This window comes from Ruegeria sp. R8_1 (assembly GCF_017743815.1).
Taxonomy (GTDB): Bacteria; Pseudomonadota; Alphaproteobacteria; order Rhodobacterales; family Rhodobacteraceae; genus Ruegeria; species Ruegeria lacuscaerulensis_A.
Window position 1 is genome coordinate 1 of record NZ_JAGHRL010000010.1, and the last position, 57,671, is coordinate 57,671.

At 57.0% G+C, this 57,671-nt stretch carries 47 protein-coding genes (1 of these 47 running past the window's edge); 26 read left to right on the top strand and 21 right to left on the bottom strand.

What is annotated here, in order from left to right; translation table 11 throughout:
* The 9 genes from J7380_RS18725 to J7380_RS18765 all read right to left on the bottom strand — a co-directional run.
* Positions 1–128, bottom strand: a 128-nt coding sequence (locus tag J7380_RS18725; RefSeq protein WP_209198087.1) for a hypothetical protein, incomplete at its 3' end; no start/stop codon positions are given.
* Between the two features lie 10 nt (positions 129–138).
* Positions 139–1,872: a dihydrolipoyl dehydrogenase gene (gene lpdA, locus J7380_RS18730; RefSeq protein WP_209197842.1), complete on the bottom strand. Its 1,734-nt coding sequence runs from the start codon at positions 1,870–1,872 to the stop codon at positions 139–141.
* An 11-nt stretch (positions 1,873–1,883) separates the two neighbouring features.
* A complete protein-coding gene (gene aceF, locus J7380_RS18735; protein ID WP_209197844.1) occupies positions 1,884–3,134 on the bottom strand; it encodes a dihydrolipoyllysine-residue acetyltransferase in 1,251 nt (416 codons plus the stop codon).
* 27 nt (positions 3,135–3,161) lie between these two features.
* On the bottom strand, positions 3,162–5,816 hold the full coding sequence (gene aceE, locus J7380_RS18740; protein WP_209197853.1) for a pyruvate dehydrogenase (acetyl-transferring), homodimeric type: 2,655 nt from the start codon (positions 5,814–5,816) through the stop codon (positions 3,162–3,164).
* A 33-nt stretch (positions 5,817–5,849) separates the two neighbouring features.
* On the bottom strand, positions 5,850–6,572 hold the full coding sequence (gene phbB, locus J7380_RS18745; protein WP_209197855.1) for an acetoacetyl-CoA reductase: 723 nt from the start codon (positions 6,570–6,572) through the stop codon (positions 5,850–5,852).
* Between the two features lie 159 nt (positions 6,573–6,731).
* Positions 6,732–8,423, bottom strand: coding sequence for a D-lactate dehydrogenase (gene dld, locus J7380_RS18750; protein ID WP_209197857.1), 1,692 nt, complete (start codon positions 8,421–8,423; stop codon positions 6,732–6,734).
* The gene (locus J7380_RS18755) at positions 8,420–9,607 is read right to left on the bottom strand and encodes an alpha-hydroxy acid oxidase (RefSeq protein WP_209197865.1); all 1,188 of its coding nucleotides are present in this window, start codon (positions 9,605–9,607) and stop codon (positions 8,420–8,422) included. The genes dld and J7380_RS18755 overlap by 4 nt, the downstream gene beginning before the upstream one ends.
* A 14-nt stretch (positions 9,608–9,621) precedes the next feature.
* Positions 9,622–11,685 carry a TRAP transporter large permease subunit gene (locus J7380_RS18760; RefSeq protein WP_209197866.1) on the bottom strand — a complete coding sequence of 688 codons (2,064 nt, stop codon included), beginning with the start codon at positions 11,683–11,685 and terminating at the stop codon, positions 9,622–9,624.
* A gap of 114 nt (positions 11,686–11,799) precedes the next feature.
* Positions 11,800–12,849 carry a TRAP transporter substrate-binding protein gene (locus J7380_RS18765; RefSeq protein WP_170356494.1) on the bottom strand — a complete coding sequence of 350 codons (1,050 nt, stop codon included), beginning with the start codon at positions 12,847–12,849 and terminating at the stop codon, positions 11,800–11,802.
* Positions 12,850–13,200: 351 nt separating this feature from the next.
* Here J7380_RS18765 and J7380_RS18770 point away from each other — a divergent pair, with 351 nt between their 5' ends.
* From J7380_RS18770 to J7380_RS18850, 17 genes are all read left to right on the top strand, one after another.
* The gene (locus tag J7380_RS18770; RefSeq protein WP_209197868.1) at positions 13,201–13,995 is read left to right on the top strand and encodes a FadR/GntR family transcriptional regulator; all 795 of its coding nucleotides are present in this window, start codon (positions 13,201–13,203) and stop codon (positions 13,993–13,995) included.
* 280 nt (positions 13,996–14,275) lie between these two features.
* The gene (locus J7380_RS18775; protein ID WP_247742645.1) at positions 14,276–15,574 is read left to right on the top strand and encodes a hypothetical protein; all 1,299 of its coding nucleotides are present in this window, start codon (positions 14,276–14,278) and stop codon (positions 15,572–15,574) included.
* Between the two features lie 37 nt (positions 15,575–15,611).
* Entirely contained in the window at positions 15,612–16,697 is a 1,086-nt protein-coding gene (locus J7380_RS18780; RefSeq protein WP_348539127.1) for a cytochrome c peroxidase, read from the top strand.
* Between the two features lie 10 nt (positions 16,698–16,707).
* Positions 16,708–17,424 carry an MbnP family protein gene (locus J7380_RS18785; protein ID WP_209197872.1) on the top strand — a complete coding sequence of 239 codons (717 nt, stop codon included), beginning with the start codon at positions 16,708–16,710 and terminating at the stop codon, positions 17,422–17,424.
* Positions 17,425–17,558: 134 nt separating this feature from the next.
* Entirely contained in the window at positions 17,559–18,200 is a 642-nt protein-coding gene (locus J7380_RS18790) for a Crp/Fnr family transcriptional regulator (RefSeq protein ID WP_209197874.1), read from the top strand.
* A gap of 65 nt (positions 18,201–18,265) precedes the next feature.
* Entirely contained in the window at positions 18,266–18,466 is a 201-nt protein-coding gene (locus J7380_RS18795; RefSeq protein WP_209197876.1) for a DUF2892 domain-containing protein, read from the top strand.
* On the top strand, positions 18,463–19,077 hold the full coding sequence (locus J7380_RS18800; protein WP_209197877.1) for a rhodanese-like domain-containing protein: 615 nt from the start codon (positions 18,463–18,465) through the stop codon (positions 19,075–19,077). The genes J7380_RS18795 and J7380_RS18800 overlap by 4 nt, the downstream gene beginning before the upstream one ends.
* 307 nt (positions 19,078–19,384) lie before the next feature.
* The gene (locus tag J7380_RS18805; RefSeq protein WP_348539128.1) at positions 19,385–20,410 is read left to right on the top strand and encodes an ABC transporter ATP-binding protein; all 1,026 of its coding nucleotides are present in this window, start codon (positions 19,385–19,387) and stop codon (positions 20,408–20,410) included.
* A complete protein-coding gene (locus J7380_RS18810; protein ID WP_209197881.1) occupies positions 20,398–21,495 on the top strand; it encodes a dipeptide ABC transporter ATP-binding protein in 1,098 nt (365 codons plus the stop codon). Before J7380_RS18805 ends, J7380_RS18810 begins: the two co-directional genes overlap by 13 nt.
* A complete protein-coding gene (locus J7380_RS18815) occupies positions 21,492–23,003 on the top strand; it encodes an ABC transporter substrate-binding protein (protein WP_209197883.1) in 1,512 nt (503 codons plus the stop codon). The genes J7380_RS18810 and J7380_RS18815 overlap by 4 nt, the downstream gene beginning before the upstream one ends.
* 60 nt (positions 23,004–23,063) lie before the next feature.
* Positions 23,064–24,008 carry an ABC transporter permease gene (locus J7380_RS18820; RefSeq protein WP_209197885.1) on the top strand — a complete coding sequence of 315 codons (945 nt, stop codon included), beginning with the start codon at positions 23,064–23,066 and terminating at the stop codon, positions 24,006–24,008.
* Between the two features lies 1 nt (position 24,009).
* Positions 24,010–24,873, top strand: a complete 864-nt coding sequence (locus J7380_RS18825) for an ABC transporter permease (protein ID WP_170356483.1) — start codon at positions 24,010–24,012, stop codon at positions 24,871–24,873.
* Between the two features lie 15 nt (positions 24,874–24,888).
* Positions 24,889–26,682, top strand: coding sequence for a gamma-glutamyltransferase family protein (locus J7380_RS18830; protein ID WP_209197889.1), 1,794 nt, complete (start codon positions 24,889–24,891; stop codon positions 26,680–26,682).
* A gap of 1 nt (position 26,683) precedes the next feature.
* A complete protein-coding gene (locus tag J7380_RS18835) occupies positions 26,684–27,433 on the top strand; it encodes a DUF1028 domain-containing protein (RefSeq protein ID WP_209197891.1) in 750 nt (249 codons plus the stop codon).
* 3 nt (positions 27,434–27,436) lie between these two features.
* Positions 27,437–28,270: a sulfite exporter TauE/SafE family protein gene (locus tag J7380_RS18840; RefSeq protein WP_209197899.1), complete on the top strand. Its 834-nt coding sequence runs from the start codon at positions 27,437–27,439 to the stop codon at positions 28,268–28,270.
* 2 nt (positions 28,271–28,272) lie between these two features.
* Positions 28,273–28,992: an FCD domain-containing protein gene (locus tag J7380_RS18845; RefSeq protein ID WP_247742646.1), complete on the top strand. Its 720-nt coding sequence runs from the start codon at positions 28,273–28,275 to the stop codon at positions 28,990–28,992.
* Between the two features lie 120 nt (positions 28,993–29,112).
* Positions 29,113–30,249 carry an NADH:flavin oxidoreductase/NADH oxidase gene (locus tag J7380_RS18850; RefSeq protein ID WP_209197901.1) on the top strand — a complete coding sequence of 379 codons (1,137 nt, stop codon included), beginning with the start codon at positions 29,113–29,115 and terminating at the stop codon, positions 30,247–30,249.
* A 105-nt stretch (positions 30,250–30,354) separates the two neighbouring features.
* Here the strand turns inward: J7380_RS18850 and J7380_RS18855 are convergent, their stop codons facing one another.
* From J7380_RS18855 to J7380_RS18905, 11 genes are all read right to left on the bottom strand, one after another.
* On the bottom strand, positions 30,355–31,167 hold the full coding sequence (locus tag J7380_RS18855; RefSeq protein ID WP_209197908.1) for a helix-turn-helix domain-containing protein: 813 nt from the start codon (positions 31,165–31,167) through the stop codon (positions 30,355–30,357).
* Positions 31,168–31,281: 114 nt separating this feature from the next.
* Positions 31,282–32,238, bottom strand: coding sequence for a substrate-binding domain-containing protein (locus J7380_RS18860; RefSeq protein WP_209197911.1), 957 nt, complete (start codon positions 32,236–32,238; stop codon positions 31,282–31,284).
* An 85-nt stretch (positions 32,239–32,323) separates the two neighbouring features.
* A complete protein-coding gene (locus tag J7380_RS18865; RefSeq protein WP_209197917.1) occupies positions 32,324–33,607 on the bottom strand; it encodes an ABC transporter permease in 1,284 nt (427 codons plus the stop codon).
* Positions 33,608–33,647: 40 nt separating this feature from the next.
* Positions 33,648–35,198, bottom strand: coding sequence for a sugar ABC transporter ATP-binding protein (locus tag J7380_RS18870; protein ID WP_209197919.1), 1,551 nt, complete (start codon positions 35,196–35,198; stop codon positions 33,648–33,650).
* A 401-nt stretch (positions 35,199–35,599) separates the two neighbouring features.
* Complete coding sequence (gene nadC, locus J7380_RS18875) at positions 35,600–36,448, bottom strand: carboxylating nicotinate-nucleotide diphosphorylase (protein WP_209197922.1); 849 nt, start codon at positions 36,446–36,448, stop codon at positions 35,600–35,602.
* Positions 36,445–38,007, bottom strand: coding sequence for an L-aspartate oxidase (locus J7380_RS18880; RefSeq protein ID WP_209197924.1), 1,563 nt, complete (start codon positions 38,005–38,007; stop codon positions 36,445–36,447). Before J7380_RS18880 ends, nadC begins: the two co-directional genes overlap by 4 nt.
* An 8-nt stretch (positions 38,008–38,015) precedes the next feature.
* Positions 38,016–39,068, bottom strand: a complete 1,053-nt coding sequence (gene nadA, locus J7380_RS18885) for a quinolinate synthase NadA (RefSeq protein ID WP_209197926.1) — start codon at positions 39,066–39,068, stop codon at positions 38,016–38,018.
* Positions 39,069–39,192: 124 nt separating this feature from the next.
* Positions 39,193–41,250, bottom strand: a complete 2,058-nt coding sequence (locus J7380_RS18890) for an adenylate/guanylate cyclase domain-containing protein (protein ID WP_209197928.1) — start codon at positions 41,248–41,250, stop codon at positions 39,193–39,195.
* A gap of 219 nt (positions 41,251–41,469) precedes the next feature.
* Complete coding sequence (locus tag J7380_RS18895; RefSeq protein ID WP_209197930.1) at positions 41,470–42,501, bottom strand: NADP-dependent oxidoreductase; 1,032 nt, start codon at positions 42,499–42,501, stop codon at positions 41,470–41,472.
* A 230-nt stretch (positions 42,502–42,731) separates the two neighbouring features.
* Positions 42,732–45,140 carry a DUF2309 domain-containing protein gene (locus tag J7380_RS18900; RefSeq protein ID WP_209197932.1) on the bottom strand — a complete coding sequence of 803 codons (2,409 nt, stop codon included), beginning with the start codon at positions 45,138–45,140 and terminating at the stop codon, positions 42,732–42,734.
* A gap of 14 nt (positions 45,141–45,154) precedes the next feature.
* On the bottom strand, positions 45,155–46,705 hold the full coding sequence (locus J7380_RS18905; RefSeq protein WP_209197934.1) for a proton-conducting transporter membrane subunit: 1,551 nt from the start codon (positions 46,703–46,705) through the stop codon (positions 45,155–45,157).
* A 112-nt stretch (positions 46,706–46,817) separates the two neighbouring features.
* Between J7380_RS18905 and J7380_RS18910 the strand changes: the two genes are divergently transcribed.
* From J7380_RS18910 to J7380_RS18930, 5 genes are all read left to right on the top strand, one after another.
* Positions 46,818–47,708: a LysR family transcriptional regulator gene (locus J7380_RS18910; RefSeq protein ID WP_209197936.1), complete on the top strand. Its 891-nt coding sequence runs from the start codon at positions 46,818–46,820 to the stop codon at positions 47,706–47,708.
* Between the two features lie 171 nt (positions 47,709–47,879).
* Positions 47,880–48,395, top strand: a complete 516-nt coding sequence (locus tag J7380_RS18915; protein WP_247742647.1) for a DUF4178 domain-containing protein — start codon at positions 47,880–47,882, stop codon at positions 48,393–48,395.
* The gene (locus J7380_RS18920; protein WP_209197940.1) at positions 48,395–49,696 is read left to right on the top strand and encodes a DUF4178 domain-containing protein; all 1,302 of its coding nucleotides are present in this window, start codon (positions 48,395–48,397) and stop codon (positions 49,694–49,696) included. Before J7380_RS18915 ends, J7380_RS18920 begins: the two co-directional genes overlap by 1 nt.
* 176 nt (positions 49,697–49,872) lie before the next feature.
* On the top strand, positions 49,873–50,097 hold the full coding sequence (locus J7380_RS18925) for a DUF350 domain-containing protein (RefSeq protein WP_209197942.1): 225 nt from the start codon (positions 49,873–49,875) through the stop codon (positions 50,095–50,097).
* Positions 50,094–51,635, top strand: a complete 1,542-nt coding sequence (locus tag J7380_RS18930) for a polyamine aminopropyltransferase (protein WP_209197944.1) — start codon at positions 50,094–50,096, stop codon at positions 51,633–51,635. The genes J7380_RS18925 and J7380_RS18930 overlap by 4 nt, the downstream gene beginning before the upstream one ends.
* On the opposite strand, the gene speD is transcribed toward J7380_RS18930, so the two are convergent.
* On the bottom strand, positions 51,582–51,980 hold the full coding sequence (gene speD, locus J7380_RS18935) for an adenosylmethionine decarboxylase (protein ID WP_209197951.1): 399 nt from the start codon (positions 51,978–51,980) through the stop codon (positions 51,582–51,584). The two genes, J7380_RS18930 and speD, sit on opposite strands and share 54 nt — an antisense overlap.
* 488 nt (positions 51,981–52,468) lie before the next feature.
* Here speD and J7380_RS18940 point away from each other — a divergent pair, with 488 nt between their 5' ends.
* From J7380_RS18940 to J7380_RS18955, 4 genes are all read left to right on the top strand, one after another.
* Entirely contained in the window at positions 52,469–53,620 is a 1,152-nt protein-coding gene (locus tag J7380_RS18940) for a porin (protein ID WP_209197953.1), read from the top strand.
* 377 nt (positions 53,621–53,997) lie between these two features.
* On the top strand, positions 53,998–56,058 hold the full coding sequence (locus tag J7380_RS18945; RefSeq protein WP_209197955.1) for a 3-hydroxyacyl-CoA dehydrogenase NAD-binding domain-containing protein: 2,061 nt from the start codon (positions 53,998–54,000) through the stop codon (positions 56,056–56,058).
* Between the two features lie 2 nt (positions 56,059–56,060).
* Positions 56,061–57,248 (top strand): acyl-CoA dehydrogenase family protein, encoded by a 1,188-nt coding sequence (locus tag J7380_RS18950; RefSeq protein ID WP_209197957.1) that lies wholly within the window; start codon positions 56,061–56,063, stop codon positions 57,246–57,248.
* A 3-nt stretch (positions 57,249–57,251) separates the two neighbouring features.
* Positions 57,252–57,671, top strand: the beginning of a protein-coding gene (locus J7380_RS18955) for an acyl-CoA dehydrogenase (RefSeq protein WP_209197965.1). Its footprint extends 639 nt past the window's final position; 420 of the gene's 1,059 nt are visible here — the first part of the coding sequence; its start codon is at positions 57,252–57,254; its stop codon lies beyond the right edge, outside the window.

Here is a 57,671-nt window from a genome sequence, read left to right on the forward strand (position 1 = left end):
GCCGCAAGACCAGCCCCCTTCTCAATGGCGCAGTCATAGCCAAGTTTCTGCAACTGCAAAGCGGACTCGGGCGTCATCGCGACCCGGTTCTCACCGTCCAGTATTTCCTTTGGTGTGCCTAGCTTCATGGGTCTGGTCCTAATGGCGTTTCTTGGGCGGCATAAGGTCGGTGATCGTGCCTTCGAACATTTCGGCCGCGAAGTTCACCGTCTCGCTGAGCGTCGGGTGAGGGTGGATCGTGTGACCGAGATCGACCGCATCAGCGCCCATCTCGATGGCCAGAGCTGTCTCGGCGATCAAGTCACCCGCGTTTGTGCCCACGATACATGCCCCCACGACGCGCTGGTCTTCGGGATTGAACAGCAGCTTGGTGATGCCTTCGGACCGGCCATTCGACAGGGATTTACCGGATGCAGCCCAAGGGAACACACCTTTTTCGACCTTGATCCCTTTGGCCTTGGCCTCGGTCTCGGTCAGGCCACACCATGCCACCTCGGGGTCGGTATAAGCGACCGAGGGGATCAGCTTGGCATCAAAGAACCGCTTGTGCCCAGCGGCCACTTCGGCGGCGACCTTACCTTCATGCACGGCCTTGTGCGCCAGCATGGGCTGGCCGACCAGATCACCGATGGCAAAAATATGCGGCACACCGGTGCGCTGCTGGTTGTCCACCGCGATAAAGCCACGTTCATCCACCACAACACCCGCCTTTTCGGCGTCGATCAGCTTGCCATTTGGCTTGCGGCCCACGGCGATCAGAACCTTGTCGAACGTGTCGGTGAAGCTTTCGCCCTTGTCATCCTCGAACGTGACTTTCAGGCCCTTTTTCTGAGGCTCAATCGCGGTCACTTTGGTCTTGAGGAAGATGTTCTCGTACCGGCCCTTAATGCGGTTCATCAGGGGTTTGACGATGTCCTTGTCGGCACCGGGGATGATTTGGTCCATCAGTTCGACCACGGTGATGTTCGACCCCAAAGCGTCATAGACGCAGGCCATTTCCAGGCCGATGATACCGCCGCCCAGAACCAGCATTCGCTTGGGTACATCCGCCAGCTCCAACGCCCCGGTCGAGTCGATCACGCGGTCGTCGTCATGCGGGATGAAAGGCAATTCAACCGGTTCAGAGCCCGCAGCGATGATACACTGGTCGAATGAAACGGTGGTCATGCCATCATCACCCACAACTTCGATCATGTTGGGGCCCGAAAAACGGCCATAGCCGCGCACGATTTGAACCTTGCGGCCTTTGGACAGACCGTCCAGACCGCCGGTCAGCTTGCCGACAACGCTGTCTTTGAAGGCGCGCAGCTCGTCCAGGTCGATCTTCGGTTTACCGAAGCTAACCCCGTGTGCGCCCATCTCTTCGGCTTCGGTGATGACCTTGGCCACGTGCAGCAGCGCTTTTGACGGGATACAACCCACGTTCAGGCAAACGCCGCCCAGTGTCGGGTTGCGTTCGATCATGACAACCTTCTTGCCCAGATCAGCAGCACGGAAAGCGGCTGTATAACCACCGGGGCCAGAGCCCAGCACAACCACCTCGGCATGTACATCGCCCTGGCCAGTCGCCGTACCGGTGGCGGCCACGGCTTGAGGCGCGGCGACGGGTGCTTCTGCCGGGGCAGCTTCGGGCGCGGCCCCATCGGCGGCTTCCAATGTCAGGATCAGCGCACCTTCCGAGACGTTGTCGCCTTCGGACACGGCAATCGAGACCACTTTGCCTGCGGCGGGGGAGGGGACCTCCATCGTGGCCTTGTCGGATTCCAGTTCGATCAGCGGATCCTCGGCGGCGACTGTATCGCCGACCGAGACAAGAATGCTGATCACGGGTACATCGGAGAAATCACCGATATCGGGTACTTTGACGTCCATCTGATCTCTCCTTACCACATCAGCTTGCGCATATCGCCCAACAGCGTCTTGAGCGTCACGCAGAAGCGCGCAGCCAAGGCGCCATCGACGGCACGGTGGTCATAGCTAAGCGACATTGGCTGCATCAGGCGCGGCACAAAGTCCTCGCCATTCCAGACCGGCGCCATTTTCGAGCGGGTCAGGCCCAAGATAGCCACCTCGGGTGCGTTGACGATGGGCGTAAAATGCGTGCCGCCGATACCCCCCAACGACGAGATCGTGAAGGTTGCGCCCTGCATGTCGTTCGACTTTAGCTCTCCTGCGCGAGCCTTGCCGGACAGCTCCATCAGGTCCTTGGAGATGTCTACAATCCCCTTACGGTCGGCATCCTTGATGACCGGAACCACCAGCCCGTTGGGTGTGTCAGCCGCAAAACCGATATTGTAGTAGGACTTGCGGATCAGCTTGTCGCCATCGGGGTGGATGGACGAGTTGAACTCCCAATGCTGTTTCAACGCACTGACCGAGGCTTTGACGACAAAGCTGAGCAGGGTAACGCGATAGCCTTCTTCCTTGGCCATCGTGTCCATTTCCTTGCGGTACTTGTCCAGATCAGTGATGTCCGCCTCGTCATTATGCGTCACATGCGGGATATTCAGCCAGGACCGGTGCAGGGCAGGGCCCGACAGCTTTTTGATCCGCGGCATTTCCACATCTTCCACGGGGCCGAATTTCGAGAAATCGACAACGGGGATCGGCGGGATGCCCATGCCGCCCGCCGCACCGGCAGCAGCCGGGGCCGCCGCGGTTGAGGTCTTCAGGAACTTGGTGACGTCTTCACGCAGGATCCGACCCTTACGGCCCGAGCCGTTGACCTTGGACAGGTCAATATCCAACTGACGAGCAAAGGCGCGCACCGATGGCGAGGCATGGGCCTTGCCGAACCCACCATCCACAACGGGTGCGGGTGCCGGGGCAGTAGGCGCTGCGGTCGGTGCCGGAGCGGCAGCAGGGGCGGGCGCAGTCTCGGCCGGGGCGGCAGAGGCCCCTTCGCCTTCCAGCAGCAGGATCAGCGCGCCTTCAGACACGTTGTCGCCCTCGGCCACTTTGATTTCCTTGACGACACCGGCCGCCGGGGAGGGAACCTCCATCGTGGCCTTGTCGCTTTCTAACTCGATCAGCGGATCTTCGGCGGCGATCGTGTCACCGACCGAGACCAGAATGCTGATGACGGGAACGTCCGAGAAATCCCCGATATCCGGGACTGTTACTTCGATTGCCATGTCTATGTCTCCTCGTGCCCCGTGGCCTTAAACCAACCGGGGGTTCGGCTTGTCGCCGTCAATTTCATATGTCTTGAGCGCTTTCTCGAGCTCGGCCTTGGTCACGGCACCTTCGCGGTACAGATCGACCATGGCGGCCGCCGCGATGTGGTTGGCATCGACCTCGAAGAACCGGCGCAGGTTCACCCGGCTGTCCGAGCGGCCATAGCCATCCGTGCCCAGCACGGTGTAGCGGCCCGGCACAAAGGCGCGGATCTGCTCGGCGTAGTTCTTCATATAGTCGGTGGCCGCGATGATCGGACCCTTTGCCTTTGACAGCTGCTCGGTCACGTAAGGCACACGTTCTTCGGCCAGCGGGTCCAGACGGTTGGCGCGCGCCGCGTCCTGACCATCACGGGCCAGTTCGTTGAACGAGGTTGCCGACCAGATATCCGAGGTCACGCCAAAATCTTTCTTCAGCATCTCGGCGGCTTTCATCGCCTGCACCAGAATGGTGCCCGAGCCCATCAGATTGACGTGCTTCTTGCCGGGCTTTTTGACCTCCTGGAACCGGTAGAGCCCCTTGATGATGCCTTCTTCTGCACCCATCGGCATATCGGGATGGGCATAGTTTTCGTTCATCAGGGTCAGGTAGAAATAGATATCTTCCTGATTGCCATACATCCGTTGCAGGCCGTGCTGGATGATCACCGCGACCTCATAGCTGAAGGTCGGGTCATAGGTGATGCAGTTCGGAATGGTGCCCGCAAGGATATGGCTGTGCCCATCCTCGTGCTGCAACCCTTCGCCGTTCAGCGTGGTCCGTCCGGCCGTGCCGCCCAGCATGAAGCCCCGCGCGCGGCTGTCGCCCGCTGCCCAGGCCAGATCGCCGATCCGCTGGAACCCGAACATCGAGTAGTAGATGAAGAACGGGATCATCGCCACGCCGTGGTTGGAATAGGACGTCGCCGCCGCGATCCAGTCGGCCATGGCCCCGGCTTCGTTGATGCCTTCCTGCAGAACCTGACCGTTGGTCGTTTCCTTGTAGAACATCATCTGATCGGCATCTTCGGGAGTATAGTTCTGACCCGCCGGGTTGTAGATGCCAACCGAACGGAACAACCCCTCCATCCCGAAGGTGCGGCTTTCATCCGGCACGATCGGAACCACGTTCTTGCCGATGCCCTTGTCGCGCAGCAGCGTGGTCAGGATGCGGACAAAGGCCATGGTGGTCGAAATCTCGCGATCCCCGGTGCCTTTGAGCTGCGCTTCGAACTTGGACAGGTCCGGGATATCCAGCGCGGGTGCAGTACTGTCGCGCTTGGGGAATTCTCCCCCAAGCGCTTTGCGCCGGTCCGCGAGATAGGCCTTTTGCGCATTGTTCAGCGACACGAACGGCGCGTTGGGCAGGTCTTCGTCGCTGACCGGGATCTGGAACCGATCGCGGAAAGCGCGCAGCTGATCTTCGGCAAGTTTCTTTTGCTGGTGCGTGGTGTTCTGACCTTCACCAGCCGAGCCCATGCCATAGCCTTTGACGGTTTTCACCAGCAGACAGGTTGGCGTGCCCTCATTCTCGGTTGCGCGCTTGAACGCAGTATAGACCTTTTCCGGGTCATGCCCGCCCCGACGCAGCGCCCAGATCTGATCGTCGGTCCAGTCTTCGACCAAAGCGGCGGTCTCGGGGTATTTGCCAAAGAAATGCTCGCGGATATAGGCACCGTCCTTGGACTTGAAGGTCTGGTAGTCCCCATCGACCGTCTCATCCATCAACTGGCGCAGACGACCGGTGGTGTCTTTCTCCAACAGCTGATCCCAGCCTTTGCCCCAGAGCAGTTTGATGACATTCCAACCTGCGCCGCGGAAGTCGCCCTCAAGCTCTTGCACGATCTTGCCGTTGCCGCGCACCGGGCCGTCCAAGCGTTGCAGGTTGCAGTTGATGACAAAGATCAGGTTGTCCAGACCCTCGCGCACGGCCAGATCGATCGCACCCCGGCTTTCAGGTTCGTCCATCTCGCCATCGCCCAGGAAGCACCACACCTTGCGGTCTGACATGTCGATATGGCCCCGGTTGTGCATGTATTTCATGAACCGCGCCTGATAGATCGCCATCAGCGGGCCCAGACCCATCGAAACGGTCGGGAACTGCCAGTAATCCGGCATCAACCACGGGTGTGGATAGCTGGACAGACCACCCCCGCTGACTTCCGAGCGGAAGTTTTCCAACTGCTCTTCGCTGATGCGACCTTCCATGAATGACCGGGCATAGATGCCGGGGATCACGTGGCCCTGAAAGAACACCAGATCGCCGCCATGGATCGCTGATTTCGACCGCCAGAAATGGTTCAAGCCGATGTCATACATCACCGCCGACGACGCGAATGAGGCGATGTGGCCACCATACTCGCTGCTGACCTTGTTGCGCCGCACCACGGTCGCCATCGCATTCCAACGATTGATCGTACGAATGCGCCATTCCATGTCCTGATCGCCGGGGAAGGCATACTGATCATCCACCGGAATGGTGTTCTGGTAAGGGGTCGTTGCCGAAAACGGCAGGGTCGCCCCGGCGGCGCGCGCCTTTTGCACCGCTTTGTCCAGCAGGAAATGCGCGCGGTTGGCGCCGTCCCGTTCGATGACGTCTTCGATGGCGTCCTGCCACTCCTGAGACTCGATTGGGTCGATGTCGGGTTCAAGGTCTTTCATGTGGCAGGGTCCTTTCTTGTGTGTGTCCGGGCGTCAGACGAAAAACTGCGCGCCGTTGGCAGAGATGGTCGAGCCGTTGATGAACTGACTGTCATCCGAGGCCAGGAAGGCCACGCAGCGGGCGATCTCCTCAGGCTCGCCCAGCCGTCCCGCCGGGATTTGCGAGATGATCGAGTCTCGGACCTTTTCCGGAACCGCCATCACCATTTCGGTTGCGATGTAGCCGGGGCAGATCGCGTTGGCGGTGATGCCCGCGCGTGCGCCTTCTTGGGCCAGCGATTTCACGATGCCCAGATCGCCCGCCTTGGTCGCAGCATAGTTCACCTGAGCGAACTGACCTTTCTGGCCATTGATCGAGCTGATGACAATGACGCGGCCGAACTTACGCTCGCGCATGCCGGGCCAGATTGGGTGAACGGTGTTGAACACACCAGTCAGGTTGGTGTCGATCACGTCTTTCCACTGGTCCGGGTTCATCTTGTGGAATGGGGCGTCGCGGGTGATGCCTGCATTGGCCACGACCACGTCGATGGGGCCAAGGTCCGCTTCGACTTGCGCGATACCTGCGGCCGAGGCTTCGTAGTCGGCGACATTCCACTTGTAAGTCTTGATGCCGGTCTCGGCAGTGAAAGCGGCGGCCTTCTCATCATTGCCAGCATAAGTCGCGGCTACATTATATCCTTCAGCCTTCAACTTTCTGGAAATCGCTTCGCCGATACCCCGGCTACCACCGGTTACAAGTGCAGTACGTGTCATTTTCAATTCCTCCAATTGGTCAGCCACCTTGACCTAACTTGTCTTGTTACGTAGCGTAATTTTCAGTGTACCGATAGGCCTGAGGGGAATACCAGCTATGCACCTCAGGAAAAGTTTAACGTTAAACTATCCCGAAAACGCCGCTCCCACTTCGAATTTTCACTTGATCCCTTCGCCATAATTGCGGGATTTTGACATCTTGCCGATCCCCGGATTGAAAGAGTTTGTCGGATCGCAACACGTGTAATGCGCCGCTAGGTCGGGCTTGGCTTTATAGAGATGCCCGACATTGTGTTCCGCCGGATATTCGGCACCACGCGCGTCGAACAGCTCTAGCATCGCAGCTTTCAGTGCTTTGGGATCTGCCCCTTTGCGCACCACATAGTCCTGGTGCATCACGTGACACATGAAGTGGCCATAGTAGAGTTTGTGCACAATCTGATTGCTGATCTCGGGCGGCAAAACCTCAAGCCAATCACGATCGTTGCGGCGCAGGGCGACGTCCAGCGCGATGATGTCCTCGACCTCATCTGCGTGAATCGCCATGTAGCGCACCGCAGCACCAGCGGCTGCAAACCGGTGCAGGCCAGCGATCTTGGCTTCGCGGGGGGTGCATTCGAAGAAACCTGCATCGCGCCCTTCGAAGAAGCCGGGCAACCAGTCGCGGATCGCTTCGATGCCCTCGTCCTTCATCTTCAGGATCAGATGATGTTCATAGGCGTCTCGGTATTCGGTCATCCTCTTGGGCAGGACCTGCGGCAGGAGGCTGACTGCGGCCTGCATGAACCGGTCGGTGAAATTGCGCAAAAACGGGATGCGCCGCAAACGTGCATCAACTGCGCCCTTCAACGCAAAGAACATCGGCAAGCGGTCCGTGCCCAGCTTGTCGATCATCCACACCGTGTCCTTACCGTAGGCCTTAGTGATGTCGAACACGTCGCGCTGCATGTACTCGGCAGAGACTGGCAGGGACGCGAATTGCGACAGGATATGCCGGCGCAGATCCGCCAGATCATCCGGAGAGTTGGTGCCGATATAGAAAACCTGTTCGGCCTCGTTCTTGGCGAAAGTGTCCAGACGCACGGCAAACACAGCCATTTTTCCGGCTGAACCCGCAGATTCAAACAGCTTGGCCTTATCCGCATTGTATCGTGCGGGCGTTTCGGCATCCACGTCGCGCACGATCTGCGCATAGTCACTGGCCGAGGCGCGTTTATTCGTGGCCCCCGGATTGCGCTCGAACTGACCAGCATCAAGATTTGACAGGATCTGTTCCGGCGTCTCACCCAGATCGATGCCCAAATGGTTGACCAGTTCCAGCGTTCCGTCTGCAGTGATGCGGGCATAGACCGACAGCTCGGTGTAAACCGGCCCGCGTTCGACCAATGAACCGCCCGAGTTGTTGCAGACCCCGCCAACAATCGACGCCCCAATGCACGAAGATCCGATCACCGAGTGCGGCTCACGCCCTATTGGGGCCAGCAACTTTTCCAGTGCAAAGAGTGTGGCGCCGGGAAAGCTGATGACTTGTTCGCCGTTGTTCAGCGGAACCAGAGTATCCATGCGACGGGTATTGATCAGAACCACATCGCGGTCATAGCGACCCGAGGGTGTTGACCCTTCTGTCAGGCCGGTATTTGCGGCCTGCATGATGACGATCTTGTCGGCGGCGACGCAGGCTTGAAGAACTTTCCACTGTTCCAGCAGGGTGCCGGGTTGTACGACGCACAGCGCCTCGCCCTCACCCGACCTGAACCCACGGCGGAACCGCTCGGTCGCGCGTGCGCCGGTCAGCACATGGCGTGACCCGACGATTGCGCGGAAGTCGGATATGAGGGCATCGTTGGTCATGCCGCGTTCCGATGCGCCTGTCCCTGAACCGTCACCGGGTCGCGAAACCGCAGATTGGCGCGCGACAGTTGATCAACCCGCGTGACGCCCATCAGCTTCATGTCGCGCTCGATCTCGGCCCGCATCAGTCCCAGCGCCCGTTCGACGCCGGGCTGTCCAGCAGCCGCCAGCGGATACAGATAGTGCCGTCCGACACCAACGGCTTTGGCCCCCAGCGACAGCGCCTTCAGCACATGCGTGCCGCGTTGAATGCCGCTGTCCATCATCACGTCCAGCTTGTCGCCCACCGCATCCACGATCTCGGCCAGTTGATCGAACGGCGTGCGCGAGCCGTCCAGTTGACGGCCACCATGGTTTGACAGAATGATGCCCGTGCAGCCGATCTCGGCCGCGCGGCGGGCATCCTCGACGGTCATGATCCCCTTAAGGCAGAACTGACCGTCCCATTCGCGCACCATCTGGGCCACATCGTCCCAGTTCATCGACGGGTCCAGCATTTCGGTGAAATAGCCGCCGATGGAACTAGCCCCGCCGCTCATGTCCACGTGTTCATCCAGTTGCGGCAGGCGGAATTTCTCGTGCGTGACATAGTTGATGCCCCACATCGGCTTGATCGCAAACTGGATCATGCCGCCCAGCGTCAGCCGGAACGGGATCGAGAACCCTGTGCGCAGGTCACGTTCGCGATTGCCGCCAGTGATGCTGTCCACGGTCAGCATCATCACCTCGACACCCGCCTCTTTGGCGCGCTGCATCATGGCCGAGTTCAGGCCCCGGTCTTTGTGGAAGTAGAATTGGTAGACCTGCGGGTTTTTGTGTTTCTGGCGTAGTTCCTCAAGCGAAACGGTGCCCAGCGAGGATACGCCGAACATCGTCCCGTATTTCTCGGCCGCCGCCGCCACGGCGCGCTCGCCCTGATGGTGGAACAGGCGCTGCAGTGCGGTGGGAGAGCAATAGATCGGCATGTCCAGCTTTTGCCCCATGACGGTGACGGACATGTCCACGTCCTTCACCCCGCGCAACACCGATGGCAGCAGATCGCAGCGATCAAAGGCGTTGGTGTTTTCGCGATACGTCACCTCATCATCGGCACCGCCGTCGATATAGTTGAAGATCGGTCCCGGCAGGCGGCGCTTGGCCAGTTGGCGGAAATCGTGGAAGTTATGGCAATCTTTCAGACGCATGTCTCTTCCTCCTATCAATACGCGACGGATGGCAGCCAGGTGGCCAATGTGGGCCACAGGAAGACCAGCGCCAGCCCGGTCAGTTGCAGCAGGACAAACGGGATGATGCCCTTGTAGATGTCGGTCAGTTTAATCTCGGGCGGGCAAACGCCTTTGAGATAGAACAAGGCAAAGCCAACCGGAGGTGTCAGGAAGCTGGTTTGCAGCGTGACAGCCACTAGGATCACGAACCAGACCAGCGCGGGTTCGTCCAGAACGCCAAAGCCGGGGATGTCGATGCCCAACCCATTCACAATAGGGCGCATCAGGGGCAGGACGATTAGCGTGATTTCGATCCAGTCCAGCACAAAGCCCAGTAGGAAAACGATGAACAGGATGAACAGGATCGTGCCGTTGGCTCCAAAGCCGGTGGACTGAACCACATGTTCGATCAGTTCATCACCGCCAAGTTCGCGCAGTACATAAGAGAACACGGTCGCGCCCAGGAAGATCGCAAAGATATAGGCGGTGGTGTTGAAGGTCGACACCAGCACGTTCCAGAGCTTTTGGAAGGTCAGCTTGCGATAGCCCAAGGCCAGCAGGGTCGCACCCAGTGCCCCGATGCCCGACGCTTCGGTCGGCGTGGTCAGGCCCGCAAAGATCGAGCCCAGCACGGCGAGGATCAGCATCAGTGTCGGGATGACCGCGATCAGCACGTCCTTGACGGCGGCCCAGTCGGGGGCCTTGGCGCCTTCGGGGACAGGGGCGGCGTCGCGTTTCACCAGCGCAAGGATGAAGATATAGCTCAGGTACAGCCCGCCGATGATCACACCGGGGAAGACGGCGGCCATGAACAGATCTCCCACAGACAGGGCCATCTGGTCGGCCATGATCACCAGCATAATCGAGGGCGGGATCAGAATGCCCAGCGTGCCGGACGCGGAAACGACGCCTGCCGCCAGTGTCGGTTGATATTTCTGCTGCATCATCGAGGGCAGCGAGAGCACGCCCAGCAACACGACAGACGCACCGATGATCCCGGTTGAGGCCGCAAGGATGATCCCGATCAGGGTCACGGTGATCGCCAGTCCCCCACGCACGGTGCCAAAGAGGCGCTGCATCGAGGACATCAGGCGCTCGGCCACGCCGGATTCGTCCAGCATCAGGCCCATGAAGATGAACATCGGCAAGGCCACCAGAACCGCGTTGGACATGGTGGCATAAACCCGGTTCACCACCGCACCCAAGGTCAGATAGTCCAGCCCGGTAAAGGTGCTTTCCAGCCCCGTCCAAAGCATCAGGTCGTTGTCGAACAGATAGGCCAGCCCGCAATAGGCCACACCCACACCCGCCAGCACCCATGCCACCGGGTAGCCAGTGAACAGCAGCGCGATGAAGGTCAGGAACATGGCGATGACCAGCTTTTCCTCGGTGGTTTCCACCAGGAATGTCAGGCCGACACAGATCGCGGCAAAGACGGCCAGAACCAGCAGGACACGGCGCAGCGGCGCGCCTTCGCGTTCGCTCTCGGGTCCGTAGATCAGCGCGTGGCCATCATGGATCAGCCGGGCAAGGGCGGCGAGCGCCAGCAGCACAAAGCTGATAGGAATGACCGCTTTGAACGCCCACCGTGCCGGAAGGCCGGTCGGACTGTCGGACCGTTCGTTGACGCGGAAGCTTTCGTAGAAATAGTCATACCCCTGGTCGATCATCAGATAGATGAACGGGGTCAGCAGGGTCAGGATGCCGATCACCTCGATCACCCGCTGAGCGCGGCGGGAAAGCTGCATATGCAGCACGTCCACACGCACATGGCTGTCGGTGATCAGGGCATAGGATATACCGATCATCGTCACGATGCCGTAGAAATGCCACTGGATCTCGTCCAGTTTGGGATAGTTCTGGCTGAACAAATAGCGCAGTGAAACCTGAGTGAAAATCGCGGCCATCAGCAGCACATTGGCCCACATCACCACATGGCCAACGGCCTTTACGCTGGTGTCTATGGCAACAGCAATTTTCTGGCGGTCTGTATCGGGATGTTCCAGGAGGCCTTCATAGGCTTCGACCGGATCATTGACGTTCTTTGGCGTGGCCATGGGTAATCCTCCCTCGGTTGATCGGCGTCGGCGCGATCAAGGCTTTGCAGGCAGTAGTCCTGTGAATATCCGGGGCGGAGGAGCCCGCCGCCCCGGACGCGTCAGTCGTTCAATTTACTGACGAGGGAGGAACGCGTTGGTTTTCCACAGATCATAGCCTTCGCGGAACTCGGTCATGTCGGCCATGACTTTGGCAAAGAAGGCGTCGTTTGCAGCTTCTTCAGCAGCAACTTCTTCCCAAGTGGCACGGAAGGTGTCCAGCATCTCGGGCGACCATTGTTTGATGGTGACGCCGTTATTTTCGACGTTGTCGAGCAGCGCGGCGTGCTGAATGGCTTCGCCTTCGGCAAAGCTGTCTGTCATCGACGCTTTGCAGGCATTTTCGATGATCGCCTTGTGCTGATCGCTGGCTTCGTTCCAGACGTCCTTGTTGATCATCAATTCGAACACGGTTGCCTGCTGGTGCCAGCCGGGGAAGTAGTTGTACTTGACCAGCTTGTGGAAGCCCAGGCGAGCGTCGATCGCGGGCATCGAAAACTCGGTTGCGTCGATTGCGCCTTTTTCCAGCGCGGGGAAGATCTCACCACCTGGCAGCAACGAGGTTGCAACGCCCAGTTTCTGCATGACTTTGCCGCCCAAACCGAAGAAGCGCATCTTCAGGCCGTCCAGATCTTCGGGGCTGTTGATCTCGGTTGCGAACCAGCCCGAGGTTTCCGGGGCAATGATGGCGCAGGGCATGACGTGCACATTATAGCCCGCCTGGTCGTACATTTCCTGATACAGCGCGCGCCCGTTTCCGTAATACATCCAGGCCATGTATTCGCCGGCTTCGGGGCCAAACGGAACGGCCGAAAACAGCGGTGCGGCGGGGATTTTACCGGCCCAGTAACCGGCGGTGGTGTAACCTGAGTTGATCTTGCCGGTCGACACCGCATCCAGAATTTCAAATGGCGGAACCAGCTTGCCCGGCTCATAGACCTTCATCTTCAGCGTGCCGCCCGACATCAGCTGCAGCTGCTCGGCCACGCGTGGAATCGGCGAGCCCAGACCCGGCAGTTCGGTCGAGAAGGCGATAGGTGTTTTCAGCAGCAGCTTGTCGGCGGCAAGTGCAGGTGCGGCGATCAAGCTGGCAGCGACTGCAAGGCTGGTCAGGGTCTTTTTCATAAGTTCTCCTCCGGGATATTTCGGACGCAACGTCCAATCAATCTGTGACGCAAGGTTATCTGGCGCCTTGAGTGGTCAATAAAGTTTACCAACATATCCAGTCAACAACTTTATTTACCACTGGATCATGTGGTCGCAGGCACAAACTGCCTTGCGTCTCGATCGGTAGATAATTTCTGACTTTGTGCGAGAAGTTCAGAAATCCATAATAAAATAATTTAAAACAGTCTATTAAGGTAATTCGTCAGGTGAACCTGTGCGCGCAGAAACTAGTTGAAGTTTGACGTCTCAAAGGTTATTTTAGTTTACCAGTAAGAACGACTGAGCCCAAACCACAAAAGGCCGCGCGTGATGACACCAACTGCGATTTTTGAACCAATCGGCCACGAATCGCTTGCAGATGCGGTGGTTGCCCAGGTCGAGGATCTTATTGCTTCAGGTATTCTCAAGCAGGGTCGCAAACTGCCTTCCGAACGCGATTTGGCAGAGATGTTGCGTGTGTCCCGGCCTAAATTACGTGAAGCGCTACATGTTCTGGAAGAGCGTGGTCTGGTCACAACCCAACACGGCGAAGGCACTTTTGTCGCCGCTTTGACAGGCCAGGCAATGATGCCAGCTTTGCTGGCGTTGTATGAACGCCACGAGCCGGCCTTTTTCGACTATCTTGAGTATCGCCGCGAACAAGAAGGCTTTGCTGCGCGACTAGCCGCGCGCCGCGCGACTAAGGCCGACAAAGAACGGATCACGGAAATTCTGGCCGAAGATGACCGGGCTTGGCGCGCGAATGATCCGGCTGCTTCTCGTGAAGCTGATTTTGCGTTGCACGCAGCAATTGTCGACGCAAGCCAGAATGCCACGCTCATTCACATGATGGCCTCAATCTATGAATTGACTCGCCAAGGCGTTTTCTACAACCGCGAATTCCTGAAAACGATCGATGGAACCGGCGAGCGATTGGTACAACAGCATAAAGAGCTGGGTGAGGCTGTCATTGCGGGCGACGAGGCGCGAGCCGAACAGGCCGCATTCGACCATATTGATTTTGTAGAGGAGTCTTTCCGCCTGGGAATTGAAAGACGTCGGCGAGAGACAATGGCCGAGAAACGACGTATGCTTTCAAGTTCTATGCCGACACCCAATTCCTGAGAGTAAGCGCAGCCCGTGCATTTCGGGCAAAACTCGCGATTTGGTAGCTAAGGTTTGCATTAAAACAGCCATCGTTCACGCGGTAACCTCGAAATTTTGAGTGAGGTGCGTTAAGGTTTGTGTGCACAGAATAGTCGCAAGACGCTATCGTCTTAGAAACGTGCCAGCATTTTCGGTGTGTTGAAGATGAGATAACTGACGGTCAGGCAAATGTTCCGTGCAGCCCTTATAGGTAGGGTTTTACGTTTTGTAGTCGTGAAAATACTGGGGGGAAATCAATATGAAAACAGCAGGGATACTTAGCGCGTTTGCTTTGCCGATTGTAATCGCTGCGGGCGGAACATCTGTACTGGCTGAAAGTGCTCGCGAGGAAAGTCAGGGTATGGTTTTGCTGCGCGGACTGCCAACTTTGGACACGTCGCACAGTGTCGCGATTGTCGAACTTGATCCGGAATCCGAAAACTTCGGGAAGATACTCAGCGAGGCCGAACAGCCTGATATGGCTGAGCCCTTTCATCATTTGTATTACAGCCCGAATGGTCGCCTGTATGCCACCGGGCTGGACCCGACATGCAGTTTGGCAGAAATCGGTCTTGTCCGCGATTCCAGTGGTGCGCCGCAGGTCTCAGGTTTTGAATGTCTGGACACGGCAGGCCAGATGGTCGGCGAAGACATCATGTGGACCACGTCGAACGGGTCCGAGTACATGTTTGTCACGTTCATGGGTGGCCTAGGCGGCGACGACGGTGGGTCATTAGGTGTGTTTGATCCACAGACGAATGAAGTCGTAAAAGTAATTGAGGCCCGCAAGAGCGAGGTCGCTGAGGGTGCGCCTTACATCATGTATCCCCACGGGATTTCGGCGTTTGAAGATCGTATGGTGATCTCGTCAACAATCCATCCTGATCTGGCGACAGGAGTTGGCAATTCAATCACGGTAATCGATCTCAATACGCTAGAACCTATCCAGACAATTACGGTCGAAGGTGAGACACCGATCGGCTTTCCTTCATCTCCGGTCGAGGTGCTTTTTGCACGTCCGTCGATCCACCCAGAGATCGAACCAGCGGTCATGGTGAATACGATGTTTGGCTTTGAAACCTGGTCTATCCCTTACGATGCGGCGACTAAGACGTTTGGCGAAGGCAAAGTGATCTATTCCGGCACTGAAAACGGCACAGGCGTGCCACTTGAGTTTTATGGTACCGAGGATGAACTGTTTATCAGTCACGGTCTGCCGGGTGTCGTAAAGCGCTATGACTTGTCGAAGCTGCCTCAGCTTGTCTCGTCTGGTCCTGATATCGTCGCCGATCCAGGTGCGCATCACATGATCTTTTTCACTTCGGCGTCTGGCCGCGATCTGATCGCCGTTCAGAACAACCTTTTGAACCTTGGGAATGCTGAAGCGAACGATCCGACGGATGTCGATTTTATCGCGTCGGTCAATGCCAACACAATTACCGTTCATGATCTGGAAACCGGAGAGCGCCTGGGCACGGTGAATTTCAAAGAAACGTACCGGAAAGGGGTCGAAAATGTCGAAGGCCTGTTTGGCTCGGGCTTCGTACATCACCACTAAATTGCGTTCTTCCAAGCCCATAAAGGCCGTTTGCACCGTGCTTACGGCCATTTTGGCTTGGGTGCTTTTTGGTTCATTTGATGGTCAGGGCCATGCTGATCCTACGCCGATAGAGGGCTTTCAAGCGCCCTTTGTATTTGGCCGGTTCACTGTACCCGCCGATAACCCGCTGACGGAAGAAGCCTTTGAGCTGGGTCGACATCTGTTTTACGATCCGATCCTGTCGGGTGACAACACGATGTCTTGTGCAACTTGTCACGAACAGGCTCGTGGGTTCACAGATGGCCGCGCGCGGTCGGTTGGGCAAAACGGTGAAGAACTGGACTTCAATGCAATGGCCCTGGGCAATCTGTTGTGGGGGCCGCAACTGTTTCTATGGGATGGACGCAGCCCAAGCCTTGAACATCAAGCCCTGCAACCTTTGCTTAACCCGATTGAAATGAACCAGCCTCTGGACGCGTTGTTGGATGAGTTGAGAGCTTCAGCCCACTACCAAGAAATGTTTGACGCTGCGTACGGCGAAATTTCGGAACAGGCCGTTTCCAAAGCACTGGCGACATTTGTGCGACTGTTGATTTCCGCCGATAGCAAATATGACCGTTATCTTCAGGGTGAAATCAAGTTGAACGATCAGGAAGAGCATGGGCGCAAACTGTTCATGGCGCATCCGGATGTGAAAACATCACTACGCGGAGGGAACTGTATCGATTGCCATAGTCAGTTTGTCACAGCCGGATTTGCCGAAGGGTTTGATGGGTTCAGCAACAACGGTTTGGACCCCGATACAGATCTAAAGCCCGGCTTGAGCGCCACGACCAACTACGATGGTGACCATGGAAAGTTCAAAGTACCCAGTCTGCGCAATATCGCAGTCACCGGTCCTTATATGCATGATGGGCGTTTCGAGACATTGCGAGAGGTGTTGAACCACTACAATGAAGGTATCGTCCTCAGCAGCACGCTTAGCCCGCTGATCCTTGAGGCAGATAATGAAGTGGTCGACCCGACACAGGCATTGGGGCTGCAACTGACTGACGTGGAAATAGAGGCAATCATCGCCTTTCTGCACACGCTCACGGACGAGGCATTCTTGTCCAATCCAAAGTTTTCAAACCCATTTTAAGGTGCTGTTCATGATTAATCTTCTAACGGCAAAACGACAGCTGATGGGGGCAGGGTTGGGCCTGACCTTGTGGGGCGCGCAGGTTGCGGCTCAATCTCCGATGACGCTTGAATTCCACGCGATGGCCGGTGACGCGCCTTTCATTTTCGATGAATTTGTCCATTCCGATCCAATTGGGGGTGAACCTTTTCGCCTGCGCGACTTTCGGTTTTTTCTAAGCAATGTGGTGTTTTCCGATGGCACCCGGCAATTTGCGGTTCCCGAAAGCTATTACCTGATCAGGTTTGATGGCCGTAGCCAAACATATGAGGTGACTATCCCGGAAATGCCCTTGCAGACCGTCTCGGAAATCACCTTCGCCATCGGTCTGGATGCTCAGACCAACGGGTCGATAGCGCCGCGCGGAGATGTAGACCCGAACAGCCGCATGGCCTGGAACTGGGAGATCGGCTACAAGTTCGTACTGGCCGAAGGCGCTCTGCGCGGGGCGGATGGGCTTATCCCGCTGGTCTACCATGTCGGGTTTGATGAGAATATGCGTGAGCAAGACCTTGCTTTGAGCCTTGAAAGCGGCGCGCGCGAAATTGCATTTGATGTTGATATAATGGCTTTGTTCGACGGCGAAACCCGGCTTGATCTCTCGGCCTTGCCGACTGTGAAAATGGATCGGAATGATGCCTCAGCCTTGGCTGACAATTTTGCCGGTTTGGTGGCGCAGCGGAAATAGGGCTCGCGAGGGCAGTCCCGTTTGGGAATTTTAGTCACTTGCCCCGCCAGACGTGGATTTGTCACAGGCGGTGTGGGTTTTTCCCAAAGCGGCCAACGCTTAAGTTCGAGTCATCGCAAATCGGAGCTACCTACGTGACGCATCAAAGTTGGAGCACAGCCATCCTCGACCGGCTGGAAGCTGAAGGGACGCGTATGACAATCCCTGACGGAGCGCAGTTGTTTGCTCCGGGTGCCTACGGACAGGTTTTTTTGATTGTCCGGTCGGGGATCGTGCGCGTTGAACAAACCAGCCCGTCTGGTCGTACGGTGGTGCTGTACCGCGTTGGTCCCAATGATAGCTGTGTGATGACGACATCTTGTATGTTGTCCGACATTCCATATTCCGGTTTTGGCTATGCCGAAGGGGCAGTTACCGCGCTGGCGATTGGCCGGGACCGGTTCAACGCGCTACTGGCTACGGACTCGGCGTTTCGCGCTGCGGTTTTCATGGCATTTTCACAACGGATCGTTGAACTGTCCGAAGTCATCGACGACCTTTTGCTGAACCGTATGGATCAGAAGCTGGCGCAGTGGTTGCTGGATCAGGGCAAAGATGCCCCCGACATTCACACCACTCATCAGCGAATTGCCACTGAACTGGGCAGCGCACGCGAGGTGATGTCGCGTATTCTCAAGGATTTCGAACACCGGGGGTGGGTCGCGTTAGAACGGGGTGTAATCCACCTGCAGAATCGTTCTGCATTGCAGTTGCACGCAAAATCCGGATCTGTGTGACCTCGTCACATATAGCCAAGCCAAAAGCTGCGAATCTCTTCCCAGATCATCAAGGAGATTCGATCATGCAATTCACATCCAACGTAGGCTCTATCGACCGCGCATTGCGTCTGATCCTGGGGACAGCGCTGATCCTCTTGGCTTTAACTGGCACTGTTGGCGTGTGGGGTTGGCTGGGCGCGGTGTTTGTCGTTACTGCGTTCGTCAAGTTCTGCCCGATCTATGCGATGCTGGGCCTATGCACCTGCGGAAAGGTCGGCCAATGACCTCGCACACACCTCCGTCACGCAGGGCCGTTCTGGGTATGGGGATCGCGACGGCGCTGGCGTCACCATCGTTGGTTTCAGGGGCCAGTTCGATTGAAACTTCGGTCGATCCTGCGCGCCTATCAGACCGGCAACGGACTCCATTGGGATTGTATTTGACACCGCAGGCCGCATTTGCGGCCCTGCAGCGGGATAGCGACATCTTGTTCGTTGATGTACGCGACCCGATCGAAATTTCCTTTGTGGGCCACCCCGAGGGATTGGACAAGATCATCCCACTGGGCATTGTCACCCACCAAGTCGATCCGCAAAGCGGTCAGTACCGGATGAAAAACAATCCCAATCTGGTGGCCGAGTTTGATGCTCTGTTGAAACAGCGGGGGAGAACCCGGCAGGATGCCGTTTTTGTCACTTGCCGGTCAGGGGCGCGGTCTGCTGTCGCGACCCGTCAACTGGCCAAGGCGGGTTATACAAATGTCTGGAATCTGATCGAAGGGTTTGAGGGTGACAAGGACGCTCGGGGCGTACGTGCGCTTAATGGGTGGCGCAATGCGGGATTGCCATGGGGGTATCGTTTGGGCCCCGGTGTTGCATGGCAGGGCGCGACTTAACCTTGTTGTTGCAACAGGTATAGGGTTGCCAATCCCTAACCACGAGGTGTGGCGTTGAAACTGAATGCGAGGCCACACCCTTTTGTCGTGTGAAGCCAACGACCGGGGTACGGCCTTTGGTTCAAATTTAATAAATAGATTAGTTTGGGTTTTCAGTCCGCCGTTTTGTGGGAGTTATGAGTGCTTAAAAGGCGGGCGCACATTAGTGGATCGCGTCTGACGGCTGGAAAAACTGCATCAATGCGTTGACAAGTATTTTTCAAAGATGCAACCAATTACACATTGGTTAAATGAAAAGGTTGCGCCTGTGCCCACACCAAGTGTCCGCACCACGCCTGACACAAGCGTCGAAATCCTGAAGCTGTCCGCCTTCAGCCTGTCGTTTCGTGGCCAGCCTACTGCTGCGGTCGACGACTTGAACCTGAGTGTCTCAGCGGGTGAAACGCTTTGCATTGTCGGCGAGTCCGGTTGCGGTAAGTCCGTAACCGCCATGGCCTTGATGGGTCTGTTGCCGCGGGACGTCATCGAAATTCCATCAGGGCGGTTGGACTTCGAAGGACGCAGCTATGATTTGCGCTCGGAGCAGCTTGATGCCGCCACCCGGGGCGACAGGATGGCGATGATCTTTCAGGAACCGATGACGTCGCTCAACCCCGCCTTCAAGATCGGGGATCAGATTACAGAGGCCGTTCTGCACCATCGCAATTGTAGCCGTGCCGAGGCCGATGAAGCTGCTCTGACCATGCTGCGGCGCGTAGGTATCCCGGCCCCTGAGCAGCGGCTGAACGAGTATCCTCATCAGTTGTCTGGTGGGATGCGGCAGCGGGTGATGATTGCGATGGCGCTCATCAACAACCCCTCGCTGCTGATTGCGGATGAGCCGACTACGGCCCTGGACGTCACGATCCAAGCCCAAATTCTCGACCTGATCCGGGAACTTCAGGCCGAAACTGGAATGGGCGCGGTCTTCATCACTCACGATCTGGGCGTTGTCGCCGAAATCGCGACGAATGTGGCGGTGATGTATGGCGGGCAGATCGTGGAAAGTGGCCCTGTCAATGCAGTGTTCGACGATCCACAACACCCATATACCATTGGCCTCATGAGCTCGGTCCCGCGCATGAGCGGATCGCGCGACAAGCTGATCACCGTACCCGGCACCGTACCCGCGCTGGCGGACATGCCGCAAGGTTGCCGCTTTCGCACACGCTGTCCCTTTGCGACCGAGGATTGCGCCACGCGTCCTGACCTGTCCGGCATGGGTCAAAACCACGCGGTGGCCTGCCACTACGCCCCGCTGGAACAGCTCAAGGGGGTCAGATGCGCGATGTAATCCTTGAGGCACGGAACCTCACCCGTCATTTCACACTGGGCACTGGCCTGTTCGAGCGCAAAACCAAAGTGCGCGCAGTAGACGGAGTTTCGCTGTCGGTCCACAAGGGTGAGACCTTTGCCATTGTCGGGGAATCCGGTTGCGGTAAGTCAACGCTTGCGCGGCTATTGATGCGTCTGGACCGCCCGACCTCGGGTCAGGTTCTGTTTGACGGGCAAGAGGTTCAGGACCTGCCCCGCCGCGATATGGCCCCGCTGCGCCAACAGATGCAGTTTGTGTTTCAGGACCCGTTCTCGTCCCTGAATCCCCGTATGACCGTGGGCAAATTGGTCGGCGAACCGCTGGAGGTTCATGCGCCCGAACTAGACGAAACAGCGCGCCGTGAAAAGGTTGCCGCGTTGTTGGCACAGGTCGGATTACTGCCAGATCACGCCAACCGCTATCCGCACGAATTCTCGGGTGGCCAGCGCCAGCGGATCGGAATTGCCCGTGCGCTGGCCTCGGGTCCCCGGCTGCTGATCGGGGATGAACCGGTCTCGGCTTTGGATGTGTCGGTACAGGCGCAGGTGGTCAATCTGCTGAACGATCTGAAAGAGGATCTGGATCTGACTTTGGTCATCATCGCCCATGATCTGGCCGTTATCCGGCACATGAGCGACCGCATCGCCGTGATGTATCTGGGTCAGGTGGTTGAAACAGGTCCAGCCGATCAGGTGTTCGAGGAACCGCGCCACCCCTATACGCACGCGCTGTTGTCAGCCATCCCGGAACCCGAGCCGGGGCGCGAACGCGATCACATGGCGCTGAATGGGGAAACGCCCAGCCCGTCCGCACCGCCAGCGGGGTGCCGGTTTCATACGCGCTGCCCCTTTGCGCAAGAAGATTGCCGGACGACGCCCCCAATTCTGGAGGACGCAGGCAGCGACCATCACGTCGCCTGCCATCATTGGAAAACCATACCAGAGGCCGGAAAACCGGCCCCGCCCCGACGCCGCAGCGCCGGAGCAGAAGAGCGGTTCGCGCTGTATCGCGCGGCTGTCCAAACGCCCCCGGCTTCTGCCGAAAACAGAGAGGAAACAACATGAATGTCTTGAAAACCGGTCTGTTGGCCGGACTGCTCGGCGCAACCGCGCTGAGCGCGCAGGCCGCCGACCTGCGCATCGCCCTGCAATCCGACGCCGACGTGTTGGACCCCGATCAGTCGCGCACATTTGTTGGCCGTATCGTTTATGCCTCGATGTGTGACAAGCTGGTCGACATCACCCCCGACCTTGAGCTGATCCCGCAGCTGGCCACCGGCTGGGAATGGAGCGAAGACGGAAAAGCTCTGACCATGACCCTGCGCGAAGGCGTGGTGTTCCATGACGGCACACCGTTCAACGCGCAGGCCGTGGCCGACAATATCGACCGGTCGCAGAACCTTGAGGAGTCGCGCCGCAAGTCCGAGCTGAAGTCCGTGACCGGTGTCGATGTGGTCGATGACTATACCGTTCGTTTCAACATGGCCGCGCCCGACGCGACCCTGCTGGCGCAATTCGCCGACCGCTCGGGCATGATGGTGTCGCCGACAGCGGCCAACGCGGCAGGGGCGGATTTCGGTCTGAACCCGGTCTGCTCGGGCCCGTTCAAGTTCAAGGAACGCGTTGCTCAGGATCGTATCTCGCTCGAGCGTTTCCCTGACTACTGGAACGCGGATGAGATTCATTTCGACAGCGTCACCTTCCTGCCGATCCCGGACACCACCGTTCGTCTTGCAAACCTGCAATCGGGTGACATCGACATGCTGGAACGACTGGCCGCGACGGATCTGGCGCAGGCCGAAGGCGATGGCGGGATCAACGTTGAACGTGCTGTTTCGCTTGGATATCAAGGCATTACCATCAATGTGAACAATGGCGAAAAGGGCGACAACCCGTGGGGCAATGACAAACGTCTGCGTCAGGCGCTCAGCTATGCGCTGGACCGCGATGCGATCAACCAGGTCGTGTTCGAAGGCGCCTTTGCGCCGGGCAACCAGCCCTTCCCGCCCACGTCTCCGTGGTATGACGCTGATCACCCTGTGCCCGCGCGTGACGTGGAAAAAGCCAAGGCTTTGCTGGCCGAGGCGGGCTTCCCCGACGGGATCGACCTTGAGGTTCAGGTGCCTAACACCACCGTTCCGCTACAACTGATGCAGGTCGTTCAGGCCATGGCGGCCGAGGCCGGGATCAGAATCGAGATCACGTCCAAGGAATTCGCCACCCTGCTGGCCGATCAAAGCGCTGGCGACTATCAGGCCAGCCAGATCGGATGGTCGGGCCGCGTCGACCCCGATGGCAACATTCACCAATTCATGACCACCGGTGGCGGCATCAATGACAGCCATTACTCGGACCCAAAAGTGGACGAGATGCTGAACAACGCCCGCGCCTCGACCGATTTCGATGCGCGCAAGGCGGATTATGACAGCGCGCGGGATATTCTGGTCGAGGATATGCCCATTGTGTACCTGTATCACCAGACATGGATCTGGGCGCTTGATGATGGCCTCTCGGGCTTCACCCCCTATCCGGATGGGATGATCCGGCTGGAAGGCGTGAAACTGGAGAAATAAGCCACTCACGGCCCGCCCGGTCCTCCAACCGGGCGGGTATTTTAACCGAAAGCCCCTGTCATGCTGTCTTTCATTCTGCGTCGCATCCTGATTGCGATCCCCACGATCCTGCTGATCTCGATCTTCGTGTTCAGCCTGCAAAAGTTGTTGCCCGGCGATCCGGTTCTGGCCATGGCAGGCGAGGAACGCGACCCCGAAGTGCTGGAATTCCTGCGCGAGAAATACCGCCTGAACGATCCTATTCCGGTGCAATATCTGACATGGGTCGGGAATGCATTGCAGGGGGATCTGGGCATTTCGCTGCGCACCAATCAGCCCGTGACCGAACTGATTGCAGAAAAGCTGCCGGTGACGATCCAGCTTGCCATTATGGCGATCCTGTTTGCGTTGGTGATCGGGATACCGGCGGGCATTTTGTCGGCGGTCAAGAAAGGCACTATTACAGACTACATTGCCAATATCGTGGCACTGTCCGGGCTCTCCATTCCGAATTTCTGGCTGGGGATCATGCTGATCCTGCTGGTCTCGGTAAAGCTGAACCTGCTGCCAGCCTCAGGCTATGTACCCCTGTCCGAGGATCCTGTGAAATCCATCACCACCATGCTGATGCCTGCCTTTGTGTTGGGCACCGCGCTGGCCGCAACGCTGATGCGACATACCCGGTCGGCGATGCTGGGTGTGCTGAAATCCGACTATGTCCGCACTGCACGTGCCAAGGGTCTGAATGAACGCCGCGTGGTCTTGAAACACGCCTTCCGCAACGCGTTGACACCGATTGTGACGCTGACCGCCCTGCTGTTCGGAGAGCTGATAGCAGGTGCCGTTCTGACCGAGCAGATCTTTACCATCCCCGGTTTCGGCAAGATGGTCGTCGATGCTGTGTTCAACCGCGACTACGCTGTGGTGCAGGGCATCGTGCTGGTCACAGCCGTGGGGTTCATCGTGATGAACCTGTTGGCTGACGTGGCCTATGTGCTGCTGAACCCCCGTCTGAGGAATGCGTGACATGGCCCTAGCTGATCCCATCCTCTCGCGCCGCCCGGAAAATCGGGTCTGGAAGAAATTCCGCACGCATAAAAGCGCCATGTTGGGCGGTTTTCTGGTCACGTTCTTCGTGCTGATTGCCCTTTTGGCCCCAATTTTGCCTGTGCCCGACCCAGCAGCCACCGACTGGGGTGCGGTGCGAAAACCCCCCACCGCAGCGCATCCATTCGGCACCGATGAAATTGGCCGAGACGTACTGTCCCGCATGATCTGGGGCGCGCAGGCGTCGCTGCTGGCAGGTGTTGTCTCGGTTGGGATTGCGGTGCTGCTGGGCGTTCCACTTGGCATCATCGCGGGCTATTTCGGCGGCTGGATCGACGCCATCATCTCTCGCTGCACTGAGGCGCTTTTGGCAGCTCCATTCCTGATCCTCGCGATTGCACTGGCGGCGTTTCTGGGGCCGTCCCTAACCAACGCTATGATTGCAATCGGCCTGTCTGCGACCCCTGTCTTCATACGCCTGACCCGAGGGCAGGTGCTATCGGTCCGGGCCGAGGATTACGTCACCTCAGCCCGTGCCATCGGCTTGCCGACCTCGAAAATCCTCAGCCGCTACATTTTCCCCAACGTGCTGCCGCCGGTTCTGGTGCAGGCCACGTTAACCATCGCCACCGCCATCATTGCCGAGGCGTCGCTATCCTTCCTTGGCCTTGGGCAACAGCCACCTGCACCCAGCTGGGGCTCGATGCTGAACACGGCGAAAAACTTCCTCAATCAGGCCCCGTGGATGGCCATGTGGCCGGGCATTGCAATCTTTCTTGTGGTGTTGGGGTTCAACCTTCTGGGCGATGGGCTGCGCGATGCGCTGGACCCGCGCGAACATTGATTTCGGAGACTAAGAATGACTGAATTCACCACCCGCCCCGAGATCCGAGGCACGTTTGGCGTCGTCACCTCGACCCATTGGATCGCCTCGGCTGTGGGCTTTGGCATTCTGGAAAAGGGCGGCAACGCCTTTGATGCTGCCGTCGCCACCGCGATGACACTGCAAGTGGTCGAACCCCATCTGAACGGGCCCGCAGGCGATATGCCTGCCATTATCCACAAGGCCGAAACTGGCAAAACGCAGGTTCTGTGCGCCCAAGGGCCTGCACCTGCGGCAGCCACGATTGAACATTACACAGGGTTGGGCCTGAACCTGATCCCGGGGTCGGGGCTGTTGGCCACAGTCATCCCCGGAGCTTTCGATGGCTGGATGCTTATGCTGCGCGATCACGGCTCGCTACCGCTGCGGGACGTCATGGAACCTGCCATCGCTTATGCGCGGGATGGTCATCCCGTGCTGCCGCGTGTTGCACATACAATCGACGGGCTCTCAGATTTTTTTGAAGACGAATGGCCCAGTTCGGCGGAAACCTGGATGCCCGATGGTAAAGCGCCCGAGCCGCACAGTATCTTCGCCAATCCCGATCTGGCGGCGACCTATGAGCGAATAGTGACTGATGCCGAAGCCGCGCATGGTGATCGCACTGAACAGATTGATGCCGCCCGACAGGCATGGCGCGAAGGATTTGTCGCCGATCGTATTTTCGACTACCTGAGCGACGCCAAGGTCATGGATGTATCAGGCCAACGCAATGCAGGGGTCATGACCCGTGCTGACATGGCGAATTGGGAGGCAACTTATGAGGACACGCTGACCTATGAATACCACGGTTGGACGGTCCACAAGACACACGCCTGGAGCCAGGGTCCGGTCCTTTTGCAAACTTTGGCGATCCTCAAAGGGATTGACCTTGGCGCGATGGACCCGAACGGGTCCGAGTTCGTCCATACAGTGATCGAGGCGATGAAGCTCGCCTATGCCGATCGCGAGGCCTATTACGGCGACCCCGATCACAGTGATATTCCAATGGGCTATCTTCTGAGCGACGAATACGCTGCAGAACGTCGTGCGATGATTGGCGTAGATGCTTCGCAAGACCACCGCCCGGGTCGCGTCCCCGGGTTTGAACATTTGGCAGATGCCTATGTCGCACGCGCGGCGCAGGATTTTTCGGCCAGAACCGGAGCGAGCGCGGGTGAGCCGACGATGTCTCACCTGTCCGAGAAACGCGGCGATACGGTGCATCTGGATGTGATCGACCGTTGGGGTAATATGGTTGCGGCCACGCCATCGGGGGGATGGTTGCAAAGCTCTCCGGTCATTCCGGGTCTGGGATTTCCGCTCAATAGCCGGGCACAGATGTTCTGGTTAGAACCCGGCCTGCCGACCTCACTGGCACCGGGGCGCAGGCCCCGAACGACACTGACGCCCAGTTTGGCTGAAAAGGACGGCGTCCAGCTGGTGTTCGGGACGCCTGGCGGAGATCAACAGGATCAATGGCAACTGATCTGGTTCCTGCGGTTCGTGCATTTCGGGCTGGAATTGCAGGAATGCATGGACGCGCCGCTGTTCCATTCGATGCATTTTCAGGGGTCATTCTACCCGCGCGCCGCAGCGCCCGGTGAGATGATGATCGAGGCAACCTTTGGCGATGCCGTAATTGAGGATCTGCGCGCACGTGGCCACAAGATCACCGTGGCTGATCCCTGGACGGTTGGACGCCTGACAGCGGCCTTGCGGGATAAAGACGGATCAATGCGCGCGGCGGCAACGCCGCGTTTGATGCAAGCCTATGCGGTAGGACGTTAAAATGACTTATTCTTTGATTGCAAAAGACCCGGAAACCGGCGCCATAGGCCTGATCGTAGCCAGCCGCTTTTTCGCCTGTGGTGCGCGTGTGCCCAATGTTGGTCCGCACTGTGCCATCGCCTCGCAAGCATTCTCAAACCCGGTTTGGGGCACCGAGGGGTTGCGGCGTCTTGAAGCCGGAGAGGCCGCGCAATCGGTACTGGATGATCTGGTTGCTCGTGATACCGGCCGCGATGCAAGACAAGCGCATCTGATGGATGCGCAGGGCAATTTTGCAGCCTATACCGGGTCGGCCTGTGTTGAATGGGCGGGGCACCGGATTGGTCAAACACATTCAGTCGCCGGCAACATGCTGGTTGGGCCAGAGGTTGTGGATGCGACCTTTGAAACCTATGCCTCTGAAACCGCTCTGCCGTTTCCCGAACGTCTGATGGCCGCAATGGAGGCAGGAGAGCGCGCAGGTGGCGACAAGCGTGGCAAGCAAGCCGCCGGTCTGGTCATCAATCGGGGCGAGGCACATTCCTGGTTGGATATGCGCAGCGATGACCATGCCGATCCGCTGGCCGAGTTGAGGCGCCTCTATGACGTCGCCGCTGAGCGTTATCTGCATTTCGCCGAGGCGATGCCGAGTGAACGGAACTTCTCGGGCAATCCTGATCGCACCGCATTGGACGCCGCAATTGCCGAGGCCGAGGCCAAACGTCAGGCTGAAGGACGGGTTAGCCGTTCACTGGCCACCGATCCGGCGTGATGCATGGGCGGGATTGACCTTTCCACATTGGCAACACTGGTCGCAATTGCTGCAGCGGCCGGTGTGTTCGGCGGTATTTTGGCCGGGCTGTTGGGGGTTGGAGGCGGGATTGTCATCGTTCCTGCGCTTTACTTTGCGCTGTCGCTGACAGGCAGTGATCCTGCGCTAACCATGCAGGTGGCGGTTGGTACATCGCTGGCCACCATTGTCTTCACTTCGCTGTCTTCAAGTTGGGGCCACTACAAACGCGGCGCGCTGGACATGGCGCTGCTGAAACGCTGGGCCCCCGCCATTTTGATCGGAGTGGTTATTGGTGGCTTGTTGGGTGGAGTGGTCAGTGGCTACATCCTTGTTGCTGTGTTTGCCACTGTGGCAGCGTTGGTTGCGTTGGACATGATCTTTCGCAAGCCCGGTGGGGATGGACATCCGCGCAGCTTTTCACCACGCGTGTGGGCTGCCACGGGCGTTGCCGCAGGGGGGATATCGGCGATGATGGGCATTGGCGGCGGTACGGTTTGTGTCCCGGTGCTGAACTTTCTGGGTTACGATATCCGTCGTGCCGTCGGTACGTCCGCCGCGATCGGATTTGTCATAGGTCTGCCCGGAGCTTTGATTTATGCGGGCACGGGCCTGGGACAAACGGGACTGCCCCCTTTTTCCATCGGCTACGTTAATTTGATCGCCGCCGCGTTGATCATTCCGCTGACGACCAGCTTTGCGCATGTCGGAGTCCGCATTGCGCACACCATTTCGCAACGTGCGTTACGGCTTGCTTTTGGTGCGTTCCTGATGCTTACGTCCCTGCGCATGTTTTACGATTTGATCGGAGCGTTCTGACCTTGGAGACCTGTCCAACAGATACAGAGCTGGCCGCAGCATTGCGCGCAGGGATCGAAACTGGCGATTTCCTGAAAAACGGAAAGCTGCTGCCCGAGCGAGCCTTGGCCGAGGCGCTGACCGTAACGCGAGCCCGTATGCGGCGTATTCTGGATCGGTTGGAGGAAGACGGTACCGTCTTTCGCAGGCACGGGCAGGGGACGTTCGTGTCGCCGCCACCTGCTGTTGGAGCGAGCCCTTTCCGGGCTGTTGCGGCCAAGGTGATGCCGCGCGATGTCATGGAGGTCCGCTTGGAAATCGAACCTGCGCTGGCGGCGTTGGCAGCGCAACGCGCTTCGGTGAAAGAACTGCGAACGCTGGAACAATTGATGCGCGCGACGTTGGATGCGGCAGATACGCAAGCCTATGGGGTTGCGGATGATGTGTTCCACTACAAGATCGCGGAACTTGCCCACAATCCGTTGTTTCTGACTGTGTACGACTCGATCCGAGCGGTCAGGAAGCAAGCGGAATGGACGCGGCAGCGGGAAACGCAATATTCACCGTCGACCCTTACCCGTCTGGGGGAACAACACGAGCAACTGTTCAGCAGCATTGCATCACGCCACAGTCAGGCGGCAGCAGAAATCATGCAGTCGCATCTTTTGTCGGTTTCGAATGCCATGCTGCGAGAGAGAACATATGGGCAGACCCAAACCCTCTCCGATTTGGCTGAGGAGTGATTTCACGGTTTGAACCAATTTGCGATCTCATAGAGATGTGACCTCGCTGGCCGGAGATTTACTTAGGATGCGGGCAAAGGCCGAAGCTATGATAACTTACGACCCGTTGGAGTGACCAAAATGCCTTCACTTTTCAGCGCCTTTGAATTGCGAGGCGTGACGTTCAAAAACCGTGTTTCGGTTTCTCCGATGAGTCAGTACCGGGCGCAAGATGGTCTCGCAAACGATTGGCATCTTGTGCATCTGGGGCGGTTTGCGATGGGTGGTGCAGCGCTGGTTTATGCCGAGGCGACAGCGGTCACGCGCGATGGGCGCCGGACACCTGGCGATCTTGGGTTGTGGGACGACAGCCAAATCGCGCCCTTGGCAAAGATCGCTGATTTTATAACACGCGAAGGGGCAGTTCCGGGTATCCAACTTAGTCACGCAGGGCGAAAAGCGTCAGAGCGGCGACCTTGGCACGGTGAAACGCCGTTGGACGATGAAGACGCGGCAGTTCGCAGCGAACATGCGTGGCCAGCTATGGCGCCGTCTGCTTTGCCTTATGCAGAGGGATGGCCTACGCCGTGCGAAATGTCGGACGACGATATTCAGGCCGTCATTTCAGCTTTTGGTGCAGCAGCCAAGCGGGCCAAAACTGCCGGTTTTAAAATCATTGAGGTCTATGCCGCGCATGGCTTTCTGGTGCACCAGTTTCTGTCTCCAATCACCAACCAAAGGCAAGACAAGTGGGGCGGCAACACTGAGAACCGGGCGCGTTTTGCGGTCGAGGTCGCGCGTGAAATCCGTCGGAACTGGCCGGATGATCTGCCGCTTGCTTTTCGGTTGTCTGCCACTGATTGGATGGACAATGGGCTTACTCCAGAAGATACGGTGGGTATCGCCATAGCGCTGAAGTCAGCTGGGGTAGACCTTATCGACTGCAGCTCGGGCGGGATCGGAGGCAAAGACCGGCCGCAACGTATGACCATCGAACACGGATTTCAGGTGCCGTTCGCAGCGCAGGTCCGGTCAGAGGCCGACATTCCGACTATGGCAGTCGGCTTTCTTTGGGATGCCGCTGTGTGCGACACGTTGATCGACCGCGGAGACGCGGACATGATCGCCCTCGCGCGCGAGTTGCTGGATGATCCGAACTGGTCCTTGCACGCGGCAAGCCAGCTTGGGCGGAACGCTGACCATACCCTGTGGCCGATTGAGTCAGGATGGTGGTTGATGAAACGCGATCGTTTGCTGTCGAAACTCGGTCTTAGATAGTTTGAATTTTCCGCTTTGGAATCCGCGAAGCTGCCGTCCGCTGATGTTCCAGCGCTTGTTCTTGAGAAGCATGGACAAGGTCCGGTGAAGCCTCGAAAGACTACTTTAGATCATTTGATGCCAGGACGATCGGGGCAATGGCATTCGGGTCGCGATGCTTTCCTGCAGTTGTGCTGCCGTAGACCTCAGGGCGTCAATGACCATTTCTCTTCGGTTGTCGATCAGGGCCGTTGCGAAATGAGGAATTGTCAGGGCTGCAATGACAGCTTTGCCCGGAGCATGCCTCACCGGAGCCGAAATCTCGTTGATGGCCTGACTTTCAGGGCTGCTTAACGAGATGTAGTTCTGAGCGTTGCATTCTGCGGCCTGATCCGCGAAGTCTTTCAGGTGACCCACGTCATTGCTCGGGGCAAGTTTCTCAAGCAGTTCCAGCCGTGCTTTTTCACTTTCAAGTTCTGACAAGAAGCACGCCCCCGCTGAGGTTGGGAAGATTGGGCTGTTATACCCGACCTGCACGGTCACACCGTAGTTTTGCGAAGACGAAACACTGTTGATAACGACAAGATCGCCGGAGCCGCTGGGCACCCATAGGTGGTTGGACAGTTCGGTTTCTTCTGCAAGACGTTCCATATAGGGTTCTGCCAGTTCGGCGAGTTTGCTGTTATCCGTGCGATCTCCGCCCAACAGCGCCAGTTTGCCGGTCAAGCGAAACAAGTCGCCTTCCTGACGTTCAATATATCCGCGCTCTTCCAGCACGATCATCATGCGAAAAATTTCGTTTTTTGAACGCCCAATTCCCTGCGCCAATTGTGACAGGGTGGGAAAGACATCCGAAAGCGACAAAAACTCCAGAATATCCAGCCCTTTTTCCAAGGCGGGGGCCGAGTATTTCTGAAGCTTGGTCTTTTCTTCGGACATCGGGTTTCCTTTTTACCGGTGCTTTCTCAAAAAAAACCGCAGGGGCGCAAGCCCCTGCGTGTCCGGTCGGCCATCCCGACAGGGAGGAGAAAGGGTGCCGACCTGAACAGTCTTTTATAGACCGTTCTTTTTCAGGACTTCACCCGCGTTCTCAGAAGTGATTGCCTCGGTGCCCATAACAACCGATTTCGGCACTTCTTCACCTTTCAAGTGCTTCAGTGCCTGACGCAGGCCTTCTGCACCGGGGGTCGGGTACAGGAAGGTGGCCGACAGTTCGCCGTTTGCAACCCAGGTCACGCCTTCGCCGGGCAGAGCGTCAACACCGATGAACATGATGTCGTCCGCACGACCAGCATCTTTGGCGGCCAGATATGCGCCATAGGCCATGGGGTCGTTGTGACCATAAACCATGGTGATGTCTTCGTAGTTGCGCAGGGCGGTCGACATGATGTCATAGGCCTGATCCTGCTTCCAGTCGCCCGACTGCTGATCCAGCAGGAAGGTTACGCCGTCTTCGCCTTCAAAGGCTTCGTGGAAACCGTTGGCACGGTCATGCGCGGCTTGTGTGCCCAGACCACCCCAGATTTCAACGATGGTGCCCTTGGCGTTGCCTTTGCCGCCCAGCTGCTCAACCGCGAACTTGCCGGCTTCGCGACCGATCAGTTCGTTGTCGCCGCCAACCCACTGAACGAATTTGTCAGTGTCGACGTTACGGTCCAGAACAAAGACGGGAATGCCCGCGTCGGTTGCCTGCTCGACCACACCGGTCAGGCCAGCGGATTCTTTCGGCGAGATCAGGATCGCATCGACTTCCTGACGGATGAAGTTTTCAACGTCTGCAACCTGCTTTTCGGTGCGGTCGTTGGCGTCTGCGATGATCAGCTCGACATTGTCGTGCAGGTCCGCTTCGGCGCGCAGGTCTTTGTTGAACTGGACGCGCCAGGGTTCAACGGTTGTCACCTGCGAGAAACCGATCACATAGTTGTCAGCCGCCAGTACCATCGAGGCCGAAAACGAGGTTGCGAGCGCGGTGGCGGCCATCAGGCCCTTGCCAAATGTTCTTCTTTTCATAGTCTACTCCTTAGTCATGATGCGGGTTTCTCCAGTGTTCCCGCGTTCTGATTGCTCTGACCTATTGTCCACCAAGACCTTCAGGTCAGAGCCTCCTCCCTCTGCCCAGGCGCTCTTTCGCCATGACAAAGATCTCTTCAAATCGCCCTTCCTGAAGCAGGACGGCGACCACGATGATGATGCCCTTCAGCACCAGCTGCGTGTTGCTGTCGATGTTGTTCAATTGCAGGATGTTGCTGAGGAAGCCAAAGATCAGCACCCCAACGAACGTTCCCATGATTGCGCCGCGCCCGCCCATCAGGCTGGTGCCGCCGATGACCACGGCCGCAATCGCGTCCAGTTCCAGACCGAGGCCCGCATCCGGTTTACCCTGACGGAACTGTGCCACATAGAGCACCCCGGCCAGCGCCGACAGGCCACCCGCCAGCGCATAGGTGATGATCTTGTTGCGGCCCACATTGATGCCCGCCAGACGCGCGGCCTCTTCATTGCCGCCGATGGCCATCAGATAGCTGCCGAATGTGGTGAAGCGTGTGACAAGGAAGAATACCAGCAACACACCCAGGAAGAACAGGCCTGGTACAGGGACGACGCCCCACAACAGTTCACGCAGCACTTCAAAATTTTCAGTCGCATTCGACCCGGTATAAACCGGATATACGGCCGTATCCTGCCCGGCGATCACGCGGGCCAGACCCAGCGCGCCCACCATCATGGCCAGTGTCACAATAAAGGGCTGCAGACGGCCATATACGATCAGCGCACCGTTCACTGTGCCCATCACGGCCCCAATGCAGGGCACTACGATCAGTACCGCCAGCACACCGAACTTGGGCATCACCTGACCGGCCAGCCAGACCATTACTCCGATGGAAATGGCGGCGGCGACCAGACGGCTCAGCATCCGCGAGGGCGCGCTTTCGGTCGGGTTGTCCGAGCTGCGGCTCAGGTTGTTTTGCACGAAATAGATCAGCGCTGCGATACAGACGAACAGTACGATTCCGGTAGCCGGAACCCCGAAATAGCTGGCAGCCGTCCAACCTTCCTGCGTCAGCAGCATGGCGCAGATCACGGTTCCCAACGCCATGACCGAACCCACGGACAGATCGATCCCGGCAATGAAGATCACCATGGTCATGCCCACGGCGACAATCCCGGTAACCGAAACCTGACGTAGAATGTCGGTCAGGTTGCCCAACGACAGAAAGATGTTGTTGCCTTTGGACGACAGCGGCGAGGTCAACGCCCCAAACAGGATCAGAGCGAACAGGCCCCAATATAGTTTGGTCTTGCCCAAAAGGCGCATTAACGTCGCCGCGCCGGGGCGTTCGGGTTTCACTGTCGGGCTATTGGGTTCCATAACGGTCATGTCTTTTCTCTGGTTGGGCCAGTTCTAACGGTGTGTGCAGTCAGCGGAACTGCATCGCCAGGGCCTTGATTGAATCAACGGTCATCTCATCGCGCGAAAGCTCTCCGGCCATCTGGCCTTCACACAAAACGATCATGCGGTCGCAGACAGCGATGAATTCGGACAGTTCCGAACTGGCAAACAGGACCGAGATGCCCTGATCCGCCAGTCGTCCGACCAGATCGTAGATTTCGTCTTTGGCACCGATATCGATGCCACGAGTGGGTTCGTCCAAAAGCAATACTTGCGGTTGCGTGGCCAGCCATTTGCCCAGCACGACCTTTTGCTGGTTGCCGCCGCTGAGTTTGCCGACCGGATGTTCGGGCCCGGTTGCGGCAACCTTTAAGGTCTCAATCGCGGTCAGAGCCTGCTTGCGTTGTTCAGCTTCGGAAAACCGACCAAAACGCGATTGCAGCGGCATCAGCGGCAAAGCAACATTGGACGCAATCGAGCGGTCAAGGATCAAGCCGTTGCCTTTACGGTCTTCTGTGATCAAAGCCAGCCCGTTGCGCACCCCGTCCTGGGGTTTGATTGGTCTTAGTTTCTTGCCTTCAAGTGTGATTTCGCCCTGATAGCTGGCGCCACGCGCGCCGAACAGAGTTTCAAGCAGTTCGGTCCGGCCTGCGCCCAACAGGCCACCGACCCCAAGAACCTCTCCGCGCTTAAGCTCGAAGGACACATCATCCAGAACCTTGCGCTTGCCTTCCCACGCGGACAGGTTTGCCACCTGCAGAACGGTTTCGTCGGTCGCAGGTGCGTTGCGTTCGACCGGATTGATTTCAACCGTGCGTCCTACCATCATGTTGATCAGTTCGGCGGAAGTTGTTTCCGAGGCCAGCCGGGTCCCGATCAGATTGCCATCGCGCAGAACTGTAACGCGGTCAGAAATCTCGAACACTTCGTCCATTCGGTGCGAGATATACACAACCGCAACACCCTGCAGCGCCAGATCGCGGACGACTTCCATGAGAATATCAGCTTCGGCTTGCGACAAAGCCGAGGTCGGCTCATCCATGATCAGAAGGCGCGCATTCATCAGCAGAGCACGGGCGATTTCTACCAACTGCTGCTCACCAACACGCAAATCTTTGACCGGCGTGTCGATATCCAGGGTGAAGCCAAAGCGGGCCAACGCTTTGCTGGCCTTTTCCCGCAGGGCTTTGCGGTCGATGAACGTGCCAAATTTCCGGGGCTCGTGGCCCAACAGAACATTTTCGGCCACGGTCATTTCCGGGATCAGGCTGAGTTCCTGATGCATGATGACGATACCATGCTTTTCAGCGTCCCTTGGCGCATCAAACTCCACGGTTTCGCCGTCGATCTGAAATGTCCCGAATGTCGGTTTTTGCACGCCGCTGATGATCTTGACCAACGTACTTTTGCCCGCGCCGTTTTCGCCCATCAGCGTGTGAATTTCACCACCGTCAATGACCAGGTCGACATCCCTTAGAACGGATACACCAGAAAACGACATACCGATGCCATTGAGGGAAACCGTAACCTGGCTTTCCGTTCCCTGTTGTGCGCGCAGAGCAGATTCTTGCTTCGCCATCACAACGCCTCCCTTCGTTGATCTTAACGATTTACCGCAAAACGGTTTTATATACGAAACCACGTAGGTCTACAGAGCGTCAAGAGGTATTTTTGAATTTGAATTTGAAGGCAAGATGGAGTTCAAATAAGGTGTTTAAAAATATGAACTTAGACGATTTTCTATAGACCCATAAACTCTGCCATTTCCACGATTGCAGGTCGCCTGACCGACCGTTTTACATGCAAAACGGGTGGCGTGTTCGTTAAGAATCTTCCGTATTCCAAGCGTATTTGAGTCGGCATTAATCGCCGTTTCGTACGGTTAATGATGGCCCCTGCGCTGGGGCCAGCGCGACGAATGTGGTTGGCATTGCGCGCGCTGAAAAACAATTTTTGGTCGTTTTGGGGGCGTCGAACGGCTCAGAAGTCCAGCCCGATGTCAATTGATCGGTACGAATGCGTCAAAGCACCGGACGAGATGTAATCAACCCCAGTCGCGGCTACCGCTGCAACTGTGGCCTTGCTGATATTGCCCGATGCCTCGGTCACCAATCGGCCGTCCACCAACTTGACTGCCTTCGTAAGAATGTCTGGCGGCATGTTGTCAAGTAGTACGACGTCAGCACCGCCGACCTCGATCACCTCGGACAGTTGCTCCAGCGTATCGACCTCGATTTCGATTTTCATCATATGCGACGCGCGGGCTTTTGTTGCATCAAGTACAGCCCGCACACCGCCAGCGGCTGCGATATGATTGTCCTTGATCAGGATTGCATCCGATAGCGAGAAACGATGGTTGAAACCGCCGCCGTGCAGCACGGCCTGCTTTTCCACCAGACGTAGCCCGGGCGTCGTTTTTCGCGTGCAGGTGATACGCGCCTTGGTGCCTTTGGTTTCAGCCACCAATTCCGAAGTGGCCGTTGCAACGCCCGTCATCCGCTGGGCAAAATTCAATGCCACGCGCTCGGCTGACAGGATTGAGGCGGCTCGGCCTTGGATTTTCATCAGTGTGTCGCCCTTGGCGCAGCTCTGGCCATCTTCGGTGTAGGTTGTAACGAGCAACGAGGGATCGACCAGACGGAACGCCAGCGCAGCCACTTGCATACCTGAAACCACAGCATTTTCACGTGCCTGCAACCGTGCGGAATAGGTGACGTCCGCGGGGATCACGGTCTGAGTTGTGATATCGCCACAGGCACCCATATCTTCAGTTAGCGCGGACCGGACCAGAGGTTCCAGGATCATGTCTGGCAAAGCGGGGTGGGTCATGCTGCGTCCTTTGCTATGCGATCTCGCAAGGTGAGTGCCTGCGTCAGTGTCAGGCTGGATCGTTGACCGGGGCCACGATTGGGACCCGGAAAATCGGACCGGTAATGCGCGCCGCGACTTTCGCGGCGTTGCAGCGCGGCGGCGGCGATCAGGGTGGCCGTAGCGGTCATGTTGAGAAACTGGTCTGACCCAAAGTGCTGGGCCTCAAGCGCGGCAATTCCGGATAGGGCTTGGCTCAGGCCAGCTGCCTCCCTTACCACGCCGACATGTTCCGTCATTATGCGGCGCAACTGCATCAAATCGTGCTTATTGTCAGTTGTGCCGGGTGCCAAACGGATTTCGACTTCGGGCGCGCTCTTCACGGTGATTTGGCCCGCAATGTCCCGGGCACATGATCGGGCGAACACCAAAGCTTCAAGCAACCCGTTTGATGCCAACCGGTTGGCGCCATGTAACCCGGTGGACGCCGCCTCGCCACAGGCCCAGAGCCCGGCCAACGAACTTCGCCCGAACAAATCTGTTTCTACGCCGCCCATATGGTAGTGCGCTGACGCGGTCACAGGGATCGGGTCCCGCGTTGGGTCAACGCCATGACGCATACAGGCCCGTGTTACACCGGGAAAAATAATGCCGATGTCGGCACCGATCGCGCCCCGCGTGTCCAGCGCTGGCCGCATGCCAGCTTTGGCTTGCAGATAGACGGCCCGCGCAACCGTATCTCTGGGGGCAAGCTCGGCATCGGGGTGGAAATCGGGCATGAACCGATGCCCGTTCTTGTCGACAAGAACGGCCCCCTCGCCGCGCAGTGCTTCGGTTGCCAACGGGGTGGGGTCAGAGCCTACGTCGATTGCGGTGGGATGGAACTGTACAAATTCTGCGTCCGCGATGCGCGCACCAGCACGGGCAGCCATACCAATCCCTTGCCCGCGAATGCGCGTTGGGTTGGTGGTTTGCGCATAAAGGCCCGAAGACCCACCCGTTGCCAAAAGATAAGCGGCCCCGCGCAGCAGCAGCTGCGCTGGGCCAGACCCAAGCGCACTTGTCAGGTAGACGCCTGTTACTTGCGCGCCGTCGCTTTCCAGCGCCACGGCCTGCGCGCCCTCGATAACCTGGATTGAGGGTGTTTCGCGCAGGGCTTTGATTAACGCGCGCATAATCTCGGCCCCGGCCTGATCACCTTTGACCCGCACAACCCGAGCAGCGGAGTGAGCGGCCTCACGCGACTGAACAAACCCGCCGCTTGCAGTACGGTCGAATCCGGTGCCAAGCGCAGAAAGGTCAAGGATATGCTCTGGCGCAGCTTGCGTCACAAACTCGGCCACTTCGCGCAAAACCGAGCCCGCACCCGCGCGCATCGTGTCGTCCGCATGGGCCTTTGGGCTGTCTGTCCGCGCCATGGCGGCGGCGATGCCACCCTGCGCCCAGGCTGAGCTTGCGCCAGAGCCCAGCGGTTCAGGCGAAATCATCACGACTGGGCAGGGCGCCAGCTTGAGAGCCGCATACACGGCGGCCAAACCAGCGCCAATGATGACCACGCGCGATGTTTCGATGGTTTGCATCTGCTGTGTCAAATGCCCAACTGGCGCGACAGGTCGATCATACGCTGAACCGAAAGACGTGCCTTTTCGGCGACCTGTGCGTCGACGTCGACTTGACCGGTCATTGTGTCCAGCGCGAACAGCACTTTCTCCAGCGTGATTTTCTTCATGTAGGGGCACATGTTGCATGGGCCGACAAATTCGACTTCGGGCAGTTCGTCCGCGATGTTGGACGCCATCGAACATTCGGTGATCAGCAGCGCTTTCTCTGGCTTTTCGTCCGTGACATATTTGATGATGCCGCTGGTTGAACCCGAGAAATCGGCCTCGGCCACCACGTCCGGCGGGCATTCGGGATGCGCGATCAAGCGAGTTCCGGGGTTCCATTCGCGAAAGTCGCGCAGGTCACTGGCCGAATATTGCTCGTGAACGATGCACGAGCCCTCCCACCACACGACGTTTTTCTGTGGAACGTCGCGTGCCACGTTCTGCGCCAGATACTGGTCGGGCGTCATGATGACGGTCTCACTGTCCTGTGCTGCTACGATTTGTGCTGCATTCGACGAGGTGCAACAGATGTCCGAGGCTGCCTTTACCTCGGCTGTTGTGTTCACATAGGACACAACCGGTGCACCGGGATACCGGCGGCGCATTTCCGCGATGCCTTCGGCGGTGATCGATTCCGCCAAAGAGCACCCTGCCTCCATATCCGGCATCAGAACCGTTTTTTCCGGGCTGAGAATTTTGGACGTTTCGGCCATGAAATGAACGCCGCATTGAACGATCACCTCGGCCTCGACCTCGGTGGCCTTGATCGCCAATTGCAGGCTGTCACCGACGAAATCGGAAATTCCGTGGTAGATCTCGGGCGTCATGTAGTTGTGTCCCAAGATGACCGCGTTGCGGTTTACCTTGAGTTCATTGATCGCCTTTACATATGGCGCATAAATCGCCCAATCCGCTGGTGAGACCACACGCGACATGCGGTCGTAGATATCGCTCATGCTTGCGGCAAGCTCGGGCGACGGGGTCAGGTCATATTTTTCGGAGAGATGCGCGCGCTGCGCAGGTAGGTCGAACACGGGGCTGTTTTTCTGCCTTACAATCTTTTGGCGCTCTGACTATCGTATTTCGTTTATATTGAACACCAGTCAATAAAGGAAAATATGCTGTTTTTTGCAGCTTCTGTAGAACCAGCTGACTTATTTAAGATTTTTCAGTGATGGTTACGGGCTTCCATCCCTCAGCAGGTGGGCTTGCCAGAAGCTCATGCATTTTGTCGGCCATAGCGAGCGAGGCAAGGTCCCCGCCGCGGATTTGGTCGGCGGTTTCAAATTCTGACAGGGCATTTTCGAATTGCCCGGCGCGATAAAGCGCTAGGCCGCGTTCATATGCGTCGATCCAATCGCGTGAGGGGTTATATCCTTCGGTCATTGCAATCAGTTCATAGACCACAAGCTCTTCGCTGCGGCCGAACACTGTGAGGGTATCCAATTCGCGCACAATTACAGAATCGCCAGCTTCGCGTCGGGTCTCTGGGCCGATCAGGATAAGGGTGCCGTAGACTTTGTTCGCGCCTTCCAGTCGGCTTGCGACATTCACCACATCGCCGATCGCCGTATAGTTCAGGCGCTGTTCGGATCCTATGTTCCCCACAAGCGCCTCGCCGCTGTTCACCCCGATCCGTAGCCGCAGAGGAATACCCTGGCTGTCCTTGATGCCTGCCGCGTCGACGGTTTTGACAAGATCCAGCGCCGCACGACAGGCGTTTTCCGCGTGGTTTTTATCCTGACGTGGTGCCCCCCAAAAGGCCATGACTGCATCGCCCATGAACTTGTCGATAGTGCCGTCATGCCTTGCAATTGCGGCCGAAGCGGCGGTGAAGAACGGCTCCATCAATTGAACAATTCCTGGGCCCAGTTTCTCAGAAAGTCCGGTAAAGCCAGTCACATCGCAAAACAGAACCGAGATTTGCTTCATATCACCGCCCGGCTGCGTTTTGATGCCTTCGGCAACCAGCATGCGAACCAGATCGGTTGGTACATATTTTCGGAATGCCGACAGACCCGCCGCCATACTGGCCGTTGCCGCAGACAGGTTCGCCAGTTCCGACAGCTTTGAGGGCCTGCGTGAAATACGCTCAACATCGAAACGTTCGATCTTATTAAGGTCTTCAGCGATCCGCGCCAAAGGGTTCGCCACAACCCTACGGACCAGCCAGATGGCTAACCCGGTGGCGAAAACGACTACTCCAATCAGAATATAAAGAAGGTTGATCAGAGTTTTGTCGATCCCAGACAGGAATGCGGATTCCGGGATTACGGTGGCAACGCGCCAGCCATAAAATCCCAACGGGGTCAGGGCAACTGCATACGGAACGCCGTCTATTACAACCCGGGTCGTTGCCCCGCCGGCAGGATTTTTGGCAGGGTCACCCAAAAGCCGTTCGCCCGATATCATGGCGGCCTCGTACAACTCGCCTTCGCCCATTCGGGCCGGTGTCGTTTCATCTGCCATGGCGTCAGGAACGGCGATCACCTTGCCATCAGCATCCAGAATATAGGCTGCTCCGAATTCGCCCGGATGTAAGGTCGCAAGGAACCGCGACAAACGGTCGGTTTCGATTGCGACCGCTAGAACACCCTGTCGCCCGCGGTTGACGTCAATGGGACCGGCATAAGCATAGACCGTTTTTTCACTTCCTGGCAGATCCCGCGCTTCGATCCATCCCGATGAGTTCAGGCTCATAAAGTTATTGAACCAGGCGTGGTCCCGTGGATCATAGTCTGTTTCCCGGAATTTTCGCTCTTCGAACTGGATGTCACCTGGAATGAAAATGTATTGGTCGGTTCGCAACTGCCGATCGCGGATGTTCTTATCGATTTCGACCATCTCAAGGCCGCCATCTCCAAGGCGGTGCGAGGCGAAGAAATTACCATCAGGCCAGCCGAAGAATATCCACGAGATATTGGGCTGCGCTTGTAGTTGCGACAGGAATACGAATTCTCGCTTGTCTGCCTGGCGCGTGGCGATGACATTCTGCACGAAAATGGTGCGCACTGCGGCCCAGGCTGCTTCGGCCGAGCTGAGTGTCGCGCCGACCTCGATCCGGACGGTATTGGCGATCTGAGTGTTGATTTCAGCAGCCAGCATACGGCTGTTGTCCCGTGCCGTTGTCCACCAAAGCGTATGAACAATAAAAGTTGACACGCCAATGGACAGGGCGACCAGGATAGATACAGCGATGCCTACACTTATCCGCATCACATCTCCACAACAATGACCGGTAAAGCAGTATTGGATTGAGAATTTGCCAAGCGCAAAGGTTGCTTTGCTAAACGCCAGAAAACTCACGCATCTGTTAGGTTGACGCCATATCGACTGGCGGAAACGTGAGCGGCCAAAACGGCGATCGGCCGACAATTCGCCGAATGTTTACTGGCGTTGCGCATCAAAGGCGCAACGCCTGCTTTCGAATGCCAATCAGCCGACTTTCACAACCATTTTGCCGAAATTACCCCCAGCGAGTAGTTGATTGAAGGCTGCTGGCGCGTTTTCCAGCCCATCCACTACGTGTTCTTTGTACGATACCGAGCCGTCCTTAAGCCAGCCTGCCATGTCCCGGACAAATTCCTGATAAACCTCGGGGCCGAAATTGTCGAAAATGATGAACCCCTGCATTTTGACTTTCATCCGCAGCAAGGTGCCCAAGATCGCAGGGCCCATATCCGGCCCTTCCGGCAAACCGGGCAGGTTGTACCACGCTACGATTCCGCAGACAGGGACCCGTGCAAACGGGTTTAGCAACGGCAGAACTGCATAAAGCACCTTACCGCCAACATTCTCGAAATAGACGTCGATCCCATCTGGGCATGCATCGCGCAGTTGAGCTGCCATATCGTCGGATCTGTGGTCTATACAGGCGTCAAAGCCAAGGTTCTGGACAACATGCGCACATTTTTCCGGCCCGCCTGCGATGCCGACGACGCGACATCCTTTAAGCTTGGCGATCTGTCCCACAGTTGCCCCGACCGGTCCCGCAGCCGCTGCAACAACGACGGTTTCACCGGGCTTGGGCTCGCCAATTTTTAATAAACCTGCATAGGCCGTGTAGCCGGGCATTCCCAAAATACCCAAAGCCCAGGATGGATTGTCTGGTGTTTTGCCCAGATTGACCACCTGCTCTCCGTTCGAAATCGCGTAGTCCTGCCAGCCGCTCATATTCAAGACATAGTCACCGACCTCGTACCCATCCAGGTTCGACTCGAGCACTTGGGCCACAACCTGAGCGGTCATGACGCCGCCAATTTCGACGGGCTCGGCATAGGACTTTGCGTCGTTCATGCGGCCGCGCATGTAGGGGTCGAGCGACATAAAGACCGTTCGCACCAGCATCTCATCAGCGCCCGGTGACGGGATATCTGTGGTTTCAAGCCGAAGCGTGTTTTCGTCGGGCTGACCAACAGGGCGTTCAGCAAGAACGATACGACGGTTGGTGTCGGATGTTTGGGGCATTGGAACCTCTTGCAAATATTTACCCGCACCAGAAACCTTAAGCGGGCAAGGTGCAAGGGAAACAATGCAAATAAGAGGGGAAACCGGCAGAGACTGGCCAAGAGTGCTCTGGATATTTAGCCTCTTTGTCCTCGTTGTCTTGTTGCAAGCCAAGCAAAATAGACAGGCTAGCTAAGTCCAAGTTCAATTAGACCTAGCCGCCAAAATTACTGTGCCTTGCTGCTCTGTTCTTATTCTGCTGCGATTGCGCCCGAGGTGTCTGGAATTTCGCGGATTGGGGACCACTCAAGGTCGCCGTCGTATCTCCAAGCCAGTTGTCCACTGTCATCCATGGCGATCAGATGAAGCCACCCATTGTCAAAAAGCGCTTTGACGTCAGGGTGACGTGCCAGGATGTTTGACATCGCTTCGCGAGGGGCTTCGATGACCACCGTCAAGCGCAAAGGATCATGCTGGAATCCGTTGCCATCATGCACGGACTGCCATGGCAAGCCCGGCCTGGGGGCGCCGTTATTGCCTTCCAGCACGCCTATCCCGCCAACCACATTGTGCAGAAGCTTGTTGCCTCCACCGAACAAGTCGGGCGCAACGGTCGAACCGTAATATTGCAAACTGATCCAGCTGGCCACGACAACCGGAGCTGTCATGATCAGTTCAAGGACGCCAAACCCATCATCCTGTCGCCAGTTGTAGTTGTGCAGAAATGCCCGCCCGGACAAGTCCGCGCCATTGGTCCGGTCACGTGGAGCGGCGACAAACGCACGACACCCGGCAAGACCCCATTCGGGCCGCGTTTCAGCCCAATCACGTGCACGACGCAGAACTGCTGCAGACTCGTTTGCACGCGGCAGGCGTTGCGCGCGTTCTGCGCGGGACAGATCCCCTGCAGCATTCAACCAGGTTTTGAGCTGCGCAATCTCTGCCGCTGCGGTGCCTGATGGTAAATCCTGTTCGAACAAAGTGACCATATCAGTCGTCGTGTGATGCAACGCAGGTAAGAACACGGTGTCTTCGGGTATATCTATCCCGTGAACCTGAAGATCGCTTCGTATGTCGGGATCGTTCAACAGCCCAGCCAAAAGGCGAGCGTTCACATCTCCGGCGTAGCCACCACAGGCCCCACATTGCAATGCGCTTTCATGGGGGTTGTTTGTGACGTCGGCCCCATGGCCTGCCAACATGACAATTCGTGCGAAGTTATGGGTCAGCGACATAGCCGACAAAACAGACTTGGCCATACTGACGCGCGTTTCAAAGCTTAGGGAAGGGTCAAGTCTGGGCGCCGGTTCCGGTTTGGCCTTGTCACCCAGACCAAGCGAATCCCGCACAAGTTTACCGGCATAGACCGGGCCGGTGGCCTCGACAAAGGCAAAGGATGACACGGCGGCTAACTTAAACCGGCCCCACGCGCGTTTAGCCCGCGCTGCGTAGCGGCGGTTCAGGTCCGCTTTGACAGGTTCAACAGCTTCCGAGGTTGCCCCGGCTTTCAATAGAACCGGACCCCTGAACTCGGTCACGTCCGACCCTGCGGCCTTGTGTGCGCTGGCCAAACCGAAGAACCCGGCAAAGCCGATGGTTTCGATTTTGGCGTCCTGCGCTTCCAGCGCCCTGCGGAAAACCTCAGAGCGGACGTCGATGCAGAACGCTGCCTGTATGTCAGGGCGTCCATTGGAGGCAACGGGTTCGCTTTTTTTCAGTTCAATCGCCAAAGCGCGTTGTTGTGCGCGTTCAGCTGCATCCTGCAGGACAGCGTCGATCACCTCGGATTTGGACGGCGTGACGGGTGTGCGGTGCTTGGCCACGACCTCGGCCCAACGGGCGGCGATTTGGTCTTGGTAAAGGTCAAATAGCGCCTCATCAAACACCATGCGAACGGCCAGCAACTCAGCGACAGTGCTGTCTGGGCGTCCGTCCAATTCGGCTTGCCACAAATGATACCGGCCGTACTGAGCCCAACCGCCCAAGGTTATCAACCAGCGATGGAACGTCGTTTTGGCGGCCTCAGTGTCGACGCCCAACCGTTCGGACGCCCGTCCTATGGCGCGCCAATGCGACCTGTTGGTTCGAGTGACAAAGGCGCAAAAGCCTTTCAAACCGTGGATTTCAGGCGTCAGGTCACGCGTGGCGAATTCCCGCCACGACTGGAATACGCCGCCTGTATCGGCTTGCTGCCAGAGCGCCTGACCCTGATCAAAATGACCCGCAGCCCAGGCGCCGATGCGATCTTCGATCAAGCCAGGCCAATCAATACCAGAAACATCGGCAGCAAGTTCGGCGACGGTTGCCAGTGGCTGCGGCGTGTCCTGAGGTGTGTCTAATGCGTTCAGTACGTCTTGCAGGCTTGGTGCGTTAAATTGCCCTTCTACAGCCGACACAGCGGCGCACACATCTTCTTGCGAGATCTCGTCGCCCTCATATTTTGCTTTCCAGTATTCGCGAGCAGGGGTGATCCGTGTGCCGGCAACCCGTGCAAGGCGTGCCGCGGTGACAGAAAGTGGCTCATCAATCTGGCCAAGAAAGGGGTTCACCGCAACGCTAGAGGAAAGCGGGAATAGCGGCGGGATCGCTTTGGAGGCGTCGTTGGCCTCGGTCACAAGTTCCAACAAAGGGGCGGGGTAGGTTTCAAGTTTCGCAAACATGAGGAACGTTCCTTTCACACGATCGAACGCTTGGACCAACCGTCCAGCACCTTATCGAAAACTGCATTTGCATAGAGACCATTGGTCAGGTGAACCCGTGGCCCTGCCGCTGCTGGGTGCGCGGCCCATAACGGGAATGTCGCCTGTGCCACGGCAACACAGCCAAAGCTGATCAATGCGAGGATAATCAAAGCCCATTCAAGCGGGCCGGGGGCCGGAGTAGCTGGCAGGGTTCCCGAAGTCAGTTTCTGTGCGATGACCTGCAGGGCGAAATAGCTGACCGAAGTGATCAGAGCATAGGCGACAGTGCGTTGCATCAACGCCCGTGGGGCAGCATCAGCAAACCCTTGGGCCAACAGATAAGCAACGCCGAAAATCAGGATGACTCCCAGTGCAATGGCCTGAACCGATTTTCCGTCAAACCCAACGACCATGCCAACAAGTGCGTAGATTGCTATCGCGATCACAAAAGACAACAACACGTTACGCGCGCTTGGGACGGCAATCGGCCCGGGGCGGCGAATTGCCGCGACGTTTCGCACTGCTTCGCCAGCACTGAGGAACGCATGTGCCTTATACAGCGAATGGGCCACAATGTGCAGCAATGCCAGCGGGAACAGCGCCAAGCCACATTGCATGACCATGAAGCCCATTTGGGCAATGGTCGACCACGCAAGCGACGTCTTTACTGCTGGTTGAGTCAGCATCACCAACCCGCCGAACAAGGCAGTGAACCCTCCCAACATGACCAACAACGCCATCACACCCGGCGCAAGCAACATTACGTCGGCGAAACGTATTAGCAGCAGACCGCCAGCATTGATGACGCCTGCATGCAGCAGGGCCGAAACGGGCGTTGGGGCCTCCATAACCTCGGTCAGCCATCCATGCAGCGGGAACTGCGCCGAAGCCAGGACAGCAGACACGGCAATCAGAAAGGCAGCGGACATCGTCAGCCAATTCGGTTCTGCGACCGAAAGGATCGTTTTTATGTCTGTGGTCCCGGTGGCGACAACGATCAGCACAAAAGCCAATGCCAAGGTCGCCTCGCTTAGCCGTGCAACGAGGGCTTTTTTACGTGCTGCGCGCTGCGCGGTGGCGCGTTCCGGATAGAACAGCAGCAATTTGTTCAATGCCAGGCTGGTCGCGACCCAAGCCAGAAAGAACTGCACAAGATTGCCGGACATGACCAATAGAAGAACCGACGCTAGTGTGACCGACATCCAGCCAGCGAAAGCACCTTGGTTGTCTTCGCCATCCATGTACGTCCTGGAATAGCGGATCACGATCCAGCCGATGAAGCTGACTAGCAACAGCATCACGGAACTCACCGCATCCAGGTGAACCGAGAGGCCGACGCCGGACATCCCGATCAATGCCGATGTGCCGGGCCCCTTTATCACCAAAAATATGGTTGCGAGGATCGAGGAAACAAAGGCCGCGAATGCGGCAACTTCAGTCAGTCCTGCTATGTTTCCCGGCCGTTTTCCCGGTTGCCGCGACGCAAACCATGCTGCCCCAAGTAAGGTGAGCGGGCCAAGAAGCGGCAAAAAAACGTAAGCCATAGTCCATTTCCTTCTGTGTCGCGGCCAAAGGGCCTTTTGCGGCAGATAGGACAGAATTTATGACAATAAAAATTCATTGTTTGCAAAGTTACGTTCTAATAAATAGAACAATATGCCATTGAACTATCATCATCTCCGATATTTTTGGGCCGTTGCGCATGACGGTAACCTGACCCGCACGGCGCAGCGTCTGAATCTGTCTCAGTCGGCTCTTTCTGTGCAAATCAAACAACTGGAAGAACGTCTGGGTCACGCCTTGTTTGAACGCCGCGGTCGACAGTTGCAATTGACCGAGGCCGGTCGCATCGCACTGGACCATGCAGACGCGATTTTCGCCACGGGGCAAGAGCTTGTGGCCACGATGGAAGGAACAGTTCAGAACCGAAAGGCACTTAGGGTGGGGTCGCTGGCGACCCTGTCACGCAACTTTCAGATTGGGTTTTTAAGGCCCATCTTGTCTCGTATGGATGTGGAGGTGATCCTGAGATCGGGCAGCCCGACCGAATTGTTAGAGGGGTTAGAGGCGCACAATCTGGACCTTGCCTTGATGAACAGGCCCCCCCCTGATGACAGTCTGACCCCTTTCGAAATTCACTCGATCGGTGAGCAAGAGGTAAGCATTGTGGGCACTCCGGGGCGGTTGCAGTCTGATGCACCTTTGCGCGAGTTGTTGCATAAACAGCCATTTATTCTGCCGACGACCGACAGCAGCCTTCGAACGGCCTTTGACGCGCTGGCCAGCCGGTTATCGGTCCGTCCTCAAATCGCCGCCGAGGTGGATGATATGGCGATGATGCGACTGCTCGCGCGCGAGGATATTGGCCTTGCACTCGTGGCGCCTATCGTTGTGACAGACGAACTGACTTCGGGCCGATTGAAAGAGGCCAAAGAGCATCCCCGGATCAAGGAAACGTTCTATGCGGTCACTCTACGACGGCGGTTTGTGAATCCTTTGGTGCAGCAGATTTTGGAGCAGAATTCCGGCTCTGCTTTCTTGACCTGATCAAAAAGCAACACTCGGCATCTTGCTCTGTCAAACTGTTCTTGCGCTTTGGCAACCCATAAGCAACTTGACGGTATGGAGAATTTGAACTGTCCGAATTGCGGGACGGACTGCCCGATTTCATTGACGTTGATTAAGGTCGTTGTGTGTCCGTCCTGCGGAACCACGCTGATGCTGAACGATGAAACGGCCTCGGTCGCGGGTGACCAGGGCGTGATGCATGATGCACCACTCTTATTCGGGGTTGGCGATCGGGTGGTGATGGGCCGGACTTCGACCCGAATTCTAGGTCACGCCCGATATTCTTACGGCCGCGGGTTTTGGGATGAGTTCTGCGGTGTGGATGAAGCCGGAGAAACCTGCTGGATTTCGGTCGACGAGGGTGACGTCGTGCGGCAAACCCGTTTGCAGGCGGACGACGCACCAAAGAACCAACCGCCCTTCAAGCCCGGCGAAACACTATACTTCGACTCGGCGACGTTTACGGTGACAGAAGTGGAAAGTGCCGAGTGTATCGCGTTGCGCGGGCAGTTCGACGAAGCCCTGAACGTGGGAGAAACCTATCAATTCGTAAACGCGTCTGCCGGTGACGAAGCGTTGCTGTCCGGTGAATTTTGGGGTCAGTCCGCCGCTTGGTTCTATGGTCGCTGGTACGATCCTTTCGACATACAGGTCGGGCGCCAGTAATGACCAGAAACCCCGAGATACTGTCGATCAACTGCACGAGCTGCGGCGCGGGACTGGACGTGTTGGGTGGCGGTCGTGTCGTGGTACAAATCTGCCCTTATTGCGGTAGCGAACTGGATGCGCAGGACAACTACAGAACTCTCAGGCAGTTCAAGGGACTTACGCGTCCCAAGACACCGTTTTCGATCGGGATGACCGGCGCGCTTTATGGGGTCGAATTCACCATTATCGGGATGATCGAGCACTCAGAACGGTGGGGCGGGCGGTTTTACACCTGGATTGATCACCAGCTTTATTCACCCACACATGGGTATGCGTGGCTAACGCTGGAAGCTGGCCATTTGGTGTTTACCCGACGCCACCGTGGGCCGGGATGGATATCTGAGCGGGCAGTGGAAATATCAGAATATCCGCCGATTGTCCGCGTAAATGGAGAGCGGTTTGTCTATTTCGAAACGACGACAAGCTCGATCACCTATGTCGAAGGTGAATTCACGTGGCGGCCAGAAATAGGCGAGCAAACCACAACCATCTCAGCGATGTCTGATGCGGCGATGCTGGGATTTTCTACGACTGGCTCTGAACGCGAGAGCTACCGTTCGATTTACGTCCCCAGAAAAACAGTCGAAGACGCATTCGATGTTCAGCTTGATCAGAAACCTTTTCGCGTTCACCCGCTAGAGCCATTTGTTGCCGGACCGAACTATGGCTTTGTACTGGTTGCCTCGTGCGTGTTTGCGATCATCTGCCTTGTCATGTCCTTTGTTTTTGCCAGCCGCACGGGAGAAGACGTGCTGGACGCGCATGTCCTGACGCGGGCGGATTTTCCCGCAGAAATCACGTTCCCGCTGGAAGCCGACAGTCAGCTTACGCGTATTTCTTTTTCGGCCGATGTTCGCAACAGTTGGGCGTATCTGGATCTGGAATTGCTGGATCCAGACGACACGCCTGTTTTCTTCGCAGGCCGGACCATCGAGTATTATTCGGGCCGCGACGCCGACGGATCATGGAGCGAAGGATCAAGACGCGCCAACCTGTCGTTTCGGCCAGAACGTACAGGCGATTACACACTAACAGTGGACGTGCCCGACCAAGGGGTCTGGACCGGGCAGGGGGCATCCTCGGTTCCGAGTTATCCTTTCAACAAACTCACGATCAATGTGCGTTCCGGTCTGTCCAGCGGCTTGTGGACGCTTGCGTTGGCCGGAGGCTTCGGATTGTTGTTCTTGTTGCAATTCGGACGTAAGTGGCTGCACCAGCGCGCCCGTTGGTCCGGAACCGATTGGGTGGATGAGGATTAACGTGAACCTGTTCCGAGCTATTTTTGTTGTCATTTCAACCACCGCAATCGCTTCAGTGGGTTACGTCGCATGGCACGGCTATGGCGCCGAGAGCCGCGATTTGGATACTTCGGTTCGCGTCGGTAGCAGTGGCGGCGGATATTATCGAACAGGTCGTGTAAAATAAGGGAAAACCAATGGAATATCTGGCAGCGATTCAGATCGCCGAGATTGTAAGCACCATCTTCTACACTGTTCTTGGTGTCTCGCTGATGTGGGGTGTCTGGAAAGTGATCGACTGGCTGACGCCGTTTTCCATCGTGCGAGAGATCGAGAAGGACCAGAACATTGCGCTGGCAATTCTGATCGGTCTGCTATTCGTGGCCGTCTCAATTATCATCGCAGCTGTCATCGTGTCATGACACCCGCTCCGGCGGTTCAGGCACGGGCGGTTTGGTTGCTGGCGGCCACCTTTCTGGTGGCCGTGGCTGGCCTGATCTACGAGCTGATTGCCGCAACTCTTTCCAGTTATCTGCTGGGCGACTCGGTGCGCCAGTTCTCGCTGGTTATCGGGATTTTCCTGTCGGCAATGGGGGTTGGCGCGTGGCTGTCGCGCTTTGTTACTCATGCTTTTTCGGGGTTTGTTTGGGCGCAAATTCTGTTGGGCATTGTCGGTGGCTTCATGGCCCCGGTTCTGTTCCTGAACTACGCGTGGATAGGTCAGGTGGCCTTGCCTTTGTACGCGGCACTGGTTGCTATCGGAATCTTGTCGGGCATGGAATTGCCCTTGATCGCGCGTGTATTGGAAGAGATCGGGGCGCTAAAGTTCCGTTTCGAAAACGTGTTGAGCGTGGATTACGTGGGGGCTTTGGTGGCCTCACTGGCATTTCCGTTATTGGTTATTCCGCATTTGGGATTGATGTCCGCAAGTCTTGCATTCGGCGCGTTAAATCTTGCGGTGGCGGGGCTGTCGTTGCTGGTGTTTCGGGAGCTGGCGACCCGCAGGCAAGTCACAGTCTGGACGTTGGCCATGCTGGCAACGGTTGCGGGCCTATGGGAATCCGAACGGCTGGTCTCCATAACCGAGGCTGAGTTGTTTGAAGATGACATAGTCCTGTCGGAAAACACCCCATATCAACAGGTTACTGTTACGCGGTATCGAGACAGAGTGCGGCTGTTTCTGGACCACTCAATCCAATTCGACAGCCTTGACGAACATCGGTATCACGAACCTTTGGTGCATCCTGCAATGGCTTTGGCACCGCGCAGGGCTCAGGTGCTGGTTCTGGGCGGGGGGGATGGAATGGCCGTCAGAGAGGTGCTCCGCTACCCAGATGCTCACAATGTCACTTTGGTGGACCTTGATCCACGAGTCACCGAGTTGTTCCGCGACCATCCAGCATTATCGAGTTTGAACGATTTTGCTTTAAGTGATCCTCGCGTAACGATCGTAAATAATGATGCGTGGAAATTCCTGGAACAGGATCACAAGATTTACGATGTGATCATAGTCGATTTGCCCGATCCGAAATCCATAAGTTTGTCGCGCCTGTATACTAGGCAATTCTATTCCATTCTGGTTGAACGCCTAAGTGCGCAAGGAATTTTTGTGACACAAGCCGGTTCACCTTTTTTTGCACGACAGGCGTTTTGGTCCGTTGTTGGAACGATCGAGTCCAGCCGGAATCCTCAGCGACCTGGGCAGGGGCTAAGTGTTTTGCCCTATCACAGCTATGTGCCCAGTTTCGGTGAGTGGGGGTTTGTGTTGGCTTCGCCAGAGCCTGTGTCAGGCCGAAAGATCTTGTTGCCGCGGGGGTTGCGATATCTTGATGAAGGTGTTTGGCGTGCAACGCAGGTATTCGGAGCCGATACCGCGCGTATCGCGGCTGATCCGAATACGCTGCAGTCACATGCTTTGGTCGGCTACTATTTGGACGGGTGGGATTTCTGGTTCCGTTAAGGCACCTCGGTGAATACGAGTGATGTCCACACTCACGGGGTGCAGCAATTCTGCAAGGCAGTCCACGGCGCGTTCGGGACAGGTGCCCCCGCACATAAAAATGTCGATCGCGGCATACGATTTCTCGGGCCATGTGTGAATCGAGATGTGAGACTCGGCCAGTAACAGAACGCCCGTGATGCCGCCATGGCCACCGAAAGTGTGAAAGCTGCTTGAAAGGATTGTCGCCCCTGCAGCGTGGGCCGCAGATTTCAGGGCGCTCTCTAGATACGAGGCGTCCGTAAGCCTCGACCCGCCATGATGGTCCAATAGTATGTGCGTCCCAACGGGATTCTTCCTGATCATGTCTTGCGTTTACACGGAAAAAGCGGGCCACGAAAACCCCCGGTTGCCTAGCTCGGGGGCATGTCTGGTCATGGCGAGCGGTAGCTTGTTTTCAAAGTCCGATTTTCTCAGACGTGGCGTGTCGAAAAATCACGTGACACACCGGAAGCGCTTGGGTTAGCTTATCTCAAAACGAAACTAAAAAACATAATACGTAAATACTTGAAGGCATATAACGTGCGGTCGCCCGTTGGGACTCTGAGGAAATTCCCACAGGAGCAGCGCAATGGGCCACGGCATTTAAGCTGTTGCCTGTATCAGGAACTCTGGGGCTTCGGCAACGAGTGGAGTTCTGAAGCAGGCACGGTGTTTCATTGAAACACGGAGGAGCCGCAATTCAGACAAGACATATCTGCACATCCGCTGCGCACCTTTTTCTGACACTGACCGGACAACAAACGCAGAGGTGATCGGGCGCGTTGCAATATTTAAAAATGAGGGAATGACAGATGAAACAGAAAACCAGATTGATATCTTCGGCTGCCGTTCTGGCTCTGGGTTTTGCACTGCCGGCCACGGCCGAGTTAAAGTACGACAACAACTCGGGCGGTTTTGTTGTGCTGTATGGACAGTTGAACCCCGCTATCATATCGGTTGATGACGGAGAAGAGACCGAAACCAATGTTCGCGACTTCGACGCCTCCAACAGCCGTGTTGGACTGCGGCTCGAACAACCCTATGGCGCCAACACGTTCCGGTTCCGCTTTGAAACTGCGCTGGGTTTGCCAAACTCGACCGAAACGGATCAGAACGGCAACGACTTCAGCGGCTGGACACGCGAAGACATTCGACATGTAGATTTGTCCCTAGAGGGAGACTGGGGCACTTTCTCGGCCGGGCAGGGCAGCATGGCCGCTGACGGTGTCGCCGAACAGGATTTGTCGCTGGTTGCTCTGGTCTTGTATTCGTTCACCGCGGATTCAAACGCATCCTTCCTGTTCCGTGACGATGGCGGCATTCTGAGCGGGCCGACGGTCTCGGGAACAACCGATAACTTTGATGGCGCGCGGCGGACACGGGTGCGCTATGACACGCCGTCGTTTAATGGGTTTTCGTTCAGTCTGGCTTATGGCCAGAACGTGTTGGAAGAAGATTTCAACGATGACCGCGACTATTATGACTTTGCAGCCTATTATCGAAACACGTTTGCCAACGGTGTCGAAGTTGCCGCCGGACTGGCCTATCAGGTACGTGGATCCGGCAACAGCGGTTCAGGCGGCAGTGAAAGCGAAAAGCGTGAGGACGTTGTTGGATCGGCCTCGGTTCTGTTGGATAATGGCTTAAGCTTCGCGGTCGCCATCGGTGAGAGGGATGTGGACGATGATGCCTCGGCAGATCCCAGTTTTTACTATCTCAAAATCGGCTACGAGGGCGACTGGTTCAACTTTGGCAAAACCGGTGTCGGGCTTCATTACTGGGACGGCTCAGATTTTAACGCGGATGGTTCGGATTCTGAGGTCTGGGGCATTGGTGTCGTCCAAAAAATCGACCAGTACAATATGGAAGCTTACTTCTCGTACCAGGATTATGCCTATGACGACTCATCCGATGAGTTTGATGACCTGTCCACAGTCGTCTTGGGCGCACGCTGGCGCTTTTGAAGCCGATTCACGTTTGCGGGCCCTTCTTTGACTGGCCCGCAAAAGGATGACATCGGACGATTATAGGCCCTTTTTCCGGACTATCCCAAGGCGCTTTGCGCGGATAAAATTGCTTACTCTGCTTCAGCTATCGCTGGAGCTACTGAAGGTGTATTGAATCCGATCACGATTAACACGGGTTCTTTCGTGCCTTTGGCCACGCTGCTCTGCATTTCTTAAATCAGTGACTGACGAGAAACCCTCTGGTGCCGAAACTCCAAAACTTGTTTTGTGGGTGCTGACAGAATGCAGCAGAAGTTTAGGGCTGACAGCTCGCGATGACAGCACCTAAGGCAACGGAGGCTTTGGGCGTATGCGAGTGAAATCAGGAGGAACCCATGGCGTCAGTTGAAACACGCAAAGAAAATGGCCTAGCGCTCGTAAAAATCGACAATCCGCCGGTCAACGCGGCGGGGTATAGTGTGCGTATCGGGCTGGTGAACGCAGTCCGTGATCTGGCCGGGGACGAAACCGTTCGCGTTATAGTTCTTTATGCTGCGGGGCGGACTTTTGTCGCCGGTGCCGATATTCGCGAGTTCGGCCAGCCGCCGAAGCAGCCGGGTTTACCCGAAGTGTGTGAGATACTGGAAGCCAGCGCCAAGCCTATTGTTTGCGTTCTGCATGGAACAACACTGGGTGGAGGGCTTGAGATCGCGCTTAGTTGTCACGCGCGGGTCGGCATAAAGGGTCTTCGACTGGGTCTACCGGAAGTTAACCTCGGCCTGTTGCCCGGTGCGGGCGGAACGCAACGCCTGCCGCGCCTGGTTGATGGGCAAACAGCGCTGACAATGATCACCTCTGGTAAACCGGTATCGGCAAACGTCGCGCTGGATGCAGGGTTGCTGGATGATCTGCAAGAGGGTGATCCCGAAGCGGTAGCGTTGGCTGCAGGGCAAAAGGTGTTGAACGGCACCCTGAAAACCCGCGTAACTGCCGATCAGGACAACCGCCTCAGCGCTAATGAAATCGACGCCTTTCGCGCCAAGATCACCGGTGAGGTCGCTGAACGCGCCTTAAAGGCTGCTGAAGCAAGTAACCTACCGCTCGCCGAGGGCCTAAAGATTGAACGTGAGCTTTTCGTGGAAGCGATGGGTAGCAACGCACATAAAGGGCTGAAGCATGCCTTCTTCGCGGAAAGGGCAGTTGCCCATATTCCCGAGGCCAAGGCCGAAGCACGAGAGCTGACCTCGGGCGGGGTGATTGGGGGTGGTACCATGGGCTCGGGCATTGCTACGGCGATGCTTCTGGCCGGGATGCCCGTTACGCTGGTTGAGATGGAAAAGGATCGTGTGGATTTCGCTTGCAATACGATCACCAAAAATCTTGCCGGTGCCGTCCAGCGCGGCAAACTGACCGAGGCGCAAAGGGACACGGCCTTGGTCGCATTGACATGTACCACGGATATGGCCGCGCTGGCAGATGCGGACGTTGTGATCGAGGCCGTTTTTGAATCCATGGAGGTCAAGCAGGAGGTTTTCGGAAAACTTGATGAGGTTTGCAAACACGGTGCCATCCTTGCCACCAATACCTCCTATCTTGATGTCAATGAAATCGCATCAAGGACCAAGCGGCCTCAGAATGTCATCGGTTTGCACTTTTTCTCACCTGCTCATGTCATGCGATTGCTTGAAGTTGTGATTGGTAAAGAAACCGCGCCCGAGACGGTCGCCACCTGTTTCAGACTTGCGAAGAAACTCCGAAAGATTGGGGTTCGGGCCGAGGTGTGTGACGGGTTTATCGGAAACCGAATTCTGGCGCATTACCTGAAATCAACGTCATACATGCATCTTGATGGGGCGCCGTTTGATCAAATCGACACAGCGTTGGAAGAGTTCGGTTTCGCGATGGGACCTTTCGCCGTCTCGGATCTTGCCGGTTTGGATATTGGATGGGCCACGCGTAAACGCAAAGCTGCCGTCCGTCCGGCGCAGGAACGATATGTCGAAATTGCCGACCGCATTTGCGAACAGGGTTGGTTCGGACGCAAGACAGGCAAAGGGTTCTACTTGTACGACGGCAAAGCCCGCAGCGCTAACCCAGCGGTGGCCGAATTTGCGCAGGCTGAACGTGATGCCAAAGGGATCACCCGGCGCAGCTTTACCAATCAGGAAATCGTTGACCGATATATGGCGGCGATGGTGTCTGAAGCCGCTCGGGTTGTTGAGGACAAAATAGCCCTGCGTCCCATTGATGTAGATGCTGTATTTCTATTCGGTTACGGCTTTCCGCGCGTATGGGGCGGACCTCTGCAATATGCCGATATGACGGGGCTGGATGTTCTGGTGCAACGCATTGAGACATACGCGCGAGAAGACCCTTACTACTGGCAGGTTCCAGACCTGCTGCGCGAACTGGCCGAAGCGGGTAAAACCTTCGGCGATCTTAACAAAGGGGCGTGAACATGGACCTGAGTTTTACCCCGGAAGAAGAAGCTTTTCGTGCCGAGGTACGGGCGTTTCTGGACGATAACCTGTCTGATGATCTTGTCCGAAAAAACCGTAATTCTGCAGCTTTAAGCAAGGCGGATATGGAAGATTGGCATGCGAAGCTGAACACAAAAGGCTGGTTGGCCGCGACGTGGCCTTCGGAATATGGCGGCACCGGTTGGGGTGCGGTCGAGCGCCATATTTTCGAAGAAGAATGCGCTCTGGCCAATGCCCCTCGTACGGTTCCCTTCGGCCTGAACATGTTAGGGCCGGTTCTGATCAAGTTCGGAACCGAAGCCCAAAAGGCTGAAATTTTACCGCGTATTCTGGATGGCTCAGATTGGTGGTGTCAGGGCTATTCCGAGCCCGGCGCGGGCTCGGACCTTGCAAGCCTCAAGACCCGCGCTGTGCGGGAAGGTGACGCCTATGTAATCAACGGGCAGAAAACATGGACGACGCTGGGGCAGTATGCCAACAAGATTTTCTGCCTCGTGCGGACGTCGAATGAAGGGAAGCCTCAGGAGGGTATCAGCTTCGTTCTGGTCGATATGGACACACCGGGGGTTGAGCTGCGCCCGATCCGATTGTTGGAAGGCGGATACGAGGTGAATGAGGTGTTCTTTACCGACGTGCATGTGCCCGTGACCAATCTGGTCGGTCAGGAAAACAAAGGTTGGACCATCGCCAAATACCTTTTGACACATGAGCGGACAAATATTGCGGGTGTCGGGTTTTCCACCCGCGACCTTGATAAGCTGAAAATGTTGTCCCAAACCCTTGTTCGGGGGGGCAGGCCATTGTGTCAGGATCCGTTGTTTGCGGCGGAAATGACCGAGGTCGAAATCGACCTCGAGGCGCTGAGAATTATGAACCTGCGTATGCTGTCGGCGGCCAAAGAAGGTGCTGCATCCGGAACACAAAGCTCGATGCTCAAGATCAAGGGAACCGTGATCCGCCAACGAATTCTAAGCCTGACCCGTTCAGCGCTTGGGTCTGCGGCGGCCCCATTCCCTGCAGATGAGTTGCCAGAAAACGTGCTGTCCGTGCCCGAAGAAGCAGCGCGTGCTGCAGCCAGTTACTTCAATAACCGCAAGCTGTCGATCTTTGGCGGGTCAAACGAAATTCAGCGCAACATCATCGCCAAAGACCTTTTCGGAGGCTGACCCATGGATTTCAACCTGACCGAAGACCGCCAGATGCTGTCCGATACTGTGCGCCGCTATTTGGCGGACCAATATGATTTCAAAGTCCGGGCCGCGGCGACTGCGTCCGCACCGTACCATTCTGCTGCGAAATGGGAGGAATTGTCCGAACTGGGCCTGATCGCCGCTTTTGTGGCCCAAGACAAAGGCGGTTTCGGTGGTACTGGTTTCGATATAGCCACCGTTTTCGAGGAACTGGGACGGGGCCTATGCCCCGAGCCGATGCTGGCCGCGTTGATGAGCGCGCGTGTCGCTGCCGATTGCGGGGCGCAGACGTTGGTTGATGAGATGATCATGGGCACCAGAAGGTTCGCCTTTGCGGTGTTCGAGCCGGATGCTGATAGTCTTTCTTTGATCCGGGCAAGTGCTGACAAGTCCGGTGAC

Coding starts and splice junctions, on each gene's coding strand:
- J7380_RS18850 (WP_209197901.1), top strand. CDS start 29,113: ATGCCTTCACTTTTCAGCGCCTTTGAATTGCGAGGCGTGACGTTCAAA.
- J7380_RS18900 (WP_209197932.1), bottom strand. CDS start 45,140: ATGTTTGCGAAACTTGAAACCTACCCCGCCCCTTTGTTGGAACTTGTG.
- J7380_RS18860 (WP_209197911.1), bottom strand. CDS start 32,238: ATGAAAAGAAGAACATTTGGCAAGGGCCTGATGGCCGCCACCGCGCTC.
- J7380_RS18920 (WP_209197940.1), top strand. CDS start 48,395: ATGACCAGAAACCCCGAGATACTGTCGATCAACTGCACGAGCTGCGGC.
- J7380_RS18940 (WP_209197953.1), top strand. CDS start 52,469: ATGAAACAGAAAACCAGATTGATATCTTCGGCTGCCGTTCTGGCTCTG.
- phbB (WP_209197855.1), bottom strand. CDS start 6,572: ATGACACGTACTGCACTTGTAACCGGTGGTAGCCGGGGTATCGGCGAA.
- J7380_RS18950 (WP_209197957.1), top strand. CDS start 56,061: ATGGACCTGAGTTTTACCCCGGAAGAAGAAGCTTTTCGTGCCGAGGTA.
- J7380_RS18770 (WP_209197868.1), top strand. CDS start 13,201: ATGACACCAACTGCGATTTTTGAACCAATCGGCCACGAATCGCTTGCA.
- J7380_RS18865 (WP_209197917.1), bottom strand. CDS start 33,607: ATGACCGTTATGGAACCCAATAGCCCGACAGTGAAACCCGAACGCCCC.
- J7380_RS18785 (WP_209197872.1), top strand. CDS start 16,708: ATGATTAATCTTCTAACGGCAAAACGACAGCTGATGGGGGCAGGGTTG.
- nadC (WP_209197922.1), bottom strand. CDS start 36,448: ATGACCCACCCCGCTTTGCCAGACATGATCCTGGAACCTCTGGTCCGG.
- J7380_RS18830 (WP_209197889.1), top strand. CDS start 24,889: ATGACTGAATTCACCACCCGCCCCGAGATCCGAGGCACGTTTGGCGTC.
- J7380_RS18760 (WP_209197866.1), bottom strand. CDS start 11,685: ATGGCCACGCCAAAGAACGTCAATGATCCGGTCGAAGCCTATGAAGGC.
- aceE (WP_209197853.1), bottom strand. CDS start 5,816: ATGAAAGACCTTGAACCCGACATCGACCCAATCGAGTCTCAGGAGTGG.
- J7380_RS18755 (WP_209197865.1), bottom strand. CDS start 9,607: ATGCGTCTGAAAGATTGCCATAACTTCCACGATTTCCGCCAACTGGCC.
- J7380_RS18820 (WP_209197885.1), top strand. CDS start 23,064: ATGCTGTCTTTCATTCTGCGTCGCATCCTGATTGCGATCCCCACGATC.
- J7380_RS18880 (WP_209197924.1), bottom strand. CDS start 38,007: ATGCAAACCATCGAAACATCGCGCGTGGTCATCATTGGCGCTGGTTTG.
- J7380_RS18890 (WP_209197928.1), bottom strand. CDS start 41,250: ATGCGGATAAGTGTAGGCATCGCTGTATCTATCCTGGTCGCCCTGTCC.
- J7380_RS18795 (WP_209197876.1), top strand. CDS start 18,266: ATGCAATTCACATCCAACGTAGGCTCTATCGACCGCGCATTGCGTCTG.
- J7380_RS18815 (WP_209197883.1), top strand. CDS start 21,492: ATGAATGTCTTGAAAACCGGTCTGTTGGCCGGACTGCTCGGCGCAACC.
- J7380_RS18775 (WP_247742645.1), top strand. CDS start 14,276: ATGAAAACAGCAGGGATACTTAGCGCGTTTGCTTTGCCGATTGTAATC.
- lpdA (WP_209197842.1), bottom strand. CDS start 1,872: ATGGACGTCAAAGTACCCGATATCGGTGATTTCTCCGATGTACCCGTG.
- J7380_RS18765 (WP_170356494.1), bottom strand. CDS start 12,849: ATGAAAAAGACCCTGACCAGCCTTGCAGTCGCTGCCAGCTTGATCGCC.
- J7380_RS18930 (WP_209197944.1), top strand. CDS start 50,094: ATGACACCCGCTCCGGCGGTTCAGGCACGGGCGGTTTGGTTGCTGGCG.
- J7380_RS18895 (WP_209197930.1), bottom strand. CDS start 42,501: ATGCCCCAAACATCCGACACCAACCGTCGTATCGTTCTTGCTGAACGC.
- J7380_RS18945 (WP_209197955.1), top strand. CDS start 53,998: ATGGCGTCAGTTGAAACACGCAAAGAAAATGGCCTAGCGCTCGTAAAA.
- speD (WP_209197951.1), bottom strand. CDS start 51,980: ATGATCAGGAAGAATCCCGTTGGGACGCACATACTATTGGACCATCAT.
- J7380_RS18925 (WP_209197942.1), top strand. CDS start 49,873: ATGGAATATCTGGCAGCGATTCAGATCGCCGAGATTGTAAGCACCATC.
- dld (WP_209197857.1), bottom strand. CDS start 8,423: ATGACCAACGATGCCCTCATATCCGACTTCCGCGCAATCGTCGGGTCA.
- J7380_RS18855 (WP_209197908.1), bottom strand. CDS start 31,167: ATGTCCGAAGAAAAGACCAAGCTTCAGAAATACTCGGCCCCCGCCTTG.
- J7380_RS18905 (WP_209197934.1), bottom strand. CDS start 46,705: ATGGCTTACGTTTTTTTGCCGCTTCTTGGCCCGCTCACCTTACTTGGG.
- J7380_RS18915 (WP_247742647.1), top strand. CDS start 47,880: ATGCTGAACGATGAAACGGCCTCGGTCGCGGGTGACCAGGGCGTGATG.
- J7380_RS18870 (WP_209197919.1), bottom strand. CDS start 35,198: ATGGCGAAGCAAGAATCTGCTCTGCGCGCACAACAGGGAACGGAAAGC.
- J7380_RS18835 (WP_209197891.1), top strand. CDS start 26,684: ATGACTTATTCTTTGATTGCAAAAGACCCGGAAACCGGCGCCATAGGC.
- J7380_RS18840 (WP_209197899.1), top strand. CDS start 27,437: ATGGGCGGGATTGACCTTTCCACATTGGCAACACTGGTCGCAATTGCT.
- J7380_RS18910 (WP_209197936.1), top strand. CDS start 46,818: ATGCCATTGAACTATCATCATCTCCGATATTTTTGGGCCGTTGCGCAT.
- J7380_RS18825 (WP_170356483.1), top strand. CDS start 24,010: ATGGCCCTAGCTGATCCCATCCTCTCGCGCCGCCCGGAAAATCGGGTC.
- J7380_RS18800 (WP_209197877.1), top strand. CDS start 18,463: ATGACCTCGCACACACCTCCGTCACGCAGGGCCGTTCTGGGTATGGGG.
- aceF (WP_209197844.1), bottom strand. CDS start 3,134: ATGGCAATCGAAGTAACAGTCCCGGATATCGGGGATTTCTCGGACGTT.
- J7380_RS18810 (WP_209197881.1), top strand. CDS start 20,398: ATGCGCGATGTAATCCTTGAGGCACGGAACCTCACCCGTCATTTCACA.